Below are 56,668 nucleotides of genomic sequence, written 5' to 3'. Positions count from 1 at the left end.
GATCTAGGATCTTGCTGATCTTGGTCTCTCCGGACGGGAAAGACGTTCATGCGCCGATCTGCCGGACTCGCCCTCGCCGCACTTCTCCTGACGATCGGTGCCTCCGCGACGCCCGCGCATGCCGCAGGCCGCGGTCCGCATGGTCCTGTTCTGGGACATGTTCCAGCCGACCGAGGAGGAGTGGAACGAGACGGCGTTCGACACTCTGTCCACGGCGGTCGAGCGGGCGAAGGCCGCCGGCCTGTACGTCATCCTCGACTGCGTCCACATGTCCGGTGACCCGGACGGCCAGGAGCACGTCCCGGCCTGGGCGCGGGTGGACCCGGACGCCACGACCGAGGGCCTGGACGCGGTCGTGGAGAACGGCCTGGGCTTCCTGCAGACCATCGCCGACCGGTACAAGGACGAACCGGCGATCGCGGCGTACGACCCGGTCAACGAGCCGTTCCGCACCTCCACCCGGTCGGCGCGGCTGATGTCGGACTACACGCGGATCGTGAACGCGATCCGCGCCAAGGACGGCGTCACCAGCATCATGCTGGAGCCGTCGTACGGTGACGCGAAGGTGCCCGCCTCGTCGTTCTCCTCCCTCACTCCGACGAGCCGTGCCAACCTCATCTGGTCGGTCCACGACTACTACAACGGCGCCTCGAAGAGCGGCTACACGGCCGGCTACGACGACAGCACCGGCCTGGGCATGGACCCGAACCCCTCCGACGGGACCACCGGTTACAACGCGGCGGACAAGGCCGCGCTCGCCACGCACTGCAGGTACAGATCGACACGGCCTCGGCGCAGGGCATGCCGGTCTGGATCGGGGAGTTCGGCATCGGCAACGGCGCCACCGGCCACGACCAGTACATCAAGGACAAGGTCGCGCTCTACAAGTCCAAGAGCATCGACTACGCCTGGTGGGAGTACTACTCCGACGGCGGCAACGGCCCGTTCAGCATGGTCGACGCGAATGACGCCTGGCGGTCCTGGGTCGGCCTGATCCCGTAGGCGCGTCCTTGGGGGGCCTACGCCGATTGGCCGCTGAGTGCGGTCATGCCGAGGAGGACGCGGTCGCTGGTGCTGCCGAAGACCACCTTCAACTCCAAGGACATCGAGCCGGTGGGCGTGAACGCGGCCGGCACCGTGTTGCATTCCGGTCTGGAACGGATAATCGCGTATGATGTGCTACCCAGTAGCACGGCGTGCACCGTCCAGATACGATAGATCCATGGCGGCACAGCCCGAGATCACACAACGCGATCTGCGTAATCGGTCCAAAGAGATCATGGATGCTGTCCAGGGCGGGCAGGCGTTCACGGTCACCCGGGACGGACATGAGATCGGTGAGCTGATTCCTTTGCGGCGACGGAGGCGGTTCGTCCCTCGAGGCGAGTTCGCGGCGATGTCCCGCGGCGCACCCGATATCTCCCTCGACGCCTTCCGCGCCGACCAGGACGCCACGGCCGATCAGGAGCTGAGCGACCCCTATGACCGTTGAACACGAGCGGGGGCTGCTCGACACCAACATCATGATCCTGCGTAAGTGGGTGAACCCCGAAGAGCTTCCTGCGGAGGTGGCCATCAGCGCCATCACGCTGGCGGAGCTTTCCGCGGGACCGCATGAGGTTCGTAGAGATCAGGATCAAGCGGGCTACCACGAACACGCTGAGCGCGCCCGGCGGCTGGATGTGCTTCAACGGGCCGAGAACGAGTTCGATCCCATCCCGTTCGACGTGGAGGCGGCGCGTAGTTATGGCAGGGTCTGCGCAGCCGTGATCGGCGCTGGCCGGAAGCCGAGACGCCGGGTGGCCGACCTGATGATCGCCGCCATCGCGATCGCCGAAGAGCTGCCCTTGTTCACCACCAACCCTGATGACTTCAAAGGCCTCGATGACATCCTGACCGTTGTCCCCGTCACCCGGCCGAGAACGCCCCACGATCGGTGATGGCCGGCCCTGCCGGGGGAGGGCCTGGACGGGGTCGCGGGTGATCCGCCACAGCGCGTAGGCGGCACTGGCACCAGGGCGGACATCAACGCCAGCGGCCGCGGCCGTGATCGAACCGGCCGCGGACCGGGATGAACTACCCCCGGACCAACGTGGCCACGAGTGGGGAGCATCCGCGGGAGCTTGGGCTCGTCTACACCGTGCCGCAGCGCGGAACGTACGTCACCCCGCCGGAGGACCGGCCGGAGCGGTGGCTACTCGCCGATCTTCTTCGAGTACAGGGTGATCACCGTGTCCGGTTTGACGCGCCGGCCGGCTGGCGGTGTCTGCCGGACGACGACCCAGTTCCTGTCCCAGAGGAGCAGGCGGCCTTGACCGGTGGCGTCCTGTTCGCGCAGGTTGTACAGGCCGTGCGCCTGCATGGTGTCCTGCGCCGTCTGGTGGTTCACGCCGACAACGTTCGGGATCTTGATGAGCTTCACCGACGGCTGTGCCGGTGTCGGGGCGGTCGAGGCTTCCGGGAGTTCGGGAGTCGATGGGGCTGGAACGGTGACGGTGGATGCGACTGGTGGGATCGCCGGCGCGGGCGTTTCAGCCTTGCATCCGGTCAACGTGGCGATGCCGGCGGCCGCCGCGGTGGCGATGAGCAGGTTCCGCATGAGGTTCCCCCCTCGTGTCGAGTGATGGGTGAAACGGGGCCGTCAGGAGCTCCAGCCGGCGGCGAGCAGCAGCGTCATGCCGGACAGGAAGCAAAGGCGTGTGAGAGCCAGCGTGCGGTGAAGGCGAGCAGGCGATTAGCTAAGCCGGACGTGCGCACGGTCGGTCCCCTTTCGTCCCCGTGCAGGTGTGACGCGGTGGTCACTGGTGGGGGTGGCTGCTGGATGTGACCGGATGCGGTGATGGCGGGGCTGTAACGCCCGCCGACGGGCGGGTCCAATCGAGGGTCCGGGACCGTGCTTCGTAGTCCCAGCCGATGATGACGACCGCTACGGCGGTCAGGGCGATGAGGGCAGCGACACGGCGGCGGACCCGCTCGCGGTGGTCGAGGGCGTCGGCGCGGGCACGCTCACGCCGGCGGGAGTCGTAGCCGTACGGGCCCCGGCGGGTCATGACTCACCGCCGGGCGACATCGGGATGTGCGGGTCGATCCCAAGGCCGCGGGCGACGACCTCGCGCGGGCTGTCCTGGGCGTCCGGCCGCTCGTACGTCTGGTGGTTGACGGGCAGCCGGCCGATGCGGGATCGCAGCCACTCCGTTGTGGTTTGGACGGTCGAGAGGCGACCGTCGCGGACGATCATCTCGGAGGCGATACGCGCGGCGTCTGCGCGGGCGTTCGTGGTCACCCGGCATAGCTCGCGGTCGCTGTCGGCGATGCCGGGCAGGGGGAGGGTGAGGGCGTCGCGGGTCGCGGCGACGAAGTCGAGGCGGTCGCCATCGAGGCTCCTTCAAGATCGTGCGCATCTCGTGCGCACGAGATGCGGAAGATCCGCGAGGATGCCTGGGGTTCCCTGAGGTTTACGCTACGTGTTTGCGCTGGTAGAGACTGATTCTTAGCCTCTGACCAGCGTCGCCAAAAGCTCCACGTGCTGGGTCATCGGGAAGGCGTCGAAGGCGCGCAGGGCGGACAGCGTCCAGCCCTGTTCGCCGAACAGGGCCAGGTCGCGGGCCAGGGTGGCCGGGTCGCACGAGACGTACGCGATGCGGCGGCCGGCCAGTGTCGCGACCCGCTTGACCACGTCCGGGCCGGCGCCCGTACGAGGTGGGTCCAGGACGACCAGGTCGGCGCGGTTCAGCCGGTTTTTGCCGCGGCCGAAGCTGATCTCGTCCAGGACGGTCTCGACCTCGCCGCGCTCCACCGCCACGTGGGGCATGTCCCGCAGGTTGAAGCGTGCGTCGCGGACGGACTGGGCGTCCGACTCGATGCCGACGACCAGGCCGTCGGAGCCGACGCGTTCGCCCAGGACGCCCGCGAACAGGCCCGCGCCGCAGTACAGGTCGACGGCGATCTCGCCGCGGCGGGGCTCCAGGGTGTCCACGACCGCGTCGGCCAGCGTCTGGGCGGCGCCCGGGTGGACCTGCCAGAACCCGCTGCCGCTCACCTGCCACAGCCGGCCCGCGACGTCCTCGCGGACGAACGGTGGCTTCTCCTGGTTTCGCTCGCTGACCAGCCGTACGGGCGCGTCCATGCGCGGGACGCGGGCGCGCCCTCGGGCGGACAGGACGGCCAGGCGGTCGCCCGTGCCGGCCGAGACGACCGCCTCGACGCCGGACGCGCCGGTCCAGCGCTTGCGTTCGATGCCGAGGGCCTCCACCTGCGGGTGGGCGATCAGGCACTCGTCGATCGGCTCGATCGCGTGGGAGCGGTGCCTACGGAGGCCGACCGCGCCGTCGCGGCGTATGGAGAACTGCACGCGGGTGCGCCAGCCCAGGCCGTCCGGGGCGCCCGGCACCTCCTCGACCACCACCTCGCGCGAGATGCCCGCCACCCGGCGCAGCTGCTCCTCGACCACCGCCGCCTTCAGGGCCCGCTGTGCCGGGACCGCGACGTGCTGCCAGTCGCATCCGCCGCAGCGCCCGGGCCCGGAGAACGGGCAGGGCGCCGGGACGCGGTCGGGGGAGGCCTCGAGGATCTCCACGGCGTCGGCGCGCAGGAAGTTCTTGGTCTCCTGGGTGACGCGGGCGCGGACCAGCTCGCCCGGCAGGGTGTGCCGGACGAAGACGACGCGTCCCTCGTGCCGGGCCACGCATGAGCCGCCGTTGGCGACGGCGCCGATCCGGAGTTCGATCAGTTCAGACGATTCCACCGGCGGCACGTGACCCCTTCGATTCGGCGTTCTGTTCGGCGTACGGACGGCGAACGGCGCCCGGTGCGGCCGGCTCCGGACGCCCCTTGAGGCGGTCGGAGGAGGCCAGCTGCCAGGGGACGCTCGTCACCATCACACCGGGCACGAAGAGCAGGCGCGTCTTGAGCCGCAGCGCGCTCTGGTTGTGCAGCAGGTGCTCCCACCAGTGTCCCACGACATATTCGGGCAGGAACACGGTCACGACGTCGCGCGGGCTGCGCCGCCGGACGCTCTTGACGTACTCCAGGATCGGCCGCGTGATCTCCCGGTACGGCGAGTCGAGGATCTTCAGCGGCACCGGCAGCTCGTGCGCGTCCCAGGCCTCCTGCAGCTCGCCGGACTCCTCCGGGTCGACCGCGACGGTGACCGCCTCGATCGTGGAGGGGCGGGTGGCCCGCGCGTACGACAGGGCGCGCAGCGTCGGCTTGTGGATCTTGGAGACGAGGACGATGGCGTGGTTGCGGGGCGGCAGCGCGACGTCCTCGCCGGTGACGACCAGCTCGGTGGCGATCCGGTCGTAGTGGCGCCGGATGCCCCGCATCATCAGGAACAGCACCGCCATGGCCACACAGGCGATCCAGGCGCCGAGCAGGAACTTCGTGATGAGGACCACGATCAGCACGATCCCGGTGACCACGCCGCCGAAGGCGTTGATCGCGCGGGAGGTCTTCATCCGGCGGCGCTTGCTCCGGTCGGTCTCGGTGCGCAGCAGGCGGTTCCAGTGGCGGACCATGCCGGTCTGGCTGACCGTGAAGGACACGAACACGCCGACGATATAGAGCTGGATCAGCGCGGTCACCGACGCGTCGTACGCGTAGATGAGCAGGCCCGCCAGGGTGCCGAGGATGATGATGCCGTTGCTGAACGCGAGCCGGTCGCCGCGCGTGTGCAGCTGACGGGGCAGGTAGCGGTTCTGGGCGAGCACCGAGCCGAGCACCGGGAAGCCGTTGAACGCGGTGTTGGCCGCCAGGGCGAGGATCAGGGCGGTCATCACGGTCACGTACGCGAAGCCGAGCGGGAAGTTGCTGAAGACCGTGTGGGCCACCTGCGCGACGACCGGGTCCTGGTCCGAGACGTCGCGCCCGGCCTTGTCGATCAGGTGGGTGCCGAGGTTCGGGTCGGCGAACTTGGCCTTGGTGATGTACGCGAGCGCGACGATGCCGCCGAACATCGAGGCCGCCACGGCACCGAGCAGCAGCAGCGTCGTCGCGGCGTTCTTGCCCTTCGGCCGGCGGAAGGCCGGGACCCCGTTGCTGATCGCCTCGACGCCCGTCAGGGCCGCGCAGCCGGAGGAGAACGCGCGCAGCAGCAGGAAGACGAGCGCGAACCCGCCGACGCCGACCTCGTGCCCCTTGATGGTCAGGTCGGCCGTCTCGGCGTGCAGGTGCGCGCCGAACGCCAGGCGGGTCAGGCCCCACAGCAGCATCACGAAGACGCCGAACATGAACAGATACGTGGGAATCGCGAAGGCGACGCCGGACTCGCGGATTCCCCGCAAATTCATGATCGTCAAAATCGCCACGATGGCGATCGCCGCGAGGACCTTGTGGGGCTGCAGAAAGTGGATGAGGGCGCCGAGGTTCTCCACGCCGGAGGACACCGACACCGCGACCGTCATCACGTAGTCGACGAGCAGCGCGCTCGCCACCACGATGCCGGAGTTGTTGCCGAGGTTGGTGGTGGCGACCTCGAAGTCGCCGCCGCCGCTGGTGTAGGCACGGACGTTCTGCCGGTACGACGCCACCACCGTGAGAAGGATCACCACGACGGCGCCGGCCACCCACGGGGTGAAGTGATAGGTCGCCAGGCCCGCGATACCGAGGGCGATGAGGATTTCCTGTGGCGCGTACGCCACGGAGGACAGGGCGTCGCTGGCGAAGACGGGCAGGGCGACCGTCTTGGGGAGCGTTTGCTCGTGCTGCTGGGCGCTGCGGAGCGCCCTGCCGAGCAGGAGCCTCTTGACGAGGTCGGGAGCCTTCGACACGTCGGTGATGGTAGTCGGTAACGGGACCGTGAAAACCCATCGTGGCATGGGCAAGTAAAACAGTGGAACCCACGGACGGGTTCAGGAGTTCTAACCCGCGCCCGGCCATGTGTAGGTTTCTCAGGTCAAGACGGAGCCAAGCGGACCGGACGGCGCCGGAAAGGACGACCGTGCACATCGTGATCATGGGGTGCGGGCGTGTCGGATCGACACTCGCCCACATCCTTGAGGATAAAGGCCACAGCGTGGCCATCATCGATCAGAGCCCTGAGGCGTTCCGGCGGCTGCGCGGAGGTTTCAAGGGCCGCCGTGTCAACGGTTTCGGCTTCGACCGCGACGTTCTCGTGGACGCCGGAATCGAACAGGCGTCCGCGTTCGTCGCGGTGAGCAGTGGCGACAATTCCAACATCATTTCCGCTCGCGTGGCGCGGGAGACCTTCGGCGTGGAGAACGTCGTGGCCCGCATCTACGACCCCCGCCGTGCCGAGGTGTACCAACGGCTCGGCATCCCCACGGTGGCGACCGTGCGCTGGACCGCCGACCAGATGCTGCGCCGGCTCCTTCCCGAGGGTCCCGCGCCGCTGTGGCGCGACCCGACCGGCGAGGTCGTGCTCGCCGAGGTGCAGATCGACCCCAAGTGGGTGGGCGCGAAGGTGTCCGTGCTGGAGGACGCCGCGAAGACCCGCGTGACCTTCCTCAACCGGATGGGCGAGGCGCTGGTCCCCGATCCCGACACCGTCATCCAGGACGGCGACGTGGTCCACGTCATGGCCGCCGCGGGCGAGATGGAGCGCATCAACGACGCCGTGTCACAGCGGCCCGAGGAGAAGGCGGAGTAATGCGGGTCGCCATCGCCGGCGCCGGAGCGGTCGGCCGCTCCATCGCCCAGGAGCTCCTGGAGAACGGCCACGAGGTCCTTCTCATCGACAAGAACCCCCGTTCGATCAAGGTCGAGGCCGTCGCGCAGGCGGAGTGGCTGCTCGCCGACGCGTGCGAGATCGCCTCGCTGGACGACGCCGGGCTCGAACGCTGCCACGTCGTCGTGGCCGCGAGCGGAGACGACAAGGTCAACCTCGTGGTCTCCCTGCTGGCCAAGACGGAGTACGGCGTCCCGCGCGTCGTGGCGCGCATCAACCACCCCAAGAACGAATGGCTCTTCAACGAGTCCTGGGGCGTGGACGTCGCGGTCTCCACCCCGCGCCTGATGTCCGCGCTCGTCGAGGAGGCCGTGAGCGTCGGCGACCTCGTACGGCTGATGACGTTCCGCCAGGGCGAGGCCAACCTGGTCGAGCTGACGCTGCCCGAGGACGCTCCGCTCGTCGGCCAGCTCGTCGGCTCGGTCTCGTGGCCGCAGGACACCGCGCTGGTCGCGATCCTTCGCGAGGGCCGGGTGCTGGTGCCCAGCCCCGACGACACGCTGGAGGGCGGCGACGAGCTGATGTTCGTCGCCAACCAGGACGTCGAGGACGAGCTGGGGGACCTGCTCTCCGCCCGCTGACCCGACTCGCCGCGTGAGGGCGGCCCGCCGAGGTGCGGGCCGCCCTCGCGCGTCTCCGGGCCGAAGCGGTTACACTCCGTAGTCACTCCAGTACGACGAGGTATGCGTTTTGGAGACGACTATGCGAATCATTCTCGTGGTTTTGGTCCTGGCGCTCGGAGCGTGTTCTTCGGGTGGCCATTCGGCGGGTGGATCGAAAGGCCATTCTTTGTCACCGCTGCCCGCGCCGGTGACGACGGGTCCGGCATTCGGTTCGCCGCGTGCCACGGCGCCGGTCACGACGCCGCCGCCGGATGACGAACCCGGTGAGGACGCGCCGGAACACTCGGGGCCGCACAAGGTGACGTTCGCCATCCGGGGCAACGGGCGAGCGTCCGTCTCGTTCACCGCACCGGACGGACGTCACCGTCGCATGGTGGTGTCGCCGCCCTGGAGCAGGACCTTCACCGTCAATGACGGCCAGAAGGTCGACGTGAACGCCCACGGCACGGGTTCCGGCGAGCTGACCTGCACGCTCAGCGTCGACGGCGAACTGGTCAAGAGCGCCACCAGCTCCGGTGGCTCCTCGACCGTCGACTGCGGGGACAGCCTCGGGTTCTGAGGCCGTTCAGGCGGACGGCCGCGTGTCCCCGGCCGCGCGGGCGAGGTCGGGCCGGTGGCTGTGGGGGGCCAGGTAGGCGGAGACGGCGACGAGGACCGTCGTGATCGCGGCCGCCACTTCGGCGGGAATGTCGACGCCGGCCAGCCGCAGGACCCACACGAGGATCGTCACGATGGCGCTGGCGAGTGTGGCCGCGGTGACCTTTTTCTCGGGCACTGGTCTCTTCCTTTTGGTCGAAAGGCCGTCAAAGGAAACTATCGCCGAGTGCCGTGGTCGTTACGGGCCTTCGTTGTGCGGGCGGTTTTTTACCATCACTGTTTGTGACGACACGCCGACGCGCTGCTATGAGTTCGCCTCCCCGGACGGCTAAAACGGGGCGTTGACAACAGCGTCTGAGCAGGTCACGGGGGACACGAATGATCGACATTTCTGGCCGCGCCGTGCGTGCCGGAATGCGGAGTATCACCGCGGTGGCGGCGGCGTCATGTTTCGCCGTCATGCCGCAGGTGACGACCAGCGCGTCCGCGCACACCGGCGGCAAGGCCGGCAGAGCGCACGACCGTACGACTCCGCACCGGGACCACGACGGCCACGAGGGGCGCGACGCGCGCGACCGCGAACGCGGGCGTGCCGACGTCGTGGTCGACACCAAGGGGCCGCGCGGGGCGATCGTCCCGGGCAGGACCTACAACTGGCCGTTCGAGGTGACCAACCGGGGCACCATCCCGGCGCGGGACGTCGCCCTGCGGACCACGCCGGACAAGAACCTCAAGGTGCTGGCCGCGCCGCCGAAGTGCCGCTGGCGCGAGGCCGGCCCGCTCGTCTGCCACATCGGTCTGCTCCCGCAGGGAAAGACCCGGCACGGCGTCATCACCGCCACGGTCGTCCCGCCCGCACGCACCGGCGGCAAGGCACAGCGGGAGCCCGTCCGGCTGCGTAACCCCATCCAGGTGTCGTGGCACAACGCGCCGGCGCCGGAGCGGCGGCTCGCCGCCTTCCCGCCGGTGGACGTCTCACCGGACGGCTCGGACACCGGCGCGGCGGCGACGGACAAGCTTCCGTACCCGCTCATGGTGACCGAGCACGGCCCGGGGACCGCCGAGTCCGTCGTCGTACGGAGCCCGATCGGGGCGCCCGCCGCCGACGGCCCGTGCTCGCTCGGCGCGCTGCCGGACAAGGCCGCCGGTAAGACCACCGCGGTCAAGCCGGAGTTCGGCTCCTGCGCCGCCAAGCAGGACGATCCCACGGCGTGCGGGTGCGGCGCGGTCGCGCAGGAGCGCCCGTCCTCGGACCTGCCGACGGAGAACGCGGTCATCCCGAGCCGTCCTTCCACGTCCGGCGTCCCGGTCTCGGCGCCGTGCGGCGCGGTGGCGAGCCGTCCGTACGTCGTCACGAACCGCCCGGCGACCTCGTGTGCCGGTGCGCAGGACCGGCCCGAGGCCGGGGTGGGCACCTCCGTGCAGGCGCCGTCCGTGGCCGACGAGCCGGCGACGACGCCGTGCGGCGCCGCGGCGGCCAAGCCGGTCGTGGTGCCCGAGCGTCCGGCGAAGGTCCCGCCGTGCGCCCTGGGCGAACAGGCCGGGCAGGACACGCCCGCCGCCGCGCCGTCCGCGTCCACCGCGGACAAGCCGGCCGCCGACAAGGCACAGGACAAGGCATCAGACAAGGCGCAGGACAGGCCGGTCACCACGCCGTGCGGCGCGGCGGCCGACCGTCCGGTCATCCTGCCCGCCCGCCCGGTGATCGTGCCGGAGAGCCCGGCGGCGGTTCCGCCGTGCGCCGCCGGCAAGCCGGCCGCGGCGCCGTCGGCGCCGACCACGTCGGCCGTCGACCAGCACGCCGACAAGCCGGCCACGGACAAGTCCGCTCCGGCCACCGACACGTCCGCTCCGGTCGCGGACAAGGGCGACAAGGCCACGGACAAGGCCGCCGGCAAGAACGACGCGCCCGTCACCACGCCGTGCGGCGCCGCGGCGTCCCGGCCGGTGGACGTTCCCGGACAGCCGGTCGTCGTGCCGAACATGCCGGCGATCCCGCCGTGCGCGCAGAAGTGGCCGAGTTCCTGCGGCTGCCTGCACTCCGCCGACGTCCCGGCGGCGCCCGCCGCCGAGCCCGTGGTCCCGGAGACGCCTGCCGCCGGTCCGGCGCAGTCCGACACCGCACCGTGCGCCGCGGCGGACAAGCCGATGGCGGGCAAGACCGTTTCCGACCTGCCCGCAGGCCCGTCCTGCGCGCAGGAGACACCGGCCGCCGTGCACGAGGAGCCGGGCACCACGCCCGAGACCATCGCGCCGATGACGCCGCTGACCGGTCCGGGCAAGGCCGCGCACCACCCGCTGGGCCGGCCGCACCACCCGCTCGCCCGGCCGCATCACCACCCGCTGAGCTCGGGCCGTGCCCGCCGTGACTGCGTGCGGCAGGGCGCCGGGTTCGTCTGCCCGCTCGGCGCCGGGCCGCACCACCCGCAGGTGCACAACCTCGGGGCGCCCGGCCACCCGCACGGGCTCCACTGCGGTGGCGCCGGGGGTGCCGCCTGCCACGTCCGGGCCGCGCGGCCGGTGCCGGTGCGGGAGGCCCCGGGCCGTGCGCTGCCGACCACCGGTAGCTCCTCGGCGCTGTTCGCCCTGACGGGCCTCGGCCTCGCGGGCGCCGGCGTGGTGCTGTACCGGCTCAGCCGGACGCGCCGCGAAGACGGCTGAAAGACGCCCGGGAACCCTCGCCCGTCAGTGAGTGAGGGTTCCCGGGCGGCCGTACGGGACCGCCCGGAACCTCGCACACCGAGGGTCCGGGCGGTCTCGCGTCCATGGGACGCGGACCCGGTGGTGCGGGCCGAGGCGGCGGGGGAGCAGGATGGGGACCATGCTTTTGCGGATCTTCACCGAGCCCCAGCAGGGCGCCGGATACGAAACCCTGCTCCGCGTCGCCAAGGCCACCGAAGAGTGCGGCTTCGACGCGTTCTTCCGCTCCGACCACTACCTGAAGATGGGGGACGTCAGCGGGCTGCCGGGTCCGTCGGACGCCTGGATCACCCTGGCCGGCCTGGCCAGGGAGACCCGGCGCGTCCGGCTGGGGACCCTGGTGACCGCCGCGACGTTCCGGCTCCCGGGCCCGCTCGCCATCTCCGTGGCGAACGTCGACGACATGAGCGGAGGGCGCGTCGAGCTGGGTCTGGGCACCGGCTGGTTCGACAGCGAGCACACGGCGTACGGGATCCCGTTCCCCGGCCTGGCCGAGCGGTTCGACCGTCTCGAGGAGCAGCTGGCGATCGTCACGGGCCTGTGGGAGACGCCCGAAGACCAGACGTTCGACTACCAGGGCACGTACTACCAGGTGACCGACTCCCCGGCCCTGCCGAAGCCGGCCCAGCGGCCGCGACCGCCGATCATCATCGGCGGGGTGGGCGCCAAGCGCACGCCCCGCCTCGCCGCGCGCTACGCCGACGAGTACAACGTGCCGTTCCACTCGATCGCCGACACCGGCGCGGCGTACGAGCGGGTGCGCGCCGCCGCCGAGAGCGGCGGACGGGAGCGCGGGCCGATCGTCCTGTCGGCCGCGCAGGTCGTCTGCTGCGGGCGTGACGAGGCCGAGCTTCGCCGGCGCGCCGACGCGATCGGCCGTTCGCTCGACGACCTGCGGGAGAACGGCCTGGCCGGCACCCCGGCCGAGATCGTCGACAAGATCGGCCGGTACGGCGAGCTCGGCGCCGAGCGGATCTACCTCCAGACCCTGGACCTGGAGGACCTGGACCACCTCGAGCTCCTCGCGAGCGACGTCCTTCCCCAGGTCTGACCGCCGCGACCGCGCCGGGGCAGGTGTCCCCGGCGCGGTCATGGGAACATCGTTCGCCACGGGCACGCCGTTCGGGAAGGGAAGTGTGCCATGACCGGGACGACCGAGATCCCACCTCCGCCGTGGCGGCGTCCCCAGAAGCCCGCGCGTCAGCGCCGGCCCCTCAGCCAGGAGCTCATCGTCGAAACGGCGATGCGGATCCTCGACGCCGAGGGCCTCGACGCGCTGAGCATGCGCCGGGTGGCGATGGAGCTCCAGACCGGCCCGGCGTCCCTGTACGCGCACGTCGCGAACAAGGACGAGCTGCTGGAGCTGATGATCGACCGGATCACCGGCGAGCTGGACGTGCCGGCCCCCGACCCGGACCGCTGGCAGGAACAGGTCGTCGAGGCGGGGATGGCGGCCCACCGGGTCTGGACCCGGCACCCCGGCATCGCCCGCGCCGCGCTCGCCAACATTCCCCTCGGCCCCAACGCCCTGCACTACACGGAGGCGATCCTCGCCCTCCTGCGCGCCGGGGGCGTGCCGGACGAGCGGGCGGGCATGTTCGTCGACCGGCTGTCGCTCTACATCCTCGCGGACGCCGTCGAGGACTCCCTGCACCGCGAACGCCGTACGGAGGAGGAGACGCGGCAGTACTACGAGCAGGTCCGCGACTACTTCCACAGCCTGCCGGCCGACCGCTTCCCGGTCATCACCTCGATGGTGGGCGCACTCGTCGACGGCGGCGGCGACGAACGCCTGCGGTACGGCCTGGAGCTCCTGGTCCGCGGCCTCGCCTCGTACGTGACCGGCCGGCGGGCTCCGGCCGACCGACCTGATTAATTCGATAGGTCCCTGTTCGCCGGGTCCGCGACACTGTCCGGTGTGCTTCTGACGATCACCACGACCGCGCGTCCGGCGACCGACCTCGGCTACCTCCTGGTCAAGCATCCCGGCCGGGTGCAGGCGTTCGAGCAGTCGTTCGGCACCGCTCACGTCTTCTACCCCGAGGCGGACGAGGACCGCTGCACGGCGGCGCTGCTGCTCGACGTCGACCCGATCAAACTGGCCCGCACCCGGCGGACGCCGGACCTGTCCCTCGGCCAGTACGTCAACGACCGGCCGTACGCCGCGTCGTCCCTGCTCGCGTCGGCGATGGCGAACGTCTTCCGCACGGCCATGCGCGGCCAGAGCCGGGAACGCCCGGAGCTGGCCGGCACCCCGATCCCGCTGCGGATCACGCTGCCCGCGCTGCCGTGCCGGGGCGGACCCGAGCTGGCCGCGAGCCTGTTCGCGCCGCTCGGCTGGCGGGTGGAGGCGTGCCCGGTCCCGCTCGACGAGGGGTTCCCCGAGTGGGGCGACTCGCGGTACGTCACCCTCACGATCGAGGGCGAGTCCACGCTCGCGGCCGCACTGAACCAGCTCTACGTCCTGCTGCCGGTCCTGGACGACTCCAAGCACTACTGGGTGGCCGCGGACGAGGTCGACAAGCTCGTACGCGCGGGCGAGGGCTGGCTCGCGGCGCACCCCGCACGGGCCCGGATCACCCGCCGCTACCTCGCGAACCGCCACCGCCTGGTCCGTACGGCCCTGGCCCGGCTCGCCGACGCCGACGACGCGCCCGACGACGCGCTCGACCGCCATCCCATCGACGAGGAGCCGCCGGTCGCCGACCCGACGGCCGCCGAGCCCGGGTCCGCCGAGCCGGCCGAGGACGTCGCCGCGCCGCCGGTGCCGCTCGCCGAACGCCGCGTCCAGGCCGTGCTCGACGCGCTGCGCGCCGAGCACGCCGCCACGGTCATCGACCTCGGCTGCGGGTCGGGCCGGCTGCTGTCCCGGCTGCTGCAGGAACCGTTCTTCGAGTTCGTGGCCGGCACCGACGTGTCCGCCCGCGCGATCGAGGCGGCCCAGCGGAGGCTGGCGCCGGGGCTGCTCCCGCGCGCCCAGGCGGACCGCCTCAACCTGTTCACGGCCGCGCTGACCTACGCGGACCAGCGTTTCCACGGGTACGACGCCGCGGTGCTGATGGAGGTCATCGAGCACGTGGACCCGCCCCGGCTCCCGGCCGTCGAACGCGTCGTCTTCGGCGACGCCGCGCCGCGCGTCGTGGTCGTGACCACGCCGAACGCCGAGTACAACGTGCGCTACGAGAACCTCACCGGCTTCCGCCACCCGGACCACCGCTTCGAGTGGACGCGCGCGGAGTTCGACGCGTGGACCGCGCGGGTGGCCGGGACGTACGGCTACCGGGTCCGCCACGTACCCGTCGGCGACGACGACCCGTCCGTCGGCGCGCCGACCCAGATGGGGGTGTTTATCCGATGACGGAGATCAGGCTTCCGGAGATGGGGCTCGTCGTCCTGGTCGGGGTGTCCGGCGCGGGCAAGTCCCACTTCGCGCGGCGGCACTTCGCCCCGACGCAGGTGGTCTCCTCCGACCACTGCCGGGCCCTCGTGTCCGACGACGAGAACGACCAGTCGGCCACCGCCGACGCCTTCGAGCTGCTGCACCACATCGTCCGCACGCGGCTGCGGCGCGGCCTGCTGACCGTGGTCGACGCGACCAACGTGCAGCCGGGACCGCGCGCCCAGCTCGTCCGGATCTCCAAGGAGCAGGACGTCCTGTCCGTCGCGATCGTGCTCGACGTGCCCGAGTCGGTGGCGAAGGCGCGCAACGCCGCCCGTACCGACCGCGACCTGCCCGAGCACGTCGTGCCCCGGCAGCGGCGCGAACTGCGGCGGGGCATGCGCGACCTGCACCGCGCCTTCCGGCGCGCGTACGTGCTGACGGGCGAGGAGATCGACGAGGCGACCGTCACGTACGAGCGGAGCTGGTCGGACAAGCGCGAGCTGACCGGCCCGTTCGACCTGATCGGCGACGTGCACGGCTGCCGGGCCGAGCTGGAGGAGCTGCTCACGAGGCTCGGCTACGTCATCGAACGCGACGCCCTCGGCCGTGCCGCCGGCGCCGCGCACCCGGACGGCCGTACCGCCCTGCTGCTCGGCGACCTCGTCGACCGTGGCCCGGACACCCCCGGCGTGCTCCGCCTGGCCATGGGCATGGTGAACGCGGGCACCGCGCTGTGCGTCCCCGGCAACCACGAGAACAAGCTCGTCCGCGCGCTGCGAGGCCGCCGCGTCACGGTCGCCCACGGGCTCGCCGAGTCGCTGGAGCAGCTCGCGGCCGAGCCGGAGGAGTTCCGCGCCGAGGCACTGTCCTTCATGGACGGGCTGGTCAGCCACCTCGTCCTCGACGGCGGGCGTCTCGTGGCCGCGCACGCCGGGCTGAAGGAGGAGTACCACGGCCGCGCGTCGGGCCGCGTGCGCTCCTTCGCCCTGTACGGCGAGACCACCGGCGAGACGGACGAGTACGGGCTGCCGGTGCGCTACGCCTGGGCGAACGACTACCGGGGCAGTGCGATGGTCGTCTACGGGCACACGCCGGTCGTCGAGCCGGAGTGGGTCAACAACACGCTGTGCCTCGACACCGGCTGCGTCTTCGGCGGCCGGCTCACCGCGCTGCGCTACCCGGAGAAGGAGATCGTCTCGGTCCCGGCGCACCAGGTCTGGTACGCGCCGGTCCGCCCGCTGGAGGCCGAGCCGCCGGCGTCGCGCGGCGGGCACCGCGAGTCGGGCGTCCTGCGGATCGAGGACGTCGAGGAGGCCGTCGAGACCCGGCTGATGGGCCGGGTCAACCTGCGCGCGGAGAACGTCTGGCCGGCGCTGGAGGCGATGAGCCGCTTCGCGGTGGACCCGCGCTGGCTGGTGTACCTGCCGCCCACGATGGCGCCCGCCGACACCTCGTCGCTGGAGGACCACCTGGAGCACCCGGCGGAGGCGTTCGCGGCGTACCGCAAGCAGGGCGTCGGCCAGGTCGTGTGCGAGGAGAAGCACATGGGGTCGCGTGCCGTCGTGGTCGTGACCCGGGACGCCGGCGTCGCCGCGGCGAGGTTCGGCGTGGACGACGGCACGACCGGCGCGGTCTACACCCGGACCGGGCGGCCGTTCTTCCCCGACCCGGAGCGGACCGAGACGTTCCTCGCGCGGGTGCGCGCGGCCGCCGGTTCCCTGTTCGAGGAGCTGGAGACCGGCTGGCTCGTGCTGGACTGCGAGCTGATGCCGTGGTCGGCGAAGGCGGTGGAGCTGCTGCGCCGGCAGTACGCCGCGACCGGCGCGGCGGCGCGTGCCGCCCTGCCGGCCGCCGCGGACGCCCTGGCCCGCGCCGAGGCGCGCGGCCTCGACGTCGGCGGCCTGCGCGACCGGATCGAGCGCCGGGAGGCGAACGCCGCGCTGTTCCGCGACGCGTACGCCCGCTACTGCTGGCCGGTGGAGGGGCTGACGGGGCTGCGGCTGGCCCCGTTCCAGGTGCTGGCGGGGGAGGGCGCCTCCTACGCCACGCGCGACCACCGGTGGCACCTGGAGGCCGCCGACCGGCTCGCCGCCGCCGACGACCTGATCGTCTCCACGCGGTCACGCGTCGTCGATCTGACCGGCGACGACGAGGCCGAGGCGGTCGGCTGGTGGCGGGACCTGACCGCGGCCGGCGGCGAGGGCATGGTGGTCAAGCCGCTGGGCCCGGCCCCGGAGGGACGGCTCGTACAGCCGGGCCTGAAGTGCCGCGGACGGGAGTACCTGCGGATCATCTACGGCCCCGACTACACCGAACCGGAACACCTCGAACGGCTGCGGCAGCGGTCCCTCGGCCGCAAGCGGTCGCTCGCGATGCGGGAGTACGCCCTGGGCCTGGAGTCCCTGGACCGCCTGGCCGCCGGCGAACCGCTGTGGCGCGTCCACCAGGCCGTCTTCGGCGTACTGGCCCTGGAGTCCGAGCCCGTGGACCCGCGGCTGTGAACGGGAACTGGTCACCGCCCATCCCCACGGGCGCCGACGCCGTCTCCGCCTGGCGCGAACTCGACCGTCAGACCCGGCGTGACCTGCTGCGGGGGACCGGTCCGCACGCCGACCCGGTCGTCGCGTGCGTCGCGGTCGGGTACGCGCGGACCATGCTCGGCGGACGCCGGCGCGCGCGCCGGCTGCGCCGCTCGTTCGTCTTCGCCCTGGCCGCCATCGCGTCGATGATCGCGGGGGCCTACCTCACCGCCCTGCTGCACCGGCCGGGGGTGGCCTCGGCCGTCCCCGTCGTCATCCTCGTGGCGGGGAGCGTCTGGTTCGTCCTCGGTACGACACGGCTCCGGCTGAGGCTCATCCGGATGGAGAACGTCAACGCGCCGGCGCTGCTCGCCGGTGAGGTGCCGGCACCGTGGACCGCGCCGTCCCCGGTCCAGGGAAGGCCGCTGACCATCGCCCATGACAGGCGAGCGACGTCGCTCGGGTACGCGCGGGCGTTCGCCGTGACCGGGGCCTGCGCGGTGGTCACGCCCCTCCTGCTGGGCTGGTTCGCCGCGCCCTTCCTGGTGCTGTGCGCGGTGTTGTGGCCGCTCATGGCCTACAACCTGATCCACTGGGTGCTGCCACGACGGCCGGTGCTCGTGCTGGACGGCGGCGGGGTGCGCTTCGGCACCGGAGTCGGCCTGCCCTGGTCCGCCATCACCGAGATCCGCGTCCATCCGCTCCGTACCGGGAACCGCCCGAACCCGCGGCACCGCGTCATCGCCTTCGTCTGCGCCGACCCCCGGGTACCGCTGGCGAGCCTGAAGGGGTTCCGGCGGGGCAACGCCCGGCGGTCGCTGACGTACTACGGCTCACCGCTCGCGGTGGCGAGCCGCAACCTGGACCACACGACGGAGGAGATCGTGGCGGCGGCCGTGGCCCTTCATCCGGTTCCGGTGCGCCGGTTCGCGCCGTCGTAGCGGGCCGGCGGATGTCGGTCAGGTGTCATCTCGGCGACTTCCTGCGCTCACCTGCCGCGTGTACGTCTGGTGGTATGAAGCCGACCGTCAGGTACGCCGCCGCGGTGACCGCGGCGCTCGCCGGAGTGGGCGCGCTCGTCACCGCGGCCCGGGCCCAGCCGCCGCTGACCCGCGATCCGGTCGTCCTCGTCTACGCGTCCGACCACGCGTTGCACGACCTGAACGCCGGAGCGACCGACGACGACCTGCGGACACGGACGGACCTGCTGGCGTCGAGCGCCTGGGCCTTCTTCCGCGGGACCTCGCCGCTCTTCTACCACGACCTCGGCGAACTGCCGCCCTCCGCGTACGCCACCGGCGGCGGCGACGTCTGGATCACCGGCGACGCGCACCCGGAGAACACCGGTGCCGACCGCGGGGCCGACAACGTCGAGCAGTACGCCGTCAACGACACCGATGACGCCTGGCGCGGCTCGTGGACCTGGGACCTGCGCCGCGAAGCCGTCGCGCTCGTCCTGGCCGGGCGGGCGGACGGCCGTAGCGAGAGCCAGATCGACACTGACGTCGACACCCTGGTGTCGGAGTACGCCCAGTGGATCGGCAGGTTCCACGGCACCGACGACGAGGCGGACTGGCGGCTCACCTCCGGCAACACCGCGCACCTGACGCAGTCGCTGATCGACAAGGCGGCGGCCGACAAGCGCGCGGACCTGCTGGCGAAGTGGACGACGCTGAACGGCGCCTTCAGGGCCGACCCGGAGCTGCAGACCGTGCCCGCCTCGACCCGCGCCGACCTCGTCGCCGCGGTCGCGGCGTACCGCACGACGGCGGCCGAGCCTCTGTCGGCGAGCGAGGCCAAGGTCAAGGACGTCCGGCGCCGCCTCGGCGCGGGCACGGGCAGCCTGGGCCGGTTCCGCTGGTACGTGCTGGTCGAAGGCGACACGTCCAGTCCGTCGGACGACCGGATCCTGGAGCTGAAGCAGGAGGTCGACCCCGCGCCGAAGACGCTCGCCCCGGCCACGACGTCCCTGACCGGCGGACAGCGCCCGGCCCTGGCACTGCGGTGGGAGGCCGACGAGTCCGACCCGCTGGCCGGCTGGGCGAACGCCGGGAACGTCCCGGTGCTGGTGAAGGAGAAGTCGCCGTTCGCGGAGGACCTGTCGATCGACGACCTGACGAGCTCGACGATCTGGGACGACTCGGTCCGCGACATCGCCCGGCTCCTGGCCGCCGCCCACTCACGGGCGGACCAGGACATCCCGGGCACCGGAGTGACCTACTCCGCCGACGCGGCGATCGACAAGGCGATCACCTCGGTACCGGGCCTGCAGGCGGAGACCCTCACGTTCGCCAAGAGCTACGCCGACCAGGTGACGAGCGACTGGCAGGCGTACGCCACCGCGAAGAACAGCGGCCGCCCCTTGTTCTGACCGCCCGCGTGTCATGACTGAGGGGGCTCAGCGCGGCCGCGGCGAAGGAGTTACCGGGTCCCCGCGATCACGGCCGAGGGCGGAAGCTGATGCGCATCAGCCGGCTGTCGGCCCAGTCTTCGAGCCGTGTCGGCCGGATGGTGCCGGGATCGTGGGGCTGATTGAGATCCGCGACGATCTCCGTCAGCACGGCCTGACGTTCGACTGGGTCGGTGACAGGCGTGGCCAGTGCGGGCAGATCTGCATGGGTCCCGTTCTTGAGGTGGAAGGTGAAGTTGGGATTGGCGAGAAGGTTCGCATGCCAGTCGGTCGCGGCACCGCCGGCGCCGCTACAGAGATAGGTGGTGCCCGCAGCTCGGTAGAAGAAGATCTCGATGCGGCGTGGCCGGCCGGTGCGGCGCCCCAGCGTCGTGATGTCGATGATCCGTTCTCTGGTGCCCGCGGCGGGGGTGATCTCAATGGCTTGCCGGATGTGATCGGGCAGGTGCGACAAAGACGCGTCCCGTGCGGAGTCGTTCGACCCGGTCGTGTCGGGAGTGCTCATGCGGTCGCGGCCTGAAGGGCGGGGCCGAGGAGGAGTCCACCGTCGATGACGTACTCCGACCCCGTGATGAACGACGCGTCTGATGACGTGAGGAACAGGAGAAGGCGGCTGACGTCGGTCGGCTCCCCGAGCCGAGGGATGGCGAACGGCTCGGGTGAGTAGAAGTCGGCGATCGCCGTGACTGCGCCGGCTGCTGGTTCTTGGATGAAGGGGGTCGCGATCACGCCGGGGTGGATGGTGTTCACCCGGATGTGGTCGCGGCCGAGTTCGAGTGCTGCCGTTCGGGTGAGGCCTCGCACGGCCCACTTGCTGGCGACGTACGGCGCGTAGTGAGCCGTGCCGCCCAGGCCCATGGTCGAGGCGACGTTGACGATGGCTCCCCCTGCTGCGCGGCGCAGAGCGGGGGCTGCGACCTTGATGCCGAGGAAGGTCCCTGTGAGGTTGATGTCGAGGATGCGCGACCACGTGGCCTGGTCCGTGTTCTCGATTGTCGCAGGCGGATTCTGCACGCCCGCGTTGTTGACGAGCACGTTCAGGGCACCGAAGGCGCTCTCGGCGGCTAGCACGGCGGCGGACCACGAGTTCTCGTCGGTGACGTCGAGGCGGGCGAAGCGAGCGCGGGTCCCGAGTTCGTCGGCGAGAGCGGCGCCGCGTTCCGCGTCGATGTCGCCGATCACCACGTTCGCTCCCTCCGCGTGAAAGGCGCGTACATGGCTCGAGCCCTGGCCGCCGGTCCCGCCGGTCACGAGCACGGTCTGGTCGTCGAAGCGGGGCATCGGATGTTCCTTCGGTACGTGGGTGACTGACCGGGATCATCAGTGATGAACGGCGGCCGATGGTGAGCCGAGTGACTCACCACTGCCCTGACGGTAGGCCGGGGGGAATGGCGAGTCAAGCCACTCACCTCGTATGCTCGGTCCATGAGCAAGGTCGTGACGACGTATCACCAGCGCGTCGCCCAGGAGAAGCGCGCGCTGATCGTGACGGCCGCGACCGCACTGTTTCTCGAGTTGGGCTACGACCGGACGTCGCTGGCGCGGATCGCAGAGCGCTCGGGCGTTTCGCGTGCCACCTTGTTCAAGCAGTTTCCGACCAAGGCTGCCCTGTTCGACGCCATCGTCACCGAGTCCTGGTCGACCGCTGACGAAGAGAAGCCTCCGCCGGCAGGCAACGTCATCGACGGGCTCAGCACCTTCGGTCGCCGCTACGCCGAGCTGTTGAGACGCCCCCAGATGACCAGCCTGTTCCGAATCGTCATCGCCGAGCTGCCGCGATTCCCCGAACTGGCCCATGCGCAGTTCTCGCACGGGAAGATGCCCTACTTCGAGTCCGTACGCAGCTACCTTCTAGCCGAGCACGAGGCGGGAACGGTGCGGATTGAGGACGTGGACCTCGCAGCCACGCAGTTCCTGGGCATGATTTCCAACTACGTCTTCTGGCCGACACTCCTAGTGCCGGGCTGGGAGGTGAGCACCGAACGCGTCGCTCAGGTGGTCGACGAGGCCGTCCGCACCATCGCGGCCCGGTACGCCGCGACTGGACCAGGGGCGTCCGCCAACGACTGATCCCGCCGACCGCGACTGAGTCTCGCTGTACCCGCGGGCCTGAGCTCGCGGATCTTTCCTGCCCTGTCCGGTCAGCCGAGACTGGTGATCCTCGGGCGGGAAGTGCAGCTCGGCAACGGTTATGCCGACCTTGTCGCGGTGGACGCCTACACCGGACGACCGGCGTGACCCCTGGCCGGGCGCCGGGCGGGCGGGCGGCCGGGGGTGCCGGGTCAGTCGGCGGAGACCTCGCGGCGGTCTTCCGACCACAGTGTGTGGAAGACGCCCTCGCGGTCCACGCGGCGGTACGTGTGGGCGCCGAAGAAGTCGCGCAGGCCCTGGATCAGTGACGCCGGTCCGCGTTCGCGGCGGAAGCCGTCGTAGTAGGCCAGCGACGCCGAGAACGCCGGTGTCGGGACGCCGAGGTCGACCGCGGTGTGCACGACCTTGCGCCACGCGTCCTGGGCGTTCGCGACCGCGTCGCGGAAGTAGTCGTCCAGCAGGAGGTTCGGCAGCTCCGGGCTGCGTTCGTACGCCTCCTTGATGCGGTCGAGGAAGCGCGCCCGGATGATGCAGCCGCCGCGCCAGATGGTGGCGAGCGTGCCCGGGTCGACGTTCCAGTCGTACTCGTCGGAGGCCGCGCGCATCTGCTCGAAGCCCTGCGCGTACGCGACCACCTTGGAGGCGTACAGCGCGTCGCGTACGGCGTCCACGAAGCCGTCCGGGGCCGAACCGCCGGACGGGCCGGGCAGGATCGCGGCGGCGCGCGTGCGCTGGTCCTTGCGGGCCGACAGCGCGCGGGCGTACACGGCCTCGGTGATCGCGGTGACCGGTACGCCGAGCTCCAGCGCCGACTGCGCGGTCCAGCGGCCGGTGCCCTTCTGCTCGGCCTCGTCGAGGATCACGTCGACGAGCGGACGGCCCGTCGCGGCGTCGGTGTGGCCGAGCACCGTCGCGGTCGTCTCGATGAGGAACGACTCCAGGTCCCCCTCGTTCCACTGCCGGAAGATCTGCCCGATCTCCGGCGCGGACAGGCCGGCGGCGCTCGTGAGCAGGTCGTACGCCTCGGCGATGAGCTGCATGTCGGCGTACTCGATGCCGTTGTGCGCCATCTTGACGTAGTGGCCCGCGCCGTCGGGGCCGATGTGCGCGGCGCACGGCGTGCCGTCCACCTGCGCCGCGATCGTGGTGAGGATCTCCGCGACCGGGGCGTACGCGTCGTCGGGGCCGCCGGGCATGATGCTCGGGCCGTTCAGCGCGCCCTCCTCACCGCCGGAGACGCCGGTGCCGAGGAAGTGCAGGCCGCGCTCGGCCAGTGCCTTCTCCCGCCGCCGCGTGTCCTCGAAGTGGGAGTTGCCGCCGTCGATCAGGATGTCGCCCTTGTCGAGCAGCGGCACCAGCTCGTCTATCACCGCGTCGACGGGCCCGCCCGCCTTCACCATGATCACGATCCGGCGCGGCCGGTCGAGCGAGGCGACGAAGTCCTCCAGCGAGGTCGCCGGCGTGAAGTCGCCCTCGTCCCCATAGCGCTCGATCAGATGCTTCGTCCGGCTCTCACTGCGGTTGTGCACGGCCACCGGGAATCCGTGGCGCGCGATGTTGCGCGCGAGGTTCTGCCCCATGACGGCGAGGCCGGTGACACCGATCTGACTTCCCACATCATCACCCCGTGCCCAGGTTAGCCGCTCCGGCCCATGAGGCCGCGGACGCCGTCCGTGGGCCGACCCGGCCGGGAGGGCGAATGGCTTTCCAAGGCGCATGCCGCATCTCGAAGAATAGGAAGCTGGAACGTCGTATCGTGCGTTGACAGTCGTATTTCCGCGCGTTCTGACTGGCTACCGGCGGTATGCGCCGCGTGCCGGGGCCGCACACGGCGGGGCTCGGCCTCTTCGTCCCGGCGCTTACCCGCCGCGAGTGGCGCCACCGGGTCGCGGTGCCGGTCCGGCGATCGCCCGCGCGGGCCCATCGCGGAAAGTCAGGATTTTTGAGCAAATAACGTTGGCCACACCGGCGATCTCCGACAGGCTTTCCCCTCGTGGATGATCTCTCGTTGGTGCGCGACCACACGGTGCTGTCCGTCGTGGTCGGCTCCCGCGCGTACGGTCTCGCCACGGAGGCCAGCGACGTCGACCGGCGCGGGGTGTTCGTCGCGCCGACACCGCTGTTCTGGGGGTTCGTCAAGCCGCCGACGCATGTGGACGGGCCGGACGCCGAGCGCTTCTCCTGGGAGCTGGAACGCTTTCTCGGGCTCGCGCTGGAGGCCAACCCGACCGCGCTGGAGTGCCTCTGGTCGCCCCTCGTCGAGAAGGTCACCGAGCGGGGAGAGGAACTGCTCGCCCTGCGCTGGGCCTTCCTGTCCCGGCGCGCGCACCGGACGTTCCTGCGGTACGCCGACAGCCAGTTCCGGAAGCTGGCCGGCGATCTGCGCACCCGTGGCGAGCCGCGCTGGAAGCACGTGATGCACATGCTGCGCCTGATGATCAGCGGACGGCACCTCCTGGCGCACGGGGAGCCGCTCGTCGGTGTGCCGGAGCACCGGGAGCGGCTGCTCGCGGTACGCCGGGGCGAGGTGCCGTGGGCGGAGATCGAGGCCTGGCGGGAGTCGCTGACCCGCGAGCTGGACGCGGCCGTGGAGCGCAGCGCGCTGCCCGCCGAGCCGGACCGGGCGCGGGTGGAGGACTTCCTGGTCTCGGTACGGCGGAGGGGCGCGCGATGACCCGTACGCTGCCGTCCTGGCTCGGCGAGGTGACCGGCGACGTGGTGTTCGCGACGGTCAGCGGCGCACACCTGTACGGGTTCCCGTCCGTCGACTCCGACGTCGACCTGCGCGGCGTCCACCTGATGCCGATCGAGGACGTCGTCGGCCTGCGGACCGGAGCCGAGACCATCGACCGCACCTGGACGCGCGACGGCGTGGAGGTCGACCTCGTCACGCACGACCTGGCCAAGTTCGCCCGCCTGCTGCTGCGCCGCAACGGCTACGTGCTGGAACAGCTCCTCTCGCCGCTCGTCGTCGCCTCCTCACCGCTGCACGAGGAACTGGTCGCGCTCGCGCCGGACTGCCTGACACGTCACCACGCGCACCACTACCTCGGCTTCGCGCGCACGCAGTGGGGGTTCTTCGAACGCACCGGAGAGCTCAAGCCGCTGCTCTACACGTTCCGCGTGCTGTCCACCGGCATCCACCTCATGCGGACGGGTGAGGTCGTCGCCGACCTGACCGCCCTCGGCCACGCGCCGGCGTACGTGCCGGAGCTCGTCGCGGCCAAACGTGAGGCCGAGCACGGCACGCTGCCCCCGGACGCGCCGGGCCGCGAACGCCTCGCCGCCGACGTCAACGCGATGACGGCGCGGCTGGAGGAGGAGCGGGACCGCTCGCCGCTGCCCGAACAGGCCACCGCCGAACCGGCGCTGCACGACCTCGTCGTACGCGCACGTCTTGGCCGTCCGCACGTTAGCTCTCGGTAGCAAGGGTAAATCGGTACGTCGTGGACACCCCCCGTCTACTCAAGAACCGGTATCGGCTCGGCAGCGTCATCGGGCGTGGCGGCATGGGCGTGGTCTGGCTCGCCTCCGACGAGGTGCTCGACCGCAGGGTCGCGGTGAAGGAGGTCGTCTTCCCGCCCGGCCTGCCCGAGGACGAACAGCAGACGCTGCGCCGCCGTACGCTCCGCGAGGCGCGGACCAACGCGCGGCTCAACCACCCCAACGTCGTCGGCCTGTACGACATCGTCGAGGACGAGGACCGGCCGTGGATCGTGATGGAGTACGTCCCGTCGCGGTCGCTCGCCGAGACCGTGCGCGCCGACGGTCCCTTCACCCCGGAGCGCGCGGCCGCGATCGGCCTGCAACTCCTCGGCGGCCTGCGGGCGGCGCACGCGGCGGGCGTCCTGCACCGCGACGTGAAGCCGAGCAACGTCCTGCTCGCCGAGGACGGACGGGTCGTGCTCGGCGACTTCGGGATCGCCACCGCCAAGGGCGGCTCGACCGTGACCTCGTCGGGCGTGCTCATCGGCTCGCCGTCGTACATGGCGCCCGAACGGGCGCGCGGGCACAAGGCGGGACCGGAGTCGGACCTGTGGTCCCTCGGCGCCACGCTGTACACGGCCGTGGAGGGCCGCCCGCCGTTCGACCGCGACAGCTCGGTTGCCACCCTCGCCGCGCTCGTCATGGACGACCCGGACGAACCCGAACGCGCGGGCCCGCTGTGGCCGCTGATCCGCGCCCTGCTCCAGCGTGACCCGTCGGCCCGCCCGTCCGTCGACACCGTCGCCGAACGCCTGCGCGAGATCGCCGATGGCGCCGCCGCCGAGCAGCCCGTACGGGAGGGCGTGGAGCCCGTCCAAGGCGAGGAGCGGGCGAAGCCGGCCAAGCGCGGCCGCCGGCCGGCCCGCGGCCGGCGGTCCGGCGGCATCACGCCCGTCGGGCCACCCTCGTCAGAGGGACCGTCCCCCTCGGAGGACTCCGCATCGCAGGACTCCCTTCCGAGCGAGGCCGTCCCGCGCCCGGTACCCGACGGGTACCCGGTGGCGCCCTCGCCGTCCGACCGCGTCGAGCCCCCGGACGAGCCGCGGGACCTCGCCGCGCCGGTGGCGAGCGAGGACACGGGGACCACCGAGGCCACAGGGGCGACACCGGACCGATCGCCGGAACCGGCGACCGCCGACGCGGCGACGACCGGAACGGCCGGGCTGGACGCGGCGACGGTCGGCACCGTCCCGGCCACCGGCCACCACCCGTCCCGGCGCGCGCGGGCCGGCCTGATGGCCGCCGCCGGAGTGGTCGCCGTGGCCCTGCTGGCCTGGGCCGCCGTCGCCGTGTTCGGCGGCGGGAACGCCCACGACCGCCGGTCCGCGAGACACGCGGGCACGACGCCGAGCCACGCGTCGGCGAGCCCGTCCTCCACGGGGTCGCCGTCGGCGTCATCGCCCGCGGCGACCGCCTCCCCGACGACGTCGCCCACCGCCGTCGTCCTCCCGGACGGCTATCACTGGCATCACGACGACACGGGCTTCTCGATCGCCGTACCGGACGGCTGGACGGCCAAGCACCACGGCCACTACCTGTACGTGGAGGACCCGCACAGCTCGCGGATCCTCATCGTCGACCAGTCGGACCATCCCAAGTCCAACCCGCTGGCCGACTGGAAGGAACAGGAGGCCGCCCGGCGCGGCGGTTTTTCGGACTACCACCGGGTGCGCCTGGAATCGATCGACTATCCGCAGTCCCGCAAGGCCGCCGACTGGGAGTTCACCTACCGGGGCTCGAGCGGCCGTACGCACGTGCTCAACCGGAACATCCTGGCCAACGGCAAGCACGCCTACGCCTTGTACTGGCAGGTGCCGGACAGCCGCTGGAAGGCGAGCAAGTCCATCTTCGAGGCCTTCGCCACGACATTCCGCCCCGCCAAGGACTGAGGCAGCTCCGCCATTATCCGAGATTGATGGATCAACAGGTAAAAATCGGCAACAGATTAGTGACTCGGCCGAAGTTACCCACGCGTAACCTACTGGTGAGTTACTCGCGACGGCAGGCGCTGTTAATTTGCGGCCACTTCCCCGTAGCAGAGCGAGGAGAGCCCTGTGCGTCGCATCGCCCCCCGTCTCCGTGCCCCCATCGATCCGACCTCTCCGGCGGCCTTCGCCGGCGTCCGGCGAAGGCCGGGCGGCGGAAGAGTCCTGGCCGTCATCGCGGCCGTCGCGGCATGCGTCGGCCTGACCGCCGCACCCTCGTCCGCCTCCGTCGTGTCGCCCGGCGAGGTGTCCCGCGGGGTGACCATCCCGGCCTTCTACGACCCGCCCGCCACGCTGCCGTCCGCCAACGGCGCGCTGGTCCGCACCGAGCCCCTGCCGCTCGGCCTGAGCCTGCCGGGCCTGGACGGCCGTCCGCTGCCGGGCACGGCGACCCGGCTGATGTACAGGTCCACCGACGCGAACGGGCGGCCGGTCGCGGTGACCGGCGCGTACATCGAGCCCTCGGCCGCCTGGCACGGCGGAGGCTCCCGGCCGCTGGTGGCCTTCGCCTCGGGCACGATGGGCCAGGGCGACCAGTGCGCGGCCTCGATGGCGCTGCAGTACCCGCTGAACCTGACCGGCCAGACGCTGTCGGTCGGCTACGACGACCTCGCCATCTACCGGCTGCTCTCCACCGGTGCGGCGGTCGTCGTCACCGACTACGTCGGCCTCGGCGCGACCGACCGGCTGCACACCTACGTCGACCGCCTCGACCAGGGGCACGCGCTGCTGGACGCGGCCCGCGCGGCGCACGCCGTACCGGGAGCGTCGATCACCGGCGCCTCGCGCGTCGGCCTGTACGGCTACAGCCAGGGCGGCGGCGCCAGCGCCGCGGCCGCCGAGCTGCAGCCCTCGTACGCGCCGGACGTGAACCTGGCCGGCACCTACGCCGGCGCCCCGCCCGCCGACCTGACCTCGACCATGAAGGGCATCGACGGCAGCGCGCTCGCCGGTGCGCTCGGCTGGGCGATCAACGGCTTCACCCAGTCCGACCCCGCCCTGAAGACCATCCTCGACGCCAACACCAACGCCGCCGGCAAGGCCGCGCTGCAGGACCTGTCGACCATGTGCATCGGAGAGGCGATCCTCACCTACGGGTTCGCCACGAGCACCAAGTGGACCACCAGCGGCCAGTCCATCGCCGCCGTCATCGCGGCCAACCCGTCGGCGCAGGCCGAACTCGACGCGCAGCGCATCGGCACGCTCAAGCCCGCCGGTCCCGTACGGCTGGCCACCGGCACCCAGGACGACATCGTCCCGCACGCCCAGGCCCGGCAACTGGCGGTGGACTGGTGCCAGAAGGGCGGCAACGTCACCTACCAGCCCCTCGTCCTGCCGAACCTGGGGGACAAGATCCTCACCAACCACCTCACCCCGCTGATCACCGACCAGGGCGACGCGGTGTCCTGGCTCACCGACCGCCTGTCCGGCAAGGCGGCCACCTCCAACTGCTGGACGATGCCCGTCCAGCCCTGACGCGGGAGCGGCGCCCCCGGGCCCACGGTCCGGGGGCGCTCACCCGAAGCGGTAATCCGCCGTTTCGGTCACGCATCGTCACCGCCGGGCGATCCTCGTCGCCGGACCGCACCACCTCTCGCCGCCGGCCGTCCAGAGTCCCTTTCTGTCCTACGTTGTCATCGCATACGGCCTGCGGAAACGTCGCCAACCGTGGCCTGTCCTGGGCACCCTTGACCCGTCATCGCGAACCGCGACGTATCGGTCTCGGAGAGTTATGTGACGATCAGATTTCGATGTCGTAACCGTCCCGTGTCTCCACCTTTCGGGCCCTATACGCGGCAGCTCACGAGGAATACGTTGTGCGGCCAAACAAACTGTTTCCTTGGGGAGCTCGGAGAAGGTGTCGACGTGAGACTGAAGCGCACGGCGTGTATCGCGGCGATCGCTGCCATGGCCACCGCGGGCCTCGCGGCCTGCGGCAGCGGAGATGACAACAAAGGCAAGACCACAGGCTCCGACAGCGGCAAGATCAAGGGCAAGGTCGGGATCATCCTTCCCGACACCAAGTCCTCCGTCCGCTGGGAGAACTTCGACCTTCCTGTCCTGACCCAGGCGTTCAAGCAGGCCGGCATCCCCGCCGACATCCAGAACGCGGAGGGCGACAAGCAGCGCATGCAGACGATCGCCGACCAGATGATCACGAACGGCGTGACCATCCTCGCGATCGTCAACCTCGACTCCGCCTCCGGCGCCCAGATCGAGAGCAAGGCCAAGCAGCAGGGCGTCCAGACGATCGACTACGACCGGCTGACGCTCGGCGGCTCCGCGGACTACTACGTGTCCTTCGACGGCACGCAGGTCGGCCGCGTCCAGGGCCAGGGCCTGCAGAAGTGCCTGGGCGACAAGAAGTCGAACATCGTCTACCTCGACGGTTCCCCGACCGACAACAACGCCACTCTCTTCAAGAACGGCGCGCACGAGGTCCTCGACAAGGTGACCAACTACACCAAGGTCGCCGAGCAGGCCGTGCCCGACTGGGACAACCAGAAGGCCGCGACCATCTTCGAGCAGATGTACACGCAGCAGAACGGCAAGATCGACGGCGTGTACGCCGCGAACGACGGCCTCGGCCAGGCGGCCATCTCGATCCTGAAGAAGAACGGCGTGGCCGGCAAGGTGCCGGTCACGGGCCAGGACTCCACGCCGCAGGGTCTGCAGAACATCCTCGACGGCACCCAGTGCATGACGGTCTACAAGCCGAACCGTCAGGAGGCCGACAGCCTCGTCAAGGTCGTCACCGCGCTGGCCAAGGGCCAGAAGCCGCAGACCAACGGCACGGCCGACGACCCGACCGGCAAGCGGCAGGTGCCCTCGATCCTGCTCCAGCCGATCGGCATCTTCAAGGACAACATCAAGCAGGTCATCACCGACGGCGGCGTCAAGGCCTCCGACGTGTGCAAGGGCGGCTACGCCGCCAAGTGCAAGGCGGCCGGCATCCAGTGACCGTCATGGGGCGCCCGCCGGAGCGGGCGCCCCGTTCGCCGTCCTAGGGGGAACGAAAACGTTGTCCGAGAACCAAACGCCGTCCGAGAACGGCACCCCCACGCTCGAACTCGTGGGGATCAACAAGAGCTTCGGAGCCGTGCACGTGCTCCACGACGTCAGCCTCGCCGTTCATCCCGGCCAGGTGACCGCGCTGGTCGGTGACAACGGCGCGGGTAAGTCGACCCTCATCAAGTGCATCGCCGGGATCCACCCGATCGATTCGGGCAGCGTCATGTTCGAGGGGCGTCCGGTGAGCATCGGCAGTCCGAAGGACGCCGCGGCCCTCGGCATCGAGATCGTCTACCAGGACCTCGCGCTCGCCGACAACCTCGACATCACCCAGAACATGTTCCTGGGGCGCGAGCGCAAGAAGGGCCTCGTCCTCGACGAGGCGTCGATGGAGCAGTCCGCTCGTGAGACGCTCGCGCGGCTGTCGGTGCGCACCGTCAAGTCGGTCCGCCAGCAGGTGGCCAGCCTGTCCGGCGGCCAGCGGCAGACCGTGGCGATCGCCAAGGCCGTGCTGTGGGAGTCGAAGGTGGTCATCCTCGACGAACCGACCGCCGCCCTGGGCGTCGCGCAGACGCGGCAGGTGCTCGACCTGGTCCGGCGGCTCGCCGAGACGGGTCACGGCGTGATCCTGATCTCGCACAACATGAACGACGTGTTCGAGGTCGCGGACCGCATCACCACGCTCTACCTGGGACGGGTCGCGGCCGACGTCGCCCGCTCCGACGTGACGCACAGCCAGGTGGTGGAACTCATCACCACGGGCCGGTCCGGTGACCTCGGACTCGCGCCCGCGACCGCCGCCGAAAGCATCTGAGGTTCACCATGTCCACAGACACCCCCCAGCCTGCCGAGACGGTCGAGGACACCCCGCCCGCCGCGGACTCGGCCGACTCCGCGTTCTCCGCCGACACCCGTGTCCAGACGGTGTCCACGGCGTTCAGCGACTACGGGGCGCGCCTGCGCTCCGGCGACCTGGGCTCGCTGCCCGCCGTCTTCGGGCTCGCGGTCCTGGTCATCCTGTTCTACGGCCTGCGTCCCGAGACGTTCCTGTCCAAGCTCAACCTGGCGAACCTGCTGACCCAGGCGATGCCGGTCGCGATCCTCGCGATGGGCCTGGTCTTCGTCCTGCTGCTCGGAGAGATCGACCTGTCCGCGGGCGTCGCGAGCGGCTCGTCCGCGGCGGTGATGGGCAAGCTGCTCATCGACGGCGGTGTGAACTGGATCGTCGCCGTCATCGCCGCTCTGGTGACCGGCCTGATCATCGGCGGGGTCATCGGCGCGCTCGTCGCCATCGTGCGCATCCCGTCGTTCGTCGTCACACTGGCCTTCTTCCTAGGGCTCCAGGGCATCGCCCTGAAGCTCATCGGCGAAGGCGGCACGGTGCCGGTGCACGACAACGTGATCATCGCGCTGGCGAACAAGAACATGCCGGTCTGGCTCGGCTGGACGCTCGCGGTGGTGTGCGTCGTCCTGTACGCGGGCTTCCAGCTCCTGCGGCAGCAGCGGCAGGCGGCCAAGGGCCTGTCCCGGCAGCCGATGGCCCTCGTCCTGGCGCGCATCATCGTCATCGCGATCATCCTCATCGGCGCGACCGCCGTGCTGAACCAGAACCGGGCGCGCGTGTCGACCATCTTCCTGGGCGGCGTGCCGTGGGGCGTGCCGCTGGTCGCCGTCCTGTTCATCATCTGCACGTTCGTGCTGCAGCGCACCACGTACGGTCGGCACGTGTACGCGGTCGGCGGCAACGCCGAGGCGGCGCGCCGCGCGGGCATCAGCGTGACGGGCATCCGGATGTCGGTGTTCATGATCGGCTCCACGCTCGCCGCCATCAGCGGCATCGTCCTCGCCTCGCGCCTCGGCTCGGTCACGCCCGACGCCGGTGCCGGCAACACGCTGCTGTACGCGGTCGGCGCGGCCGTCATCGGCGGCACCAGCCTGTTCGGCGGCAAGGGCAAGGCGCGTGACGCCCTCATCGGCGGTCTCGTCATCGCGACCATCGACAACGGCCTCGGCCTGCTGGGCGCCAAGGCGTACCTCAACTACCTGATCACCGGTGGCTTCCTCCTGCTCGCCGCGAGCATCGACGCGCTGGCCCGGCGTCGCCGCTCCGCGACCGGCCGCTGATCCCCGGAAGCGATCCCGTGACGCGTCGACGCATCCGCGGGTCGACCCAGGACGACGTGCGCCGGCACAATCTCGGCACGATCCTCACCGAGGTGCACCGGCACGGTCACCGGTCGCGTGCCCTGCTCACCGCGGAGATGGGGTTGAACCGGAGCACCATCGGCGACCTGGTCGCCGAACTGACGGAGGCCGGGCTCGTCCTGCAGCGCTCAGCGAGCGCCCAGGGGCGGGCCGGCCGCCCGTCGCTGGAGGTGGTGCCCTTCCCGGAGGGCGTGTACGTCCTGGCGGTCGACCTGGGCGTACGGCACCTGGCCGTGGCGAGGGTCGGGCTCGGCGGCGACGTGCTCGACCGCGTCGACGTCGAGCCCGAGCGCGACTGGAGCGATCTGGACGTCACCGTCGAGGCGATCGCCGACACGTGCGACCGGTTGCGCCGGGCGGCCCCGTCCGGTGCCCGGTGCGTGGGGGTCGGGCTGTCCGTGCCGGGCGTGGTCCGGCACGAGGACGGCCTGCTCCGGTTCGCGCCGAACCTCGGCTGGACCGACGTGCCGTTCGGCGCTCGGCTGGGGGAGCGGCTGGACCTCCCGGCCGTGATCGCCAACGACGCCGACCTGGGCGCGCTGGCCGAGCACTGGCGTGGCGCGGCCGCCGGGTACGAGCACGTCGTCGTGATGTCCGGCGAGATCGGCATCGGCGGCGGCATCCTCGTCGGCGGACGCCCCCTCCGCGGCCGGGGCGGGTACGCGGGGGAGATCGGTCATCTCCGGGTGAATCCCGACGGCCGGCTCTGCCGGTGCGGCTCGACCGGATGCCTGGAGACCGAGGTCGGTGCCGACGCGTTGCTGCGGGAGGCCGGCCGCCGCCCGGGCAGCGGCATGGACGCCTACCGCGACGTGCTGGCCAAGGCCGCCGCGGGAGAGCGTGACTGCGTGGCGGCCGCCGCCCGCGTCGCGAACTGGCTCGGCGTGGGCGTCGGCATCCTCGTGAACACCTTCAACCCCGACATCGTCATCCTCGCGGGCCCGCTCGGTGAGCTGTACCAGGCGACCGCGGACACCGTGGCGGAGGCGGCCGCGCAGTCGTCACTCGTGGCGCCGCGCGAGCAGGTGCGCCTGGCCGCCTCGGCGCTCGGCCCCGACGCCCAGATCGTCGGCGCCGCCGAACTGGCCTTCGAACCCCTCCTCGAAGACCCGATCGGTACCCTCAGCCGTCATGCCGCCTGAGTCGCCGCCCGTCCCGTACGAGCCGGCGGACCCGAGGGCCCGGCTCGTGGCCCTGCTCGACCGGCTCCGGCCCGCCGACGGCACCGAGGCCGCGCACCGCCGGTACGCACGGGAATGGGCGGCCGGCGGCGCCCCGCTCTACCGGGTCCGCAAGCCGGACGTGCCGGCCGTCCACCTGGTCGCGTACTTCACCGTCGTCGACCCGCGTACGGGCCGTCTCCTGCTGACCGACCACCGGGGCGCGGGACTGCGGCTGCCACCGGGCGGCCACGTCGAGCCGGCCGACCGCGACCCGTGGGCCACGGTCGCCCGCGAGTGCCGGGAGGAGCTGTTCGTCGAGGCGGCCCCGCTGGAGCCCACCGGCCGGACGCCGTTCTTCGTCTCCGTGGCACGAACGCGCGGCGCCGGCAGCCACACGGACGTCTCCCTCTGGTACGCCGTCCAGGCGCGGCCCGAGGAGATCACCCGATACGACACGCGGGAGTTCGCCGGGATCGGCTGGGTGACGCCGGGGGAGGCCCGCGCCCTGCCGCCGGCGACCACCGACCCGAATCTCGGGCGCGCCGTACGCGGCCTCACCACCCTTCTGGGAGCGTGACCGTCCCGGGTGGGGCAGGGGGCTGACGCACAGGCCCACCGTCCGGCGGCGCGCTCACCGCGAACGAGGCTCGACCTCCCCGCGGGTCGGCCGCGCGGCACCGCCGCCCCTGCCCGCGCGGGCTCTCATGGGACCGCCCTATCGCCGCGCGATCAGGTGGCGGCGGGCGTGACGTATGCCCCTGAGGCCTCGGAAGGCGACCGCGAGCCACAGGCAGGCGAGAAGGGGGAGCACCACCCACCAGCCGCCGGTGACCGCGGTGATGATCAGGGCGACGAGCAGCAACGGGCCGAAGGGCCGGCCGCGCGGCGGCCCCCAGCCGTTCCAGGCGGGTCCCCACCCGCCCCGCGCCGCGGCCCAGGCCGGTCCCCCGCGACCGACCAGTGGCCCGCCGCCCGCAGCCCAAGGGCCGTCATCCGCCTCGTGACCGGTGGCCGGGACGAGAGGCCCCCGGCCGTGCGGGCCCCAGCCGCCGCGCGGCCACGGCGCCATGAACCGGCCCCAGCCCCAGTACGCCGTCCCCAGCTCCCACGGGCCGCGCCCCCGGGGCCCGGTGTCCGTGGCCGCCAGGGCGCCGGGCAGGTCGCGGGTGATCGCCCGCAGATCGGCGACGGTCCGGGCGGACAGGGCCGCGGTCAGGCGTTCGTCGAGTTCCTCGCGGGTGAGGCGGCCCTGCGCGAAGTGCTCGTGCAGGGCCGCGGTCACCTCGTCGCGTTCCGCGTCGCCGACGCGGAGCTGCTCGGGGCTCATCGTGCTTCGGATCCTCACTCGTCGTCGGCGAGCAGCCGGTACAGCCGGCGCCGCGTCTCGGTCAGGATCTCCCGTGCCTCGGCCACCTGGTTCTCGTCACCGGTGTGGACGATCTGCATGACGGCCGCGCCGGTCTTGGCGGCGGTGCCCAGCAGGTCGCGCACGTCGTCGCGTACGTCGGAGGTCATCGCCTCCCAGGGGGCGTTCACCTCGTCCGGGTGGGCCTCCGCATACGCCCGTCCGCTGTCGGACAGGCGGAACGTGCGGCGGCCCTCCTGCTCCTCGGCCTCGATCAGCCCCTCATCGGTGAGCTGCTGGAGCGCGGGGTAGACGGCGCCGGGGCTCGGCCGCCACTCGCCGTCGCTGCGCTCCTCGATCTCCTGGATGAGCTGGTAGCCGTTGCGAGGCTCCTCGGCGAGCAGCGCCAGGATCGCCGCCCGCACGTTGCCCCGGCGGGCCTTGCCCCGGCGTCCTCCCCACGGCGGCGGACCGCCGAACGGCCCCCCGAACGGACCGGGGAACGGGCCGCCGAACGGGCCGGGGAAACCGCCCCGCCGTCCGAAGCCTCCGCGGCGTCCGCCGCGCTGCCGGCGTGATGCGTCTGATGTCGCATGCATGGTTCTGCACTCCCTTCTGGGATCAGTCTTTGATCCCTCGCGATACGACAACGATATATCGATAACGCTCGCTGTCAACAGGGCAGCACAGATACCTCGATGTCGAGATACCTGTGATACCTTGACGTCGAGAGAAATTCGCGCGGGAAGTTAGGTGAGCCTCAGTGCTCGCCGCCGTCCCCCGTTGCGGCAAGATTCGGAACGTAAAGACACCGCCCCCGCGCTCCGCTACGAGGGGGGATCCCGCGGCGAGCGCGCACGAGGAGGAGACGACTTGGACACCTTCGGCAGCCGACAGACGCTCCGTGTCGGCGACGCGTCCTATGAGATTTTCCGGCTGGATGCCGTCGAGGGTTCGGCGCGCCTCCCGTACAGCCTGAAGGTTCTGCTGGAGAACCTCCTGCGCACCGAGGACGGCGCGAACATCACCGCGGACCACATCCGCGCCCTCGCCGGCTGGGACCCGAACGCCCAGCCGAACCAGGAGATCCAGTTCACGCCCGCCCGCGTGATCATGCAGGACTTCACCGGCGTGCCCTGTGTCGTCGACCTCGCCACGATGCGCGAGGCCGTACGCGACCTCGGCGGCGACCCGGAGAAGGTCAACCCGCTCAACCCGGCCGAGATGGTCATCGACCACTCCGTGCAGGTCGACGTGTTCGGCCGCGAGGACGCCTTCGAGCGCAACGTCGAGTTCGAGTACGGCCGCAACGGTGAGCGCTACCAGTTCCTCAAGTGGGGCCAGCAGGGCTTCGACAACTTCAAGGTCGTGCCGCCCGGCACCGGCATCGTGCACCAGGTGAACATCGAGCACCTGGCCCGGGTCGTCTTCGACACTGACGCCAGTGATGGAAAACACCGTGCGTACCCCGACACCTGCGTCGGCACCGACTCCCACACGACGATGCAGAACGGCCTCGGCGTGCTCGGCTGGGGCGTCGGCGGCATCGAGGCCGAGGCGGCCATGCTCGGCCAGCCGATCTCGATGCTCATCCCGCGCGTCGTCGGCTTCCGGCTCACCGGCGAGCTGCCCGCCGGCACCACCGCCACCGACCTCGTCCTCACGATCACCGAGATGCTGCGCAAGCACGGCGTCGTCGGCAAGTTCGTCGAGTTCTACGGCGACGGCGTCGGCGCGGTGCCGCTGGCCAACCGCGCGACCATCGGCAACATGAGCCCCGAGTTCGGCTCCACCTGCGCGATCTTCCCGATCGACGGCGAGACCGTGAAGTACCTCGAGCTCACCGGCCGCCCGGCCGAGCAGGTCGCGCTCGTCGAGGCGTACGCCAAGGAGCAGGGCCTGTGGCACGACCCGGCCCACGAGGCGGAGTACTCCGAGTACCTCGAGCTGGACCTGTCCACGGTCGTCCCGTCCATCGCCGGCCCGAAGCGCCCGCAGGACCGCATCGCGCTGTCCGACGCCAAGCAGGCCTGGCGCACCTCGGTCCGCGACTACGTCTCCGAGGAGAGCATCCGGGGTCCGCTGGACGAGGCGTCCGCCGAGTCGTTCCCGGCCTCGGACTCCCCGGCCATCGCCCACAACGGCAGCGGCGACAAGCCCGCCGAGAGCGCGGCCGACGCCGCCGCGGGCCGGCCGAGCAACCCGGTCACGGTCAGCGTGGACGGCGCCGAGTTCGAGCTGGACCACGGCGCCGTGGTAATCGCCGCGATCACCTCCTGCACCAACACCTCCAACCCCTCGGTCATGATCGGCGCGGCGCTGCTCGCCAAGAAGGCGGTCGAGCGCGGCCTGTCCCGCAAGCCGTGGGTGAAGACCTCCCTCGCCCCGGGCTCGAAGGTCGTCATGGACTACTACGACCGCGCGGGCCTCACGCCGTACCTGGAGAAGCTCGGCTTCAACCTCGTCGGGTACGGCTGCACCACGTGCATCGGCAACTCGGGCCCGCTGCCCGAAGAAATAAGCCAGGCGATCAGTGCGAATGACCTGGCCGTGACGTCGGTGCTGTCCGGCAACCGCAACTTCGAGGGCCGCATCAACCCCGACGTCAAGATGAACTACTTGGCCTCACCGCCGCTCGTCGTCGCGTACGCCCTCGCCGGCTCCATGGACGTCGACATCGCGAACGGCCCGCTCGGCACCGGGTCCGACGGCGAGCCGGTGTACCTGAAGGACATCTGGCCGTCGCCGCAGGAGGTCGAGGAGGTCGTCGAGTCGGCCATCGCGCAGGAGATGTTCAGCCGCGACTACGCCGACGTGTTCGCCGGCGAGCAGCGCTGGCAGGCCCTGTCCGCGCCGGGCGGCAACACCTTCGAGTGGGACCCCGACTCGACGTACGTGCGCAAGGCGCCGTACTTCGACGGCATGGGGGAGCAGCCGGAGCCGGTCAACGACATCACCGGCGCCAAGGTCCTCGCGCTGCTCGGCGACTCGGTCACCACCGACCACATCTCGCCCGCCGGCGCGATCAAGGCCGACAGCCCGGCCGGCCGCTACCTCACCGAGCACGGCGTCGAGCGCCGCGACTTCAACTCCTACGGCTCCCGGCGCGGCAACCACGAGGTGATGATCCGCGGCACCTTCGCCAACATCCGCCTGCGCAACCTGCTCGCCCCCGGCACCGAGGGCGGGGTCACGGTCAAGGACGGCGAGGAGATGTCGATCTACGACGCCGCGCAGGCGTACGCCGCGGAGGGCACGCCGCTGATCGTGCTCGGCGGCAAGGAGTACGGCTCCGGCTCCTCGCGCGACTGGGCGGCCAAGGGCACCAGCCTGCTCGGCGTCCGCGCGGTGCTGGCCCAGTCGTTCGAGCGCATCCACCGCTCGAACCTCATCGGCATGGGCGTCCTCCCGCTGCAGTTCCGCGACGGCGAGTCGGTCGAATCCCTGGGCCTGACCGGCCAGGAGACCTTCGACATCGTCGGCGTCGAGCGCCTGAACGACGGTGAGACCCCGCGCGAGGTCACGGTGAAGGCAGGCGACAAGGAGTTCCAGGCGGTCCTCCGCATCGACACTCCGGGTGAGGCCGACTACTACCGCCACGGCGGGATCATGCAGTACGTCCTGCGCTCCCTGCTCCGCAAGTAGGCAGGCCTGCGGGAGTCCGGACGTGCGAAGGGCCGTCTCTGTGTGAGGCGGCCCTTCGTGTGCGTCGTGAAACCGCGCGTGCGGAGGGTAAATTCGTCGCTACCCTCAGTAATATGTGATCCATGGTCAGGTCACCGTGCCGCGCGCCTAGGGGGATACCGTTCGTCAATGACGTCTCGACCGACCGCCGCCGAGCTCGCGGCCGCGAAGGACCGCACGATCCCCGACGTCGTGCCGCCCCGTGGCGGGGTGCTGCTCTCCGGCATCAACCCGGGGCTCTACTCCGCCGCGACCGGACATCACTTCGCCCGGCCGGGCAACCGGTTCTGGCCGGCGCTGCACCGCTCCGGCTTCACCGACCGGCTCCTGACCCCGGCCGAGCAGCACCTGCTGCCCTCCTACGGCCTGGGCATCACCAACCTCGCCGCGCGGGCCACCGCCCAGGCGGCCGAGCTGACGGCGGAGGAGCTCGCCGAGGGCGGGGCGCTGCTCGAGGCGTTCGTGGAGCGGCACGCGCCGCGGACGGTGGCGGTCCTCGGCGTGACCGCCTACCGCACGGCCTTCGGCGACCGGTCGGCTCGCATCGGCCCCCAGGAACGCACGCTCGGCGGGGCGCGCCTGTGGATCCTGCCCAACCCGTCCGGGCTGAACGCCCACTACACCGTCGACACCCTCGCCGCGGAGTTCCGCGCGCTGCGTGCGACCGCCGATGAGCCGGTCACCACGTGATGGCGGGCGGCAGCAGCTCCGGCGACGCGGCCGGCCACGTCGCCGGAGCGCCCAGCGGCACGAGCCGTTCCATCTGCGAGCGGAACCACGGGGAGGCCGACGGATGATCGGCGAGCTTGACGCAGGCGTCCCAGTCGCGCCACTCGGCCGTCGCGACCTCCTCCGGGTGCGGCCGCAGCTCGCCGGCCGCGGCCGCGCGGACCACCGGGCACAGCTCGTTCTCGACCAGGCCGTTCGCCGCCGTCGCGCGGTAGCGGAACTCCGGCAGCACGAGCGTGAGCGCCTCGGTGCGCAGGCCCAGCTCGGTGGCCACGCGCCGGCTCACCGCCTCGCGGAGGCTCTCGCCGGGCGCCGGGTGCCCGCAGCAGCTGTTGGTCCACACCGAGGGGAACGACGCCTTGCCGTGGGCCCGCTGAGTGATCAGGACCCGTCCGGCGTCGTCCGTGAGATAACAGGAGAAGGCCAGGTGAAGGGGCGTGGACTCATGGTGGCTGGGCGCCTTGGGCGCCGTGCCGGCCGCCCGCCCCTCGGCGTCGAGCAACACGATCAGTTCGTCTGTCGTCACTCTCTGTTCGCTCATCCCGTTCTTTATATCCGATTGTTACGGCGCGCTACCTGAACTTCGCCCCGGACCGTCCGCGTCCCACCGGTTGGAAGCACCACTAAAATCGGCATCCGCAGAGAACACGAGGAGATGACCCGGGTGACCCTACTTGAGTCGATCGAACGGCCCGAAGACCTCAAGCGCCTGGAGCCGGAACAGCTGCCCCAGCTCGCGGGGGAGATCCGTGACCTCCTCGTCTCAGCCGTGTCGACGAACGGCGGTCACCTCGGGCCCAACCTCGGGGCGGTCGAGCTGACCATCGCCCTGCACCGGGTCTTCGACTCACCGCGCGACCGGATCCTCTTCGACACCGGCCACCAGGCGTACGTCCACAAGCTGCTCACGGGGCGTCACGACTTCGGCAGCCTGCGCATGCGCGGCGGCCTGTCCGGCTACCCGAGCCAGGCCGAGTCCGAGCACGACGTCATCGAGAACTCCCACGCCTCGACCGCCCTGTCCTACGCCGACGGGATCGCCAAGGCGTTCCAGCTGCGCGGCGAGGGCGACCGCTTCGTGGTGCCGTTCATCGGCGACGGCGCGCTCACCGGCGGCATGGCCTGGGAGGCCCTCAACAACATCGCCGCGGGCAAGGACCGGCGCGTCGTCATCGTCGTCAACGACAACGGCCGCTCCTACTCCCCGACGATCGGCGGCCTGGCGAGCCACCTCGCCGACCTGCGCATGACTCGCGGCTACGAGCACGCGCTCGACCTGATCAAGCGCACCGTGCCGAAGACGCCGGTCGTCGGCGGCATGGCGTACGACGCCCTGCACGGCATCAAAAAGGGCATCAAGGACATCCTGCAGCCGCAGGCGATGTTCGAGGACCTCGGCCTGAAGTACGTCGGCCCGATCGACGGCCACGACGAGGCCGCCGTCGAGCACGCCCTCCGCAAGGCCAAGGCGTTCGGCGGCCCGGTCATCGTGCACTGCATCACGCACAAGGGCCACGGCTACGCGCCCGCCGAGAACGACGAGGAGGAGAACTTCCACTCGCCGGGCCTGTTCGACCCGGCCACCGGCCGCAAGCTCGCCAAGGGCGGCGGCCCCAGCTGGACCAAGATCTTCAGCGAGGAGCTGGTGCGGATCGGCGCCGAGCGGCCCGACATCGTCGCCATCACCGCGGCGATGCTGCACCCGACCGGCCTGGCGGCCTTCGCCGAGGTCTACCCCGAGCGCACCTACGACGTCGGCATCGCCGAGCAGCACGCGGTGACCTCGGCGGCGGGCCTGGCGCTCGGCGGCATGCATCCGGTCGTGGCGGTGTACGCCACGTTCCTCAACCGGGCCTTCGACCAGCTGCTGATGGACGTCGCACTGCACAAGCTGCCCGTCACCGTCGTGCTCGACCGCGCGGGCGTCACCGGCGACGACGGGCCCAGCCACAACGGCATGTGGGACATGTCGATCCTGCAGGTCGTGCCGGGCCTGCGCATGGCGGCTCCGCGCGACGGCGCCCAGCTCACCGAGCAGCTCCGCGAGGCGGTCGAGGTCACCGACGGCCCGACGGTCGTGCGCTTCCCCAAGGGCCCGGCCGGCGACGAGGTCCCCGCGATCGAGCGCATCGGTGGCGTCGACGTGCTGTCGCGCTCGGAGGGGGGCGACGTGCTCCTGGTGGCCGTCGGCGCCATGGCGGGCACCGCCCTGGAGGCGGCCAGGCTGATCGGCGCGCACGGCATCGGGGTGACGGTCGTCGACCCCCGCTGGGTCAAGCCGCTCGACGAGAAGCTCGTCGGCCTGGCCGCCGAACACCGCCTCGTCGCGGTCGTGGAGGACAACATCCGTGTCGGCGGCGTCGGCGACGCGGTGGCGCGGCTGCTGCGTGACGGCGACGTCGACGTGCCGGTCCGCACCTTCGGCATCCCCCAGGAGTTCCTCGACCACGCCAAGCGCGCGCAGATCCTCACCGACATCGGCCTGACCCCCCAGGGCCTGGCCCGCGACGTCACCGCCGCCATCTCCCGCGGCTCGGTCCTCGAACCCACCGAGTGACGTTCCGGCGCCGATCCGCCGGCCCGGCCGGCGGATCGGGCCGTCCCGGCTTGGATCAAACTGACCGATCGTCCGCGCGCAGCGTGAGCGCCGCGGCGACCGCGATGGCGGCTGCGGTGATCGTCGTAGTCGCCGGCCAGCCGAACCGTTCGACGGCCGCCGTGCCGAAGGCCGTGCCGAGGCTTCCGCCGACGAAGTAGACGAGCATGTAGGCGCTGTTGAACCGTGCGGGCGCCGCGGGATCGATCGCGAGGATGATGCTCTGGTTCGCAACCTGCGCGGCGAACAGGCCCGCGTCGAACAGCGCCAGGCAGGCCAGGGCCGCGGCAGTGCTCGGGAGGGCGAACCCGACGGTCGCCGCCGCGGCTCCGGCGATCACGAGACCCACGAGGATCACGCGGCGCGCGCCGAGGCGATCGGTGCACATGCCCGAGACCCGGGTGGCGAGAATGCCGAGGAGTCCGGCAAGCGCGTACATGCCGATACGCTCCGCCGAGTACGAGTAGGGGGGCTGCGAGAGTGCCACCGCCAGCCCCGCCCACATCGCGCAGAAGGCGAAGAACCACAGGGCGCCACGCGTGGCCGCCGACCGCAACGCCGTGAACCGGACGAACAGCCCGGGAATCGACCTGAGCGTGGCGAGATAACCACGCTCCGGGCCTCCCCGAGTTCCCGGGATCACCAGCGGCAGGCCCACCGCGACGGCCGCGCAGGCCGCGGCGAACACCATGAGCATGCCGCGCCAGCCGATCGCCTCGGCGAGCCAACCGCCGACGATCCGGCCGGCGAGGATCCCCGCCGATATCCCGGCGGTCACGATCCCCAGCGTTGTCGCTCGCCGATGCGGGGACGCGAGCCGGCCGACCACCGAACTGAGGCCCGCGCCGACCGCCGAGCAGGCTCCGATCACGCCGATCACCGGTCCCAACGCCCATACACTGCCGACAACGGCACTCACGAACAGGGCGACCGCCAAGACGCCGACCTGCGCCGACAGCACCCGGCCCGGAGGGAATCGGTCGAGTAGCGGGACGAGCAGACCGAGTCCGACCATGTAGCCCATCGGCCCGCACGCGAGAGCCACGCCGACGGCGGCGAGTGAGGCGTCCAACGAGTTCGCCACATCGGCGATCGCCGGCTGCAACGGGTAGATCGTCGCTGTCCCGAGCGCGGCCGCGAGCGACATGAACCAGATGACAGGACCAGACAATGGGCGGTGCCGATCGACCCCGGCAGGATCAGTTCTCACGCGCCAACCGTAGGAATCATCGGCGCGACGACGCTGGCGGGAAACGGACGTCGACGTCACCGCGGTCCGGGCCCCTTCGAGGATCGTGATGAGTGTTCTTCGCACCAAATCCGTGGAACGTTCCATCCAGGAGACGGACGAGCCGGGATCCCGCCTGCGCCGTGAGCTGAGCGCGCTCGATCTCACCGTCTTCGGTGTCGGCGTCATCGTCGGCACCGGCATCTTCGTGCTCACCGGGAAGGTGGCCAGGGAGAACGCCGGGCCGGCCGTGGCACTGTCATTCGTGGCGGCCGGGATCGCCTGCGCGCTCGCCGCGCTCTGTTACGCGGAGTTCGCCTCCACCGTCCCGGTGGCCGGATCGGCGTACACCTTCTCCTACGCCACCATCGGTGAGCTGCCCGCCTGGATCATCGGCTGGGACCTCATGCTCGAACTGGCGCTCGGCGCGGCGACCGTGGCGGTGGGCTGGTCGGGCTATGCCACGATCCTCCTCGACGAGATGGGCCTCCACCTGCCCGCCTCGCTGGTGGGGGAGCGGGCGGCGTTCAACGTCCCCGCGATGCTGATCGTGCTGGCCGTCACCGCGCTGCTCGTCCTCGGCGTGAAGGTCTCCTCGCGGGTCAACGCCGTCATCGTCGCCGTCAAGATCGCGGTGGTCCTCCTCGTCATCGTGGCGGGCCTGTTCTTCGTCAAGAGCGCGCACTACCACCCGTTCGTGCCCAGGGCGACGGCCACGCCCGAGGCGCACGGCGGCAAGGCGCCGCTGATCCAGGTGCTCTTCGGCTACACCCCGTCGACGTACGGGTGGGCGGGCGTCTTCGCCGGGGCCGCGATCGTCTTCTTCGCCTTCATCGGCTTCGACGTGGTCGCCACCGCCGCGGAGGAGACCAAGAGGCCCAAGCGCGACCTGCCGATCGGCATCATCGCCTCCCTGCTGGTCTGCACCGCCCTGTACGTCGCGGTCTCCCTGGTCGTCACCGGCATGCGGGACTACCGCCACCTGAGCGTCGACGCGCCACTGGCCCAGGCGTTCAGGGACGTCGGGCATCCGGCGTTCGCCACGGTCGTGAGCATCGGCGCGCTGGCCGGCCTCACCACGGTCGTGCTCATCCTCATACTGGGACAGAGCCGGGTGTTCTTCGCGATGAGCCGCGACGGCCTGCTGCCGCCGTGGCTGGCGAAGGTCCACCCGCGGTACGGCACCCCGTACCGGATCACGATCGTCATCGGCGTCGTCGTGGCCCTCATCGCCGGGCTCGTCCCGCTCTCGGCGCTCGCGGAGCTGGTCAACATCGGCACGCTGTTCGCCTTCGCGGTGGTCGCGATCGGCGTGGTGATCCTGCGGCACACCCATCCGGACCTGCCGCGTTCGTTCCGGGTGCCCGCCTCTCCGGTCCTGCCGTTCCTCGCCGTCGTGGCCTGCGGCTACCTCATGCTGAACCTGCCGGTCGCGACCTGGCTGCGGTTCGTCGCCTGGATGGTCATCGGCTTCGCCGTCTACTTCCTGTACGGCCGTGCCCACAGCCGGGTGGGGCGCGCGACGGGCGGGCCGAGGTGACAGGGGACTGATACCGCGTGGGCATGGGAATCGGGCCGCGAGCTGGGAACAATGTGGGGGTGGTGGACGCATCTGGTCTTCGCGTGGCGATCATCGGCTCCGGGCCGGCGGGCATCTATGCCGCCGAGGCCCTGGTGAAGCAGGCGCAAGGTGAGGTCCAGGTCGACGTCTTCGACCGGCTCCCCACGCCGTACGGGCTGGTGCGCTACGGCGTGGCGCCCGACCACACGTCGATCAAGTCGATCGCGCGCTACCTGCAGCGCGTGCTGGAAGATCCCGCCGTACGCTTCCTCGGCGGCGTGGAGTTCGGCAAGGACGTCACGCGCGAGACGCTGCTGGACTGCTACGACGCGGTGATCTACGCGACCGGCGCGATGGTCGACCGCCACCTGGGCATCCCGGGCGAGGACCTGGTCGGCAGCGTCGCCGCGACCGACTTCGTCAACTGGTACTGCGGCCACCCCGACGCGACGGACCTCGCGGTGGACCTGTCGATGGAAGCCGTCGCGGTCATCGGCGTCGGCAACGTCGCGGTCGACGTCGTACGGATCCTCGCCAAGACCGCCGGCGAACTGCGCGCCACGGACGTGCCCGACCCGGTCCTCGCCCTGCTCGGCGGCAGCGCGGTACGCCACATCCACATGATCGGGCGGCGGGGGCCGGCGCAGGCGAAGTTCACCACGAAGGAACTGCGCGAGCTCGGCGCGCTGCCGGGCGCCGAGGTGCACGTCAGCGAGGAGGACCTACGGCTCGATCCGGTGAGCGCCGCGCTGGCCGAGGCGGACCGGCACGTGCGGGCCAACGTCGCGGTCATGCGCGAGTGGGCCGGCCGTCCGGCCGGTGACCTTCCGCGCCGCCTCGACCTGCGGTTCTGGCTGCGCCCGGTGGAGATCCTGGGCACCGGCCGGGTCGAGGGCCTGCGGCTGGAGCGCACGACGCTGAACGCCGAGGGCCGGGTCGTGGGCACCGGGGAGTACGAGACGCTGCCGGTGGGCCTGGTGCTGCGCTCGGTCGGATACCAGAGCGTGCCCCTGCCGGGGGTGCCGTTCGACGCGCGGGCGTACGTCGTGCCGAACGAGGGCGGCCGGGTCCTCGGCGAGGACGGCGCGCCGCTACCGGGCGAGTACGTCGCGGGCTGGGTCAAGCGCGGCCCCACCGGGGTGATCGGCACCAACAAGGCCGACGCGGCGGAGACCGTCCGCGCCCTGCTCGCCGACCTGGGCGGACGCTCGCGGAAGCGGCAGGCGATCGAGGCGCTGCTGGAGTCGCGGGGCGTACGGGTGGTGACGTACGACGACTGGCTGGGCATTGACGCGGGCGAGATCGAACTGGCGCGCTCCCTCGATCGCGGCGAGCGCGTGAAGCTGTCCGGCTGGGAGGCCCTGCGCCGGGCGTACGGCCATGACCCTCTGAGCTGACTCTCAGCAAGCCTTCATCGAACGCTTAGACGCGCGAATCGCCTGTTTGGTTGCTGTGAATCTTCCGATATGGCCATAGCTTGCCAGTATGTCCGTTTGATCAGTAATTTCCCCATGCGCACCACTAGCGTGCTGCGCTGACACGTCGTGGCGACGCTCCGGCCACCTTCGACCGACGCCACGCACTCTCTAAGGGGAAACATCGAATGAACATCGCACGTCTGGGGGCAGTCGGCGGGGCAGCCGCGATCGTCGCACTGTGCGCGGCGGGACCGGCGTTCGCCACCGACACGCCGGGCCCGGTGACGGGTGGCGGCGTCACCAAGGACGCGCCGTCGGCGCCGTCGAAGCCGGCCGGCAAGGAGCCCACGGCCGACGTGACGCCGAAGTCCTTCTACGGGGGAGACACGCTCACCTTCACCGTCGAGAACTGCGCGGTCGTGCCGACGATCGAGGACGTGAACGGTCTCTTCGTCGCCACCCAGCCCTTCAAGGCGACGGGCACCGAGGGCAGCTACGCGGCCAAGGAGACCACCCGCAAGAAGCTGGTCGAAGGCAAGAAGTACTCGGTGAGCGTCCACTGCGGGCGCTGGAGCGACACGTTCACCACCCAGCCGCACAAGCGGCCGAAGCCCACCCCCACGCCGACCAAGTCCGGCACCCCGACGCCGACCGCGTCCGGCACCCCGACCGGGCTGCCCAGCGGCGCCCCGCAGACCGGTGACGGCTCGGGCAGCGGCGGCGGGAACACCGGCCTGATCGCCGGTGGCGCGGCCGTCGTCATCGCGGGCCTCGCGGGCGGCACCTTCCTCTACACCCGCCGGCGTTCGTCGGCTGGAGCCTGAGTGCTCCCTGAGCGGTACCGTGCCGGCCGTCACGCCTTGGGCGTGGCGGCCGGTGCGCTGCTCGCGGTGACGGCGGCCGGGTGCGGGGGAGGCGGCGGCGCGAAGCCGCCGGCGAAGGTGTGGACGCCCGCTCCGTCCGTGTCGAGCAGCGCGCCGACGAAGCCACTGGCCCGCTCGGTACCCTCCTGGCTGCGCATTCCGAAGCTGCACATCAACTCACCGATCATGAAGCTCGGCCTCAACGCCGACCACACGATCCAGGTGCCGCCCCTGAGCCGGCCGAACATGACCGGCTGGTGGGACGGTGGCCCGACTCCCGGCGAGAAGGGCGCGTCGGTCATCCTGGGGCACAATGTCGGCAACGGCCATCCCTCGGTGTTCGAGAAGCTGGGCACGCTGAAGCCGGGCGACACCGTCCAGGTGACGCGCGCCAACGGCAGCGTCGCCACCTTCCAGATCACCAAGCTGGAGCAGATCGCCAAGAGCCGCTTCCCGACGCAGAAGGTGTACGGCAAGCTGTCGTATCCGGGCATCCGCCTGATCACCTGCGGCGGCCGCTTCGACGCGTCATGGGGGCATCACGTCGACAACATCATCGCGTACGGCAGGTTGGTGAACGGCACCTGAGCGAACGCAGCGTACGTCCCGGCCGGCACCGCCGGCCAGACGACGGGGGCGGGGAACCGATGGCAGTGCCTCTCGCGGAGGTCACGGTCCCCGACCTCCGCATGCCCGTGATCGACGCGACCGTCCCCGACCTCGGCACGTACACCGGCACGGGCTGGACCTCTCCGGGGGAGCCGGCTCCCCCGGAGGAGCCGGTGGCGCCGCGGAGGCGACGTGGCCGGCGCTCGAACATCCTCGTCGCGGGCGGCATGGTCGTCGTGGTGGGCGCGGGCGTGACGATGATCGTGGTCGGCTCGAACGGCGGCGGCCCGCCGCAGCCGCCGAAGGCGAAGTCGGTCACCGCGCCGGAGCCGGTGGTGAAGGCCCGCCCGATGAACCGGGCGCTGCCGGTGCGCATCACCATCCCGCGCATCCACGTGAACGCCCCGATCGAGGCGCTCGGCCAGAACGCCGACGGCACGGTGGAGGTCCCGACCCTGACCCGGCCGAACCTCGCGGGCTGGTACAAGTACGGCCCGACCCCCGGCCAGAAGGGCGCGGCGGTCGTACTGGGCCACGTCGACGCCCACCGCCACCAGGCGGTGTTCTTCCGGCTGGGCAGCCTGCACCGTGGCGACCGCATCCACGTGACACGTGCGGGCGGCAGCGTGGCCACCTTCACCGTCGACAGCGTCGTGCCGGTCGCGAAGGACCGCTTTCCCACGCAGAGCGTGTACGGCAAGACCAGGTACGCGGCGCTGCGCGTCGTCACGTGCGGCGGCAAGTACGACAAGAAGACGATGCACTACCTGGGCAACATCATCGTCTACGCCCACCTCGTGCACTGACGGTCCGGGGAACCGCCGCCGGGCGTCCACGCGGTCGTTATCGTGGCGTCATGGCTGATCCCCGGCTGTACGGGGTCGAGTTGCCCGACGGCGATGTCATGACCGCGATGGCGGTCGTCCGGCGGATTCTCACCCGCTGCGCCCGTCCGCCCATCTCCGTCTCGGCCCGGGGGACCCTGACGCGGCCGGCGGCGGTCGCCGCGGTGGCGCCGGAGGCGCATGTCGGAGCCGTCCTGGCCGTACCGCCCTCCGGGCTCGGGCGGCTGGCCGCGACGCTGTGCGAGCAGCCGCTCGACGACTGGTACGCCGAACAGCGCGCGTCGACGTTCGGATCGGCCTTCTGGCTGGGACGTGACCGGGAAGCGCCACTGGCATCGCAGCTGTCGCTGAGCCTCACCGCCGAACCCGGCCGGGAACACGCCGAACGGCCCCGTGCCGAGCGGTGGCTGACCGCGCTCGCCGAGGCCGGCCTGCTCCCGCCCGCCGCGTCACCCGCACGGATCGCCGAGTGGTTCTTCACGCACGTGCGGGCCGAGCACGGTCACCCACCACCGAGCCCGCGACCCGGCACGGTGCAGGACGAGGTGCGGATCCGGAGCAACGGCCGGCACGGGACGGGGGATCGCCCACCCGTCTACGGACCCGCCGACATCGAACTCACCGTGCCGCTGCCACCGCCGGTCGCCTTCGCCCGCGCCGTACCCCTGCTCGCCGCCGGCGGACCGCTCTCCTTCCACGGATACTTCGACGCCCGGCCGCGGGTCGCGACGGCGCTCGCGGACCTCGGTGACGGCCACTTCGACTTCGAGATCGACCCCCTCGCCGAGCCTGTACCCGACGCGTTGCTCAGGCCGGCGGACGACGATCTGGTCACGGTCGAGTGGTGCTGCGCCTGGCCCGGCGAGTCCGCCGCGCTGAGCGGCGTCCTCCTCAACGTCAACGCCACCTACCACGGCAGCCCGTACGACCCGGTTCACCGTCCGGGAACGTCGACCGTGCACCTGAGCGTCCATCCGCGCGCGAACGACCGGAACCCCGGCGCCTACGCCCGGCGGCTGGCCGAGATGGCCGGCCTCCGGCTCGTGGCCGGTTAGCCGGCCGACGGCGGTCCCCGGCGGCCCTCCTGCTCCGCCGGGGATCTCCACCCGGCCCGGTCTACGGCAGCGAGGCGACTCCGCGATCGAGGGAGCGGGAGCCGGTCACGCGCTCCGCGACGCCCGTGCGGTCCAGGTACGGCGTCACGCCGCCCAGGTGGAACGGCCGGCCCGCGCCCAGGAGCGACGAATTCATCAGGGCGGTCCGAGATCTGATAATCAGATAAGCTCCCTTCTATGAGGACCATGACCGCGACCGAAGCCTCCCGAAGGTTCTCCGACCTGCTCGATGCCATCGAGCGCGGCGAGACGATCGTCATCACGCGCGGCCATCATCCAGTCGCGGAGATCGGTCCTGCCCGCCGCCGTACCGGCGCCGACCTGCGCGCCGCGCTCGATGGCATCGAACCGCCGGATGACCGTTTCGCCGAGGACGTCGATGGCGCGCTCGGGCTGCTCACCACCGAGGAGACGGACCCATGGGCCGAAGCCTGATCCTCGATACGAACATCCTTATCGCCTACGAACGCGGAACCATCGACCGTGCCGCCCTTGATGATGACGAGTTGGCGGTCTCGGCGGTGACGATCGCCGAATACCGTGTCGGCATCGAACTGGCGGATACCGCCGCGCGTGCCGCCGAACGCTCCCGCGCACTCGCCGCGATCACCTCGGTGGTCGAGGTGCTGGACTACACCGAGACCACGGCGATCCACCACGCCCGCTTGATCGCACATGCCCGGCGTGTAGGAACACCCCGTGGAGCACATGACTTGATCATCGCGGCGCACGCGGCAGAGACCGGCAGGCCCATACTCGGCCGTGACGTCGAGGCACGTTTCGCGGATCTCCCGACAGTGATCGCCATCGAAGCCTGAACTGAGCGATTACGTCGGTCCTCCCATGTCAGACAAGGGAGCGTGTCCCCCGGCGGTAGTGTCCGGCCGGGGGACTTCCGAGGCTCGCAGAGGGTTACGGCAGCGAGGCGACCCCGCGGTCGAGGAAGCGGGAGCCGGTCACGCGCTCCGCGACGCCCGTGCGGTCCAGGTACGGCGTCACGCCGCCCAGGTGGAACGGCCAGCCCGCGCCCAGGATCATGCACAGGTCGATGTCCTGCGGGGCCGCCACGACGCCCTCATCGAGCATGATGCGGATCTCCTGCGCCAGCGCGTCGAGGGCCCGCGTGAGCACCTGCTCCTCCGTGGACGGCGAGGTGCCGCCCGCGAAGATCTCCACCGCCTCCGGGTCGAGCGTGAAGTCCGGCCGGTAGACCCCGGGCTTGCCGGCCGCGACCAGCTTGGCCAGTTTGCCCGACAGCGGGAAGCGGTCCGGGAACGCCTCGTGCAGCGTCTCGTTCACGTGCAGCGCGATCGCCGGGCCGACCAGTCCCATCAGGACGAACGGCGGCATCGGCAGGCCCAGCGGCGCCGCCGCGCGCTCGGCCACATCGATCGGTGTGCCCTCCTCCACGGTCTGCACGATCTCGGCGAGCATCCGCAGCAGGACACGGTTGACCACGAACGCCGGGGCGTCCTTGACCAGTACGCAGGACTTCTTCAGCGCCTTGCCGGTCGCGAACGCCGTGGCCAGCGTCGCGTCGTCGGTGTGCTCGCCGCGGACGATCTCCAGCAGCGGCAGGACCGCGACCGGGTTGAAGAAGTGGAAGCCGACGACCCGTTCCGGGTGCCGCAGCTTGGCCGCCATCTCCGAGACCGACAGCGACGAGGTGTTCGTCGCCAGCAGGCACTCGGGGGAGACCACGGCCTCCACCTCGGCGAAGACCTGCTGCTTGACGCCCATCTCCTCGAAGACGGCCTCGATGACGAAGTCGGCGTCCGCGAACGCGTCCTTGGTCAGCGAGCCGGTCACCAGGCCCTTGAGCCTGGCCGCCTCGTCGGGGGAGACCCGTCCCTTGCCGAGCAGCTTGTCCACCTCGGCGTGCACGTACGCCACGCCCTTGTCGAGCCGCTCCTGGTCCAGGTCGGTCAGCACCACCGGCACACCGAGCCGGCGGGCGAACAGCAGGCCGAGCTGTGAGGCCATCAGGCCGGCGCCGACGACGCCGACCTTGGTCACCGGGCGGGCCAGGGCCTTGTCCGGGGCGCCGGCCGGGCGCCGGGCCCGCTTCTGCACCAGGTCGAAGGCGTACAGCCCCGACCGGAGCTCGTCGCTCATGATCAGGTCGGCGAGCGCCTCGTTCTCGGCCGCGAACCCCTCGTCGCGCGTACGGTCCTTGGCCGCCGCGACCAGGTCCAGGGCCCGCAGCGGGGCGGGCGCCGCGCCGTGCAGCTTGCCCTCCACCCGCCACCGCGCCTGGGCGATCGCCTCGTCCCACGCCGCGCCCGTGTCGACCGGCGCGCGTTCGACCGTCACCTCGCCGGTCAGTACGCGGGCGGCCCAGCGCAGCGACTCCTCCAGGAAGTCGGCCGGCTCGAACATCGCGTCGGCGATGCCGAGATCGTGGGCCTGCGGACCGCGCAGCATCTTGTTCTGGTTCAGCGGGTTGTCGATGATCACCTGCAGGGCCTTCTCCGCGCCGATCAGGCGCGGCAGCAGGTACGTGCCGCCCCAGCCGGGCACCAGGCCGAGGAAGCACTCCGGCAGCGCCACCGCGGGCACGCCCGAGGAGATCGTCCGGTACGCGCAGTGCAGCGCCACCTCGACGCCGCCGCCCATCGCCGCGCCGTTCACGAACGCGAACGAGGGGACCGTCAGCTCGCCCAGCCGGCGGAACACGTCGTGTCCCAGCCGGGCGATCTCCAGCGCCTGCTCGCGGCCGGTGATCAGCGGCACGCCGTTCAGGTCCGCGCCGACCGCGAAGATGAACGGCTTGCCGGTCACGCCGACGGCGGCGAGGTCGTCACGGGCCGCGACCGCGTCCAGGGCGGCGTTCAGCTCCGTCAGGCCGCCCGGCCCGAACGTGCTCGGCTTCGTGTGGTCGAACCCGTTGTCGAGCGTGATCAACGCCATCGTGCCCGCGCCGTACGGCAACTCGACGTCCCGTACGCGCGTGTGCGTCACGACCTCGTCGGAAAAGATGTCGGCGACACTCATCGAACTGCCTCCCAAAGAACCGTCCCGCCCATTCCCATGCCGACGCACATCGTGGTGAGCCCGTACCGGACGTCGGGCCGCTCCTCGAAGTGGCGGGCGAGCTGCGTCATCAGCCGTACGCCCGAGGAGGCGAGCGGGTGGCCGATGGCGATCGCGCCGCCCCAGGGGTTCACGCGCGGGTCGTCCTCAGCGATCTTGAAGTGGTCGAGGAAGGCGAGCACCTGCACCGCGAACGCCTCGTTGATCTCGATCAGGCCGATGTCGTCCATGGTCAGCGAGTTGCGCGCGAGCAGCTTCTCGGTGGCCGGGACCGGCCCGACGCCCATGACCTCCGGCTCGACGCCGGCGAACGAGTAGTCGACGAGCCGCATCCGCGCGGTCAGTCCCAGCTCGGCGGCGACCTCCTCGGCCGCGACGATGCAGCCCGTCGCGCCGTCGTTGAGCCCGGCGGCGTTGCCGGCCGTGACGTGCCCGTGCGGGCGGAACGGCGTCTTCAGCGCGGCCAGGTTCTCCATGGTCGTGCCGGGGCGCGGCGGCTCGTCGCGCGTCGCGAGCCCGTAGCCCTTCTCCGCGGACCGGATCGCCATCGGCACCAGGTCCTGCTGGAACCGGCCGGCCTCGTACGCCTCGGCGACCTTCTGCTGGCTGCGCACCGCGTACGCGTCGGCGCGCTCCTTGGTGATCTGCGGATACCGGTCGTGCAGGTTCTCCGCGGTCATGCCCATGATCAGGGCGGACCCGTCGACGAGCTTCTCGGCGAGGAACCGCGGGTTGGGGTCGACGCCCTCGCCCATCGGGTGCCGGCCCATGTGCTCGACGCCGCCGGCGATGGCCACGTCGTACGCGCCGAAGGCGATGCCGCCGGCGACCGTCGTGACGGCGGTCATCGCGCCCGCGCACATGCGGTCGATGGCGTACCCGGGGACGCTCTTGGGCAGCCCGGCCAGCACCGCGGCCGAACGGCCGATGGTGAGGCCCTGGTCGCCGATCTGGGTGGTGGCCGCGATGGCGACCTCGTCGATGCGCTCGGCGGGCAGCGCGGGGTTGCGCCTCCGCAGCTCGCGGATCACCCGGACGACGAGGTCGTCGGCGCGGGTCTCGGCGTACAGCCCCTTGGGGCCGGCCTTGCCGAACGGCGTGCGTACGCCGTCGACGAAGACCACGTCACGCGCGATACGAGGCACGGTCGGTCCTCCTTCTGATGCGGTGCTGATGAGTTCTTTCGCGTATAGGTTACTCGCCAGTAACAGCAGGTGCGAAAGCGGGTCTTGATGGAGACGTGTCCCCGCCGTAGCCTGACCGGAATCACGGGATCGCAGGGAGTGACACGTCAGTGGTGCACGCCAGACCGGAGTATCGCTCCGGGCCCGGACGCTGGGCGGGTCAGGCCCTCAACGTTCCGCTGACCATGGCGAGAAGAGGCCTGCTGTGGCCGTGGCGGCCACTGCGCGCCACCCGCCAGCTCACCGCGCTGCTGCACTGGGGCACCACGCTGGCCGGCGGCCTGGCCGCCGCGGCCGCACGCGACCCCGACCGTACGGCCCTGGTCGACGAGAAGGGCGAGCTGAGCTACGCCGAGTTGCACGACCGCACCGACCGGCTCGCCGCCGGGCTGATCCCCGACTGCCGCGGCCGCCGCCTGCGAGTCGCCGTGCTGTGCCGCAACCATCGCGGGCTGGTCGAGTCGCTGATCGCCTGCAGCAAGCGCGGGGCCGAGGTCGTGCTCCTGGGCACCGGGCTCGGGCCCGGACAGCTCAACGGCGTGATGCGCGAGCTGTGGGCCGACATCGTCATCGCCGACGCGGAGTTCGCCGACCTGCTGCCGCGGGGCGGGCGCCGGTTCACGAAGGTGACCGCCTGGGCCGACGAGGACGCCCCGGGCGGGGGCGGGCCCACCCTGGAGGAGCTGATCGAGGCGACGCCCGCGCCCGCTCTCGAGCCGCCGCCGATCCAGGGGCGTGTCGTCTTCCTCAGCTCCGGCACCTCCGGACGGCCGAAGGGCGCGCGCCGCCCGCCGCGCCCGGGATTCGTGCCGCTCACCGCCATGCTGGCGCGCACGCCGCTGCGCGTCGGTGACCGGATGCTCATCGAGGCGCCCCTCTTCCACGCGTGGGGCTACTCCTCGCTCCAGCTCGCCCTGGCGATGCGGGGCACCGTCGTGCTCGGACGCCGTTCCGACCCCGAGCGGACGCTCGCGACGATCCAGGAGCGCTCCTGCACCACACTGGTCACCGTACCGATCATGCTGCAGCGCCTGCTGGCCCTGCCGGAGCGCACCCGCGCGGCGTACGACACCTCGTCCCTGCGCATCACGGCGGTCAGCGGCTCACGGCTGCCGGGCGACCTGGCCACGGCCTTCATGGACGCCTTCTCGGTCGAGCTGTGCAACGTCTACGGCTCCACCGAGGCGGGCTGGGTGAGCATCGCCACCGCCGCCGACCTGCGCGCGCACCCGGACACCGCGGGCCGTCCGGCGAGCGGAGCGGAGGTGGCCATCCTGGACGCCGAGGGACGCCCCGTCCCGCGCGGCGCCACCGGCCGGATCTACGTCGCGGGAAGCACGCGCTTCGAGGGCTACACCGGCGGCGTGCCGGTGGAGACCCGTGACGGCATGCTCTTCATGGGCGACGTCGGCCACCTCGACGACGGGGGACTGCTCTACGTCGACGGCCGCGCCGACGAGATGATCGTCTCTGGCGGCGAGAACGTCTTCCCGGCCGCCGCCGAGGACGTGATCGCCCGGCTGCCGCAGGTGCGCGAGGTCGCGGTGACGGGGGTGCCGGACGAGGAGTACGGCGAGCGGCTGGCGGCCTACATCGTCATGGCGCCGGGTGCCCGGCTCGACGCCGACACCGTACGGGGCCACGTGCGCGAACGCCTGGCCCGGTACGCCGTGCCGCGCGACGTCCACTTCCGCCCGCACCTGCCCCGCAACGCGATGGGCAAGGTCGTGCCGCACCGGCTGAACGAGACCGCCGGCGCCTGACCCCGGCGCCGGCGGTGCGAAGCCGCCTCAGCCGCCCGCGCCGGCGGTCTGCTTCCGCGGCGCGGCCGTGACCGGCGGCTTGGCCGGGCGCAGGAAGAAGAACATCACCGGGATGATGTAGATCACCCACGCGATCGCCTGCACGATCGTGACCTGCGGAGTCAGGTTGAACACGCCCTGCAGCGCCGTCTGCATCCACTGGCCGACCTGGCCCAGGCCGGCGAACCAGTGGCTCGGCTCGAAGGCGAGAGCGGTCAGGCCGGGCAGGAGCGAGGCCTCCTGCAGGTCGTGGAAGCCGTACCCGAACACACCGGCCGCCACGATGATCAGGGCCGCGCCGGTGATCGTGAAGAACTTCTTGAGGTTGAGCCGGAGCCCGCCCCGGTAAAGCAGGTAGCCCAGCAGCGCCGCGGTGAGCAGGCCGAGCACGGCACCGATGATCGGCTCGGTGGAGTTGTTCGCGTTGCTGATGTTGGTCCACAGGAACAGTGCGGTCTCCAGGCCCTCCCGGCCGACGGCCAGGAACGCGACCGCGAACAGGGCCCCGCGGCCCATCGACAGCGCGCCCTCCAGCTTGCCCTCCAGCTCGGCCTTCATGAACCGTGCGGTGCGGCGCATCCAGAAGACCATCCAGGTCACGAGGCCGACCGCGATGATCGACAGGATGCCGCCGAAGGTCTCCTGCGTCTTGAACTGCATCTCTCCGGAGGCGACGCTCAGGGCGATGCCGAAGCCGATGGCGACCGCGATGGCGGTGCCCACGCCTCCCCAGACCGGTGTCAGCGCGGCACGGTTGCCCGACTTCACCAGATACGCGATCAGGATGCTGACGACGAGT

Annotated in this window: 54 protein-coding genes (2 of these 54 only partly in view); 36 read left to right on the top strand and 18 right to left on the bottom strand. The window is 71.3% G+C overall.

Annotation, left to right across the window (positions count from 1 at the left end):
- The 4 genes from ACQEV1_RS38210 to ACQEV1_RS38195 all read left to right on the top strand — a co-directional run.
- Positions 1–18: the final stretch of an aldo/keto reductase gene (locus ACQEV1_RS38210; RefSeq protein WP_433401057.1), read on the top strand. 915 nt of this gene lie to the left of the window's left edge; only the last 18 of its 933 coding nucleotides appear in the window; the start codon falls outside the window, past its left edge; the stop codon is at positions 16–18.
- 79 nt (positions 19–97) lie between these two features.
- Positions 98–994: a glycoside hydrolase family 5 protein gene (locus tag ACQEV1_RS38205; protein ID WP_433401054.1), complete on the top strand. Its 897-nt coding sequence runs from the start codon at positions 98–100 to the stop codon at positions 992–994.
- Between the two features lie 228 nt (positions 995–1,222).
- A complete protein-coding gene (locus tag ACQEV1_RS38200) occupies positions 1,223–1,492 on the top strand; it encodes a type II toxin-antitoxin system Phd/YefM family antitoxin (protein WP_285628704.1) in 270 nt (89 codons plus the stop codon).
- On the top strand, positions 1,482–1,940 hold the full coding sequence (locus ACQEV1_RS38195; RefSeq protein ID WP_433401050.1) for a type II toxin-antitoxin system VapC family toxin: 459 nt from the start codon (positions 1,482–1,484) through the stop codon (positions 1,938–1,940). The genes ACQEV1_RS38200 and ACQEV1_RS38195 overlap by 11 nt, the downstream gene beginning before the upstream one ends.
- A 254-nt stretch (positions 1,941–2,194) precedes the next feature.
- Here ACQEV1_RS38195 and ACQEV1_RS38190 read toward each other — a convergent pair whose 3' ends face one another.
- From ACQEV1_RS38190 to ACQEV1_RS38170, 5 genes are all read right to left on the bottom strand, one after another.
- Complete coding sequence (locus tag ACQEV1_RS38190) at positions 2,195–2,599, bottom strand: PASTA domain-containing protein (RefSeq protein WP_285581719.1); 405 nt, start codon at positions 2,597–2,599, stop codon at positions 2,195–2,197.
- A 199-nt stretch (positions 2,600–2,798) separates the two neighbouring features.
- On the bottom strand, positions 2,799–3,050 hold the full coding sequence (locus ACQEV1_RS38185) for a hypothetical protein (RefSeq protein ID WP_433401047.1): 252 nt from the start codon (positions 3,048–3,050) through the stop codon (positions 2,799–2,801).
- Positions 3,047–3,283, bottom strand: a complete 237-nt coding sequence (locus tag ACQEV1_RS38180) for a hypothetical protein (protein ID WP_433401044.1) — start codon at positions 3,281–3,283, stop codon at positions 3,047–3,049. The genes ACQEV1_RS38185 and ACQEV1_RS38180 overlap by 4 nt, the downstream gene beginning before the upstream one ends.
- A gap of 207 nt (positions 3,284–3,490) precedes the next feature.
- Complete coding sequence (locus ACQEV1_RS38175; protein ID WP_433401041.1) at positions 3,491–4,744, bottom strand: class I SAM-dependent RNA methyltransferase; 1,254 nt, start codon at positions 4,742–4,744, stop codon at positions 3,491–3,493.
- Positions 4,731–6,767 (bottom strand): APC family permease, encoded by a 2,037-nt coding sequence (locus ACQEV1_RS38170; protein WP_285628719.1) that lies wholly within the window; start codon positions 6,765–6,767, stop codon positions 4,731–4,733. Before ACQEV1_RS38170 ends, ACQEV1_RS38175 begins: the two co-directional genes overlap by 14 nt.
- Positions 6,768–6,937: 170 nt before the next feature.
- On the opposite strand from ACQEV1_RS38170, the gene ACQEV1_RS38165 reads away from it, so the two are divergent.
- From ACQEV1_RS38165 to ACQEV1_RS38155, 3 genes are all read left to right on the top strand, one after another.
- Positions 6,938–7,606, top strand: coding sequence for a potassium channel family protein (locus tag ACQEV1_RS38165; protein WP_285581729.1), 669 nt, complete (start codon positions 6,938–6,940; stop codon positions 7,604–7,606).
- Complete coding sequence (locus tag ACQEV1_RS38160) at positions 7,606–8,265, top strand: potassium channel family protein (protein WP_285628722.1); 660 nt, start codon at positions 7,606–7,608, stop codon at positions 8,263–8,265. Before ACQEV1_RS38165 ends, ACQEV1_RS38160 begins: the two co-directional genes overlap by 1 nt.
- Before the next feature lie 208 nt (positions 8,266–8,473).
- Positions 8,474–8,866 (top strand): hypothetical protein, encoded by a 393-nt coding sequence (locus ACQEV1_RS38155; RefSeq protein WP_433401036.1) that lies wholly within the window; start codon positions 8,474–8,476, stop codon positions 8,864–8,866.
- A 6-nt stretch (positions 8,867–8,872) separates the two neighbouring features.
- Here the strand turns inward: ACQEV1_RS38155 and ACQEV1_RS38150 are convergent, their stop codons facing one another.
- Positions 8,873–9,082 (bottom strand): hypothetical protein, encoded by a 210-nt coding sequence (locus ACQEV1_RS38150; protein ID WP_433401033.1) that lies wholly within the window; start codon positions 9,080–9,082, stop codon positions 8,873–8,875.
- A 281-nt stretch (positions 9,083–9,363) separates the two neighbouring features.
- Here ACQEV1_RS38150 and ACQEV1_RS38145 point away from each other — a divergent pair, with 281 nt between their 5' ends.
- The 7 genes from ACQEV1_RS38145 to ACQEV1_RS38115 all read left to right on the top strand — a co-directional run bounded on the left by ACQEV1_RS38145 (position 9,364) and on the right by ACQEV1_RS38115 (position 19,876).
- A complete protein-coding gene (locus ACQEV1_RS38145) occupies positions 9,364–11,565 on the top strand; it encodes a hypothetical protein (protein ID WP_433401030.1) in 2,202 nt (733 codons plus the stop codon).
- Between the two features lie 160 nt (positions 11,566–11,725).
- Positions 11,726–12,655, top strand: a complete 930-nt coding sequence (locus ACQEV1_RS38140) for an LLM class F420-dependent oxidoreductase (RefSeq protein WP_285628734.1) — start codon at positions 11,726–11,728, stop codon at positions 12,653–12,655.
- A 90-nt stretch (positions 12,656–12,745) separates the two neighbouring features.
- Positions 12,746–13,480 (top strand): TetR/AcrR family transcriptional regulator, encoded by a 735-nt coding sequence (locus ACQEV1_RS38135; protein WP_433401027.1) that lies wholly within the window; start codon positions 12,746–12,748, stop codon positions 13,478–13,480.
- A gap of 42 nt (positions 13,481–13,522) precedes the next feature.
- Positions 13,523–14,962, top strand: coding sequence for a 3' terminal RNA ribose 2'-O-methyltransferase Hen1 (locus tag ACQEV1_RS38130; protein ID WP_433401024.1), 1,440 nt, complete (start codon positions 13,523–13,525; stop codon positions 14,960–14,962).
- Positions 14,959–17,487, top strand: coding sequence for a polynucleotide kinase-phosphatase (locus tag ACQEV1_RS38125; protein ID WP_433401021.1), 2,529 nt, complete (start codon positions 14,959–14,961; stop codon positions 17,485–17,487). Before ACQEV1_RS38130 ends, ACQEV1_RS38125 begins: the two co-directional genes overlap by 4 nt.
- Positions 17,484–18,446, top strand: coding sequence for a hypothetical protein (locus ACQEV1_RS38120; protein ID WP_433401018.1), 963 nt, complete (start codon positions 17,484–17,486; stop codon positions 18,444–18,446). Before ACQEV1_RS38125 ends, ACQEV1_RS38120 begins: the two co-directional genes overlap by 4 nt.
- 74 nt (positions 18,447–18,520) lie before the next feature.
- Entirely contained in the window at positions 18,521–19,876 is a 1,356-nt protein-coding gene (locus tag ACQEV1_RS38115; RefSeq protein ID WP_433401015.1) for a DUF2252 domain-containing protein, read from the top strand.
- A gap of 67 nt (positions 19,877–19,943) precedes the next feature.
- On the opposite strand, the gene ACQEV1_RS38110 is transcribed toward ACQEV1_RS38115, so the two are convergent.
- Together ACQEV1_RS38110 and ACQEV1_RS38105 are read right to left on the bottom strand one after the other, a co-directional pair.
- Complete coding sequence (locus tag ACQEV1_RS38110) at positions 19,944–20,420, bottom strand: nitroreductase/quinone reductase family protein (RefSeq protein WP_433401012.1); 477 nt, start codon at positions 20,418–20,420, stop codon at positions 19,944–19,946.
- Entirely contained in the window at positions 20,417–21,196 is a 780-nt protein-coding gene (locus tag ACQEV1_RS38105; RefSeq protein ID WP_433401009.1) for a glucose 1-dehydrogenase, read from the bottom strand. The genes ACQEV1_RS38110 and ACQEV1_RS38105 overlap by 4 nt, the downstream gene beginning before the upstream one ends.
- Before the next feature lie 144 nt (positions 21,197–21,340).
- On the opposite strand from ACQEV1_RS38105, the gene ACQEV1_RS38100 reads away from it, so the two are divergent.
- On the top strand, positions 21,341–21,985 hold the full coding sequence (locus ACQEV1_RS38100) for a TetR/AcrR family transcriptional regulator (protein WP_285628758.1): 645 nt from the start codon (positions 21,341–21,343) through the stop codon (positions 21,983–21,985).
- Positions 21,986–22,197: 212 nt separating this feature from the next.
- Here the strand turns inward: ACQEV1_RS38100 and gndA are convergent, their stop codons facing one another.
- The gene (gene gndA / locus ACQEV1_RS38095) at positions 22,198–23,622 is read right to left on the bottom strand and encodes an NADP-dependent phosphogluconate dehydrogenase (protein WP_285628761.1); all 1,425 of its coding nucleotides are present in this window, start codon (positions 23,620–23,622) and stop codon (positions 22,198–22,200) included.
- A gap of 377 nt (positions 23,623–23,999) precedes the next feature.
- On the opposite strand from gndA, the gene ACQEV1_RS38090 reads away from it, so the two are divergent.
- The 9 genes from ACQEV1_RS38090 to ACQEV1_RS38050 all read left to right on the top strand — a co-directional run bounded on the left by ACQEV1_RS38090 (position 24,000) and on the right by ACQEV1_RS38050 (position 34,434).
- On the top strand, positions 24,000–24,680 hold the full coding sequence (locus tag ACQEV1_RS38090; RefSeq protein ID WP_433401005.1) for a nucleotidyltransferase domain-containing protein: 681 nt from the start codon (positions 24,000–24,002) through the stop codon (positions 24,678–24,680).
- Complete coding sequence (locus tag ACQEV1_RS38085) at positions 24,677–25,432, top strand: nucleotidyltransferase domain-containing protein (RefSeq protein ID WP_433401002.1); 756 nt, start codon at positions 24,677–24,679, stop codon at positions 25,430–25,432. The genes ACQEV1_RS38090 and ACQEV1_RS38085 overlap by 4 nt, the downstream gene beginning before the upstream one ends.
- A gap of 20 nt (positions 25,433–25,452) precedes the next feature.
- Complete coding sequence (locus ACQEV1_RS38080) at positions 25,453–27,381, top strand: serine/threonine-protein kinase (protein ID WP_433400999.1); 1,929 nt, start codon at positions 25,453–25,455, stop codon at positions 27,379–27,381.
- A gap of 165 nt (positions 27,382–27,546) precedes the next feature.
- Complete coding sequence (locus tag ACQEV1_RS38075; RefSeq protein ID WP_433400996.1) at positions 27,547–28,953, top strand: lipase family protein; 1,407 nt, start codon at positions 27,547–27,549, stop codon at positions 28,951–28,953.
- 390 nt (positions 28,954–29,343) lie between these two features.
- Entirely contained in the window at positions 29,344–30,438 is a 1,095-nt protein-coding gene (locus ACQEV1_RS38070) for a sugar ABC transporter substrate-binding protein (protein WP_285628771.1), read from the top strand.
- Positions 30,439–30,499: 61 nt separating this feature from the next.
- Positions 30,500–31,303 (top strand): ATP-binding cassette domain-containing protein, encoded by an 804-nt coding sequence (locus ACQEV1_RS38065; RefSeq protein WP_285628774.1) that lies wholly within the window; start codon positions 30,500–30,502, stop codon positions 31,301–31,303.
- A gap of 8 nt (positions 31,304–31,311) precedes the next feature.
- Entirely contained in the window at positions 31,312–32,613 is a 1,302-nt protein-coding gene (locus ACQEV1_RS38060; RefSeq protein ID WP_285628777.1) for a sugar ABC transporter permease, read from the top strand.
- Between the two features lie 17 nt (positions 32,614–32,630).
- A complete protein-coding gene (locus ACQEV1_RS38055) occupies positions 32,631–33,836 on the top strand; it encodes an ROK family transcriptional regulator (protein ID WP_285581769.1) in 1,206 nt (401 codons plus the stop codon).
- Entirely contained in the window at positions 33,826–34,434 is a 609-nt protein-coding gene (locus ACQEV1_RS38050) for an NUDIX domain-containing protein (RefSeq protein WP_433400990.1), read from the top strand. Before ACQEV1_RS38055 ends, ACQEV1_RS38050 begins: the two co-directional genes overlap by 11 nt.
- 138 nt (positions 34,435–34,572) lie before the next feature.
- Here ACQEV1_RS38050 and ACQEV1_RS38045 read toward each other — a convergent pair whose 3' ends face one another.
- Both ACQEV1_RS38045 and ACQEV1_RS38040 read right to left on the bottom strand, forming a co-directional pair.
- On the bottom strand, positions 34,573–35,184 hold the full coding sequence (locus ACQEV1_RS38045) for a DUF1707 SHOCT-like domain-containing protein (RefSeq protein ID WP_433400987.1): 612 nt from the start codon (positions 35,182–35,184) through the stop codon (positions 34,573–34,575).
- A 14-nt stretch (positions 35,185–35,198) separates the two neighbouring features.
- Positions 35,199–35,801 carry a PadR family transcriptional regulator gene (locus ACQEV1_RS38040; protein WP_433400984.1) on the bottom strand — a complete coding sequence of 201 codons (603 nt, stop codon included), beginning with the start codon at positions 35,799–35,801 and terminating at the stop codon, positions 35,199–35,201.
- A gap of 274 nt (positions 35,802–36,075) precedes the next feature.
- On the opposite strand from ACQEV1_RS38040, the gene ACQEV1_RS38035 reads away from it, so the two are divergent.
- Entirely contained in the window at positions 36,076–38,847 is a 2,772-nt protein-coding gene (locus ACQEV1_RS38035; RefSeq protein WP_433400981.1) for an aconitate hydratase, read from the top strand.
- A gap of 168 nt (positions 38,848–39,015) precedes the next feature.
- Positions 39,016–39,576, top strand: coding sequence for a G/U mismatch-specific DNA glycosylase (mug, locus tag ACQEV1_RS38030; RefSeq protein ID WP_433400978.1), 561 nt, complete (start codon positions 39,016–39,018; stop codon positions 39,574–39,576).
- Here mug and idi read toward each other — a convergent pair.
- Complete coding sequence (gene idi / locus ACQEV1_RS38025) at positions 39,566–40,156, bottom strand: isopentenyl-diphosphate Delta-isomerase (protein WP_285628792.1); 591 nt, start codon at positions 40,154–40,156, stop codon at positions 39,566–39,568. The genes mug and idi overlap by 11 nt on opposite strands.
- 123 nt (positions 40,157–40,279) lie before the next feature.
- Between idi and dxs the strand changes: the two genes are divergently transcribed.
- Positions 40,280–42,172: a 1-deoxy-D-xylulose-5-phosphate synthase gene (gene dxs / locus ACQEV1_RS38020; RefSeq protein ID WP_285628795.1), complete on the top strand. Its 1,893-nt coding sequence runs from the start codon at positions 40,280–40,282 to the stop codon at positions 42,170–42,172.
- Between the two features lie 55 nt (positions 42,173–42,227).
- Here dxs and ACQEV1_RS38015 read toward each other — a convergent pair whose 3' ends face one another.
- On the bottom strand, positions 42,228–43,547 hold the full coding sequence (locus tag ACQEV1_RS38015; protein WP_433400974.1) for an MFS transporter: 1,320 nt from the start codon (positions 43,545–43,547) through the stop codon (positions 42,228–42,230).
- Between ACQEV1_RS38015 and ACQEV1_RS38010 the strand changes: the two genes are divergently transcribed.
- From ACQEV1_RS38010 to ACQEV1_RS38000, 3 genes are all read left to right on the top strand, one after another.
- Positions 43,510–44,979, top strand: coding sequence for an amino acid permease (locus tag ACQEV1_RS38010; protein ID WP_433400972.1), 1,470 nt, complete (start codon positions 43,510–43,512; stop codon positions 44,977–44,979). The two genes, ACQEV1_RS38015 and ACQEV1_RS38010, sit on opposite strands and share 38 nt — an antisense overlap.
- 59 nt (positions 44,980–45,038) lie before the next feature.
- Positions 45,039–46,397: an FAD-dependent oxidoreductase gene (locus ACQEV1_RS38005; protein ID WP_433400969.1), complete on the top strand. Its 1,359-nt coding sequence runs from the start codon at positions 45,039–45,041 to the stop codon at positions 46,395–46,397.
- A 206-nt stretch (positions 46,398–46,603) separates the two neighbouring features.
- On the top strand, positions 46,604–47,242 hold the full coding sequence (locus ACQEV1_RS38000) for a hypothetical protein (protein WP_285628804.1): 639 nt from the start codon (positions 46,604–46,606) through the stop codon (positions 47,240–47,242).
- Between the two features lie 29 nt (positions 47,243–47,271).
- Here the strand turns inward: ACQEV1_RS38000 and ACQEV1_RS37995 are convergent, their stop codons facing one another.
- Positions 47,272–47,469 carry a hypothetical protein gene (locus ACQEV1_RS37995; protein WP_433406207.1) on the bottom strand — a complete coding sequence of 66 codons (198 nt, stop codon included), beginning with the start codon at positions 47,467–47,469 and terminating at the stop codon, positions 47,272–47,274.
- Between ACQEV1_RS37995 and ACQEV1_RS37990 the strand changes: the two genes are divergently transcribed.
- The 3 genes from ACQEV1_RS37990 to ACQEV1_RS37980 are packed head-to-tail and all read left to right on the top strand — an operon-like array spanning position 47,381 to position 49,790.
- Positions 47,381–47,869: a class F sortase gene (locus ACQEV1_RS37990; RefSeq protein WP_433406052.1), complete on the top strand. Its 489-nt coding sequence runs from the start codon at positions 47,381–47,383 to the stop codon at positions 47,867–47,869. The two genes, ACQEV1_RS37995 and ACQEV1_RS37990, sit on opposite strands and share 89 nt — an antisense overlap.
- 59 nt (positions 47,870–47,928) lie before the next feature.
- Positions 47,929–48,696: a class F sortase gene (locus ACQEV1_RS37985; protein ID WP_433400966.1), complete on the top strand. Its 768-nt coding sequence runs from the start codon at positions 47,929–47,931 to the stop codon at positions 48,694–48,696.
- 50 nt (positions 48,697–48,746) lie between these two features.
- The gene (locus tag ACQEV1_RS37980; RefSeq protein ID WP_433400964.1) at positions 48,747–49,790 is read left to right on the top strand and encodes a hypothetical protein; all 1,044 of its coding nucleotides are present in this window, start codon (positions 48,747–48,749) and stop codon (positions 49,788–49,790) included.
- 61 nt (positions 49,791–49,851) lie between these two features.
- Here the strand turns inward: ACQEV1_RS37980 and ACQEV1_RS37975 are convergent, their stop codons facing one another.
- The gene (locus ACQEV1_RS37975; protein ID WP_433400961.1) at positions 49,852–49,986 is read right to left on the bottom strand and encodes a hypothetical protein; all 135 of its coding nucleotides are present in this window, start codon (positions 49,984–49,986) and stop codon (positions 49,852–49,854) included.
- A gap of 50 nt (positions 49,987–50,036) precedes the next feature.
- Here ACQEV1_RS37975 and ACQEV1_RS37970 point away from each other — a divergent pair, with 50 nt between their 5' ends.
- Together ACQEV1_RS37970 and ACQEV1_RS37965 are read left to right on the top strand one after the other, a co-directional pair.
- The gene (locus ACQEV1_RS37970; protein ID WP_433400958.1) at positions 50,037–50,285 is read left to right on the top strand and encodes a type II toxin-antitoxin system Phd/YefM family antitoxin; all 249 of its coding nucleotides are present in this window, start codon (positions 50,037–50,039) and stop codon (positions 50,283–50,285) included.
- Positions 50,270–50,668: a PIN domain-containing protein gene (locus ACQEV1_RS37965; RefSeq protein ID WP_433400955.1), complete on the top strand. Its 399-nt coding sequence runs from the start codon at positions 50,270–50,272 to the stop codon at positions 50,666–50,668. Before ACQEV1_RS37970 ends, ACQEV1_RS37965 begins: the two co-directional genes overlap by 16 nt.
- A 94-nt stretch (positions 50,669–50,762) precedes the next feature.
- Here ACQEV1_RS37965 and ACQEV1_RS37960 read toward each other — a convergent pair whose 3' ends face one another.
- Together ACQEV1_RS37960 and ACQEV1_RS37955 are read right to left on the bottom strand one after the other, a co-directional pair.
- The gene (locus tag ACQEV1_RS37960; RefSeq protein WP_433400952.1) at positions 50,763–52,844 is read right to left on the bottom strand and encodes a 3-hydroxyacyl-CoA dehydrogenase NAD-binding domain-containing protein; all 2,082 of its coding nucleotides are present in this window, start codon (positions 52,842–52,844) and stop codon (positions 50,763–50,765) included.
- The gene (locus ACQEV1_RS37955) at positions 52,841–54,028 is read right to left on the bottom strand and encodes a thiolase family protein (RefSeq protein WP_433400949.1); all 1,188 of its coding nucleotides are present in this window, start codon (positions 54,026–54,028) and stop codon (positions 52,841–52,843) included. Before ACQEV1_RS37955 ends, ACQEV1_RS37960 begins: the two co-directional genes overlap by 4 nt.
- 149 nt (positions 54,029–54,177) lie before the next feature.
- Here ACQEV1_RS37955 and ACQEV1_RS37950 point away from each other — a divergent pair, with 149 nt between their 5' ends.
- Positions 54,178–55,830 (top strand): AMP-binding protein, encoded by a 1,653-nt coding sequence (locus ACQEV1_RS37950; RefSeq protein WP_433400947.1) that lies wholly within the window; start codon positions 54,178–54,180, stop codon positions 55,828–55,830.
- Between the two features lie 27 nt (positions 55,831–55,857).
- Here ACQEV1_RS37950 and efeU read toward each other — a convergent pair whose 3' ends face one another.
- A protein-coding gene (gene efeU, locus ACQEV1_RS37945; protein ID WP_433400944.1) for an iron uptake transporter permease EfeU crosses the window boundary here: on the bottom strand, positions 55,858–56,668 show its 3' portion. It continues 59 nt past the right edge of the window; only the last 811 of its 870 coding nucleotides appear in the window; its start codon lies off the right edge, out of view — the gene reads right to left on this strand; the stop codon is at positions 55,858–55,860.

Origin of the sequence: Actinoallomurus sp. CA-142502 (assembly GCF_050936355.1) — a bacterium.
GTDB lineage: Bacteria > Actinomycetota > Actinomycetes > Streptosporangiales > Streptosporangiaceae > Actinoallomurus > Actinoallomurus iriomotensis.
The sequence above is the reverse complement of the archived record's forward strand: the minus strand, read 5'-3'. Positions and strand labels throughout refer to the sequence as shown.

Coding starts and splice junctions, on each gene's coding strand:
- ACQEV1_RS38200 (WP_285628704.1), top strand. CDS start 1,223: ATGGCGGCACAGCCCGAGATCACACAACGCGATCTGCGTAATCGGTCC.
- ACQEV1_RS38195 (WP_433401050.1), top strand. CDS start 1,482: ATGACCGTTGAACACGAGCGGGGGCTGCTCGACACCAACATCATGATC.
- ACQEV1_RS38190 (WP_285581719.1), bottom strand. CDS start 2,599: ATGCGGAACCTGCTCATCGCCACCGCGGCGGCCGCCGGCATCGCCACG.
- ACQEV1_RS38185 (WP_433401047.1), bottom strand. CDS start 3,050: ATGACCCGCCGGGGCCCGTACGGCTACGACTCCCGCCGGCGTGAGCGT.
- ACQEV1_RS38160 (WP_285628722.1), top strand. CDS start 7,606: ATGCGGGTCGCCATCGCCGGCGCCGGAGCGGTCGGCCGCTCCATCGCC.
- ACQEV1_RS38145 (WP_433401030.1), top strand. CDS start 9,364: ATGCCGCAGGTGACGACCAGCGCGTCCGCGCACACCGGCGGCAAGGCC.
- ACQEV1_RS38140 (WP_285628734.1), top strand. CDS start 11,726: ATGCTTTTGCGGATCTTCACCGAGCCCCAGCAGGGCGCCGGATACGAA.
- ACQEV1_RS38135 (WP_433401027.1), top strand. CDS start 12,746: ATGACCGGGACGACCGAGATCCCACCTCCGCCGTGGCGGCGTCCCCAG.
- ACQEV1_RS38125 (WP_433401021.1), top strand. CDS start 14,959: ATGACGGAGATCAGGCTTCCGGAGATGGGGCTCGTCGTCCTGGTCGGG.
- ACQEV1_RS38115 (WP_433401015.1), top strand. CDS start 18,521: ATGAAGCCGACCGTCAGGTACGCCGCCGCGGTGACCGCGGCGCTCGCC.
- ACQEV1_RS38110 (WP_433401012.1), bottom strand. CDS start 20,420: ATGAGCACTCCCGACACGACCGGGTCGAACGACTCCGCACGGGACGCG.
- ACQEV1_RS38105 (WP_433401009.1), bottom strand. CDS start 21,196: ATGCCCCGCTTCGACGACCAGACCGTGCTCGTGACCGGCGGGACCGGC.
- ACQEV1_RS38100 (WP_285628758.1), top strand. CDS start 21,341: ATGAGCAAGGTCGTGACGACGTATCACCAGCGCGTCGCCCAGGAGAAG.
- ACQEV1_RS38085 (WP_433401002.1), top strand. CDS start 24,677: ATGACCCGTACGCTGCCGTCCTGGCTCGGCGAGGTGACCGGCGACGTG.
- ACQEV1_RS38060 (WP_285628777.1), top strand. CDS start 31,312: ATGTCCACAGACACCCCCCAGCCTGCCGAGACGGTCGAGGACACCCCG.
- ACQEV1_RS38050 (WP_433400990.1), top strand. CDS start 33,826: ATGCCGCCTGAGTCGCCGCCCGTCCCGTACGAGCCGGCGGACCCGAGG.
- ACQEV1_RS38045 (WP_433400987.1), bottom strand. CDS start 35,184: ATGAGCCCCGAGCAGCTCCGCGTCGGCGACGCGGAACGCGACGAGGTG.
- ACQEV1_RS38040 (WP_433400984.1), bottom strand. CDS start 35,801: ATGCATGCGACATCAGACGCATCACGCCGGCAGCGCGGCGGACGCCGC.
- mug (WP_433400978.1), top strand. CDS start 39,016: ATGACGTCTCGACCGACCGCCGCCGAGCTCGCGGCCGCGAAGGACCGC.
- idi (WP_285628792.1), bottom strand. CDS start 40,156: ATGAGCGAACAGAGAGTGACGACAGACGAACTGATCGTGTTGCTCGAC.
- ACQEV1_RS38010 (WP_433400972.1), top strand. CDS start 43,510: ATGAGTGTTCTTCGCACCAAATCCGTGGAACGTTCCATCCAGGAGACG.
- ACQEV1_RS38015 (WP_433400974.1), bottom strand. CDS start 43,547: ATGGAACGTTCCACGGATTTGGTGCGAAGAACACTCATCACGATCCTC.
- ACQEV1_RS38000 (WP_285628804.1), top strand. CDS start 46,604: ATGAACATCGCACGTCTGGGGGCAGTCGGCGGGGCAGCCGCGATCGTC.
- ACQEV1_RS37995 (WP_433406207.1), bottom strand. CDS start 47,469: ATGATCGGTGAGTTGATGTGCAGCTTCGGAATGCGCAGCCAGGAGGGT.
- ACQEV1_RS37985 (WP_433400966.1), top strand. CDS start 47,929: ATGGCAGTGCCTCTCGCGGAGGTCACGGTCCCCGACCTCCGCATGCCC.
- ACQEV1_RS37980 (WP_433400964.1), top strand. CDS start 48,747: ATGGCTGATCCCCGGCTGTACGGGGTCGAGTTGCCCGACGGCGATGTC.
- ACQEV1_RS37975 (WP_433400961.1), bottom strand. CDS start 49,986: ATGAATTCGTCGCTCCTGGGCGCGGGCCGGCCGTTCCACCTGGGCGGC.
- ACQEV1_RS37970 (WP_433400958.1), top strand. CDS start 50,037: ATGACCGCGACCGAAGCCTCCCGAAGGTTCTCCGACCTGCTCGATGCC.
- ACQEV1_RS37965 (WP_433400955.1), top strand. CDS start 50,270: ATGGGCCGAAGCCTGATCCTCGATACGAACATCCTTATCGCCTACGAA.
- ACQEV1_RS37960 (WP_433400952.1), bottom strand. CDS start 52,844: ATGAGTGTCGCCGACATCTTTTCCGACGAGGTCGTGACGCACACGCGC.